The following is a 57671-nucleotide window of genomic DNA, read 5'->3' on the forward strand; positions in this document are numbered from 1 at the left end:
ATGCAAAAAAACGGGTTGATTCTGGGCGCTTTTGCTATTGCTGCTACATCGCTCGTAGTAGCCACACAATACCTCACCGCCGATCGCATTGCCGAACAACAACGTGGCGAATTATTACGCACCCTAAACACACTGATTCCAGCCGCACAGCATGACAATGATTTGTATGCTGATTGCACTCTAATTGCAGCACCTGATGCGCTTGGTGCGCCTTTGCAACCGGTGTATCGTTCGCGCCTAGCGGGTGAAGGCAACGCCTTAGCAATACAAGCCACAGCTACCGATGGTTATAGCGGTAACATTCATTTTCTCGTAGCGATTAATGATAATGGATTAGTACAAGGTGTGCGGGTGCTGCAACACAAAGAAACCCCCGGCCTAGGCGATAAAATTGAACTCAAGAAAAGTGATTGGATTTTATCCTTTGATGGCGAACGAGTGCGCAGCGAAAACGATTCACGATGGGCAGTACGCCGAGATAATGGCATGTTCGATCAATTCACGGGCGCCACAATCACCCCACGGGCGTTGGTGAACGCGGTACGCAAAGCGGTTTGGTATGGCCAAGAAAACAGTGCTGAGCTCTTTGCAGCCGCAAGTAACTGTTATACCGAGAGCACGCAAACCGCTGCAGCCGCCATGAATGAGTTAGAACCGAATATAACGGAGCTGGGCGAATGAACAGTGAGTATCGCACTTTAAGCAAAGATGGCCTTTGGGAAAACAACCCGGCACTAGTGCAATTACTGGGGCTCTGCCCACTGTTGGCTGTTTCCGGCACCGTAACCAACGCGCTTGGTTTAGGGATTGCCACCCTATTAGTGCTGGTGGGCTCAAACATTACGGTATCTCTTGTGCGCAACTTTGTGCCCAATGAAATTCGTATTCCGGTGTTTGTTATTGTTATCGCCACTTTTGTAACCCTAGTAGAACTGACCATGAATGCCTTTACCTACGGCTTGTATATGGCGTTAGGTATTTTCATTCCCTTGATTGTAACCAATTGTGCCATCATCGGCCGCGCCGAAGCTTACGCCTCAAAGAACAATTGGTACAAAGCGGGCTTTGATGGCCTCATGATGGGCCTTGGTTTTGCTGCCGTTTTAGTGGCGCTAGGCGCCATCCGTGAACTCATCGGCCAAGGCACCTTATTTGATGGCGCTGAGCTGTTGCTCGGAGAATGGGCAAGCTCGCTAAGAATTCAGCTTATTGAGTTTGATTACCCCCTACTCCTCGCCATATTGCCGCCGGGCGCTTTTATCGGCCTAGGCTTTTTAATTGCTGGAAAAAACTGGCTTGATGAGAAAAAACGGGAAAAGCTGGCGAAAGCGCCAGTGGAGAAGGCGCAACGCGCTCGCGTAACCCATGTTTCATAAAAAGAAGAGCAGCGCATGAACCAACAAAAACGTATTGAAATATTAAAACGCTTGCGGGATAACAATCCGAATCCAACAACGGAATTGAATTTTAGTAACCCCTTTGAGCTACTCATTGCAGTATTGCTCTCAGCGCAAGCTACCGATGTGGGTGTAAATAAAGCCACTGGCCCCCTATTTGCGGTTGCCAATAATCCTGCTGATATGCTCGCACTCGGTGTGGCTGGCGTAAAAAACTATATAAAAACTATCGGCTTGTTCAACACCAAAGCGGAAAACACTATTAAAACCTGCCGTATCCTTGTTGAACAACACAATGGTGAAGTGCCCGAAGATCGCGCCGCACTAGAGGCTTTACCCGGTGTTGGCCGGAAAACCGCAAACGTAGTGCTGAATACCGCCTTTGGTTGGCCCACCATTGCTGTTGATACCCATATTTTTCGGGTGAGCAACCGAACTAAGTTAGCGAAAGGAAAAACTGTTGATGCGGTAGAACAAAAATTGCTCAAGGTCGTTCCTGCAGAATTTAAAGTGGATGTGCATCATTGGCTCATTCTCCACGGCCGCTATACCTGTGTGGCGCGCAAACCACGCTGCGGCTCCTGCATTATTGAAGATTTGTGCGAATTTAAAGATAAAATCGAACTATAACGCCTATTTTTAACGTTCTGGCCTCGCTGCTATTGGCATCTTTGGCCGTTGTTATGGTTCGGCTTTAATACCCGTACATATCAATGTGCCGCGCTCACGCATATTTTGTTCATGTATGTTGCTCTCATGCATGTTGCACTCATGTATCTTGCACTGGGAACGGCGCGCTGTAATACTGAGCTTATGCCCACACATTTGGAGTGACCACAATGAAGCTCACTATGATTGCTTTAATCACGCTGGCGAGTACTTTTGCCGCAACCACTACTATTCAAAACAGCTATGCGCAAAATTCTGCTCAAGGCTCTGCTCAAGGTTCTGCGCAAAGCTCTGCCCAAGCAATGAGCTCCGGCGCGAACGCAACATCATCGGCGCAACACGCCAGTATCAGCGATGCCTTGGAGCAACGTGTTATTGAATGGCGCCGTGATCTGCATCAGCACCCAGAATTAAGTAATCGCGAGTTTCGTACCTCGGGTGTGGTGGCAGATCACCTTAGATCACTTGGCCTAGAAGTCACTACCGATATCGCCCATACCGGTGTGGTGGCTATTCTTCGTGGCGCACAACCGGGGCCCACCGTAGCCTTACGTGCAGATATGGATGCTCTGCCGGTACAAGAGCTTACCGATGTGCCGTTCGCATCAACCGCAACGGGCGAATATCGCGGCCGAGAAGTATCGGTGATGCATGCCTGCGGCCATGATTTACATGTGGCAATGTTAATGGGTGCCGCTGAGCACTTGGCCGGCATGCAAGAGCAAATCGCTGGCGATATCATGTTTATCTTCCAACCTGCCGAGGAAGGCGCGCCCGAGGGTGAGGAAGGCGGTGCGGAACTCATGCTCAAAGAAGGGTTGTTCGATATCGCAAAACCCGATGCCGTATTCGGTATTCATGTTTGGTCGGCTGCTACAACGGGCCACATTGGCTATCGCCAAGGCCCGCTAATGGCCTCCTCCGATCGCTTCGAGATTCGGGTTCTGGGTGAACAAACTCACGGCTCACGCCCTTGGGGCGGAATCGACCCGATAGTAGTGGCTAGCCAAATTATAAACAATGTACAAACCATTGTTAGCCGGCAGGTAAATATCACAAAGGCGCCTGCTGTTGTAAGTTTTGGTATTGTTGAAGGCGGTGTGCGCAACAATATTATTCCCGATGAAGTTTACTTAGAGGGTACTATTCGCAATTTTGATATGGCTATTCGCAGCGATATTTTTGCCAAACTCACCAACGCTGCCGAGATGACAGCCGCAGCCAGTGGCGCTCGCGCTGAAGTAACTATTGATGAGGGCTACCCGGTTACGGTAAATAATCCTGATTTGGTAACACAAATGCTGCCTACCACCGAACGAATTGTTGGTAGGGAAAACATGTATGAAGCCGATTTAGTAACCGGCGCTGAAGATTTTTCATTTTATGCTTTAGAAGTACCGAGTATGTTTGTGTTTCTGGGCATTACGCCACCGGGCCAAGATCCGGCCACAGCGCCAAGTAATCATTCTCCCTACTTTTACGCCGACGAAAACTCGTTACGCGTGGGTACTGAGCTTTTAATAAATTGGGCGTTGGATTATCCAAGCACGCGCTGAGATTTTAAATATAAACAAATACAAGGATATTCATGAGTGATTCACCGGCCGAGAGCACGAGTAACGGCACCAAGCCTGTAGCATTAAAAGACCGTTTTCGTGGCTATTTACCCGTTGTGATTGATGTGGAAACCGCTGGCTTTAACGCAAAAACCGACGCGCTACTGGAAATCGCCGCCGTTATCGTTGATTTTGATGATAACGGCCAATTGGTGCCCATCGCAACACATCATGCGCATATTAAGCCCTTTGCAGGTGCCAATATCGAGCAAGCCGCAATTGATTTTAATGGCATTGAGCCGTTCAGTGAGTTGCGTGGTGCCATTGATGAGGGCGAAGCCTTACGCGATATATTTAAAGCCATACGCAAAGCGCAAAAAGCGGCGGAATGCCAACGTTGTGTGCTCGTTGGCCATAATGCCACGTTTGATCATGGTTTCGTGATGGCAGCTGCCGAGCGGGCTAACTTGAAGCGCAACCCGTTTCACCCATTTGTTACCTTCGATACGGCGGCGTTGGCTGCACTTACTGTTGGGCAAACCGTGTTAGTGAAGGCGTGCCGTGCCGCCGGTATTGCATTTGATAGCAAAGAAGCACACAGCGCTGTATATGATACCGAACGCACGGCAGAGCTGTTTTGTTGGATGGTAAACCGCTATCAGCAGTTAGGTGGTTGGCCGCTCACGCAAGATGAGGCAACGGCCGAGCAGCAAGCTGATTAGCAACATACCTTAGGAATAGAGGGTACCTAACAACAGAAGGTACCCAGTAACAGAAAAGCTAATACCAAATTGAATCGGTGAGCGTAGGTGGAATCTTATTCGCTAGCGCTTTCATCGATTTCTGGCGCCGCCGCAACGACCAATGGTTGCAACTCGCCCTGCTGGAACATTTCCAAAATGATATCGCATCCACCGATTAGCTCACCGTTCACCCACAATTGGGGAAAGGTTGGCCAATCCGCTATCCGGGGTAATTCAGCGCGGATGTCAGGGTTTTGCAGAATATCCACATAAGCAAAAGGTTTACCGCAGGCCATAAGGGCTTGGGAAGCTTGTGCGGAGAAACCACAACTAGGAAGTTTTGGCGAACCCTTCATATACAATAACACTGGATTTTCAGCGATTTGCTCGCGAATGCGGGCTTCAGTATCTTGGGTTTGCTCTGGCTGCATATCTTGCATAACAACTCCTTAAAATAAAATTAGGCCGATACTACAGGGTTGGCCACTTGCAATTGTCGGTTTCACCACGTTAGGCGTAACCGAATGCTTATCGCTGCGGTTAGAGCCGTATTGTAACACAAGCAAGGCCTGCGGATGAACCACCGGTGATTATGAATAAGAATGATTTTAGCCCTTGAAATCCAAAACCCTTGCCTCCATGTATACCCTATTGTTATAGAAAATGTGTTAGCCGCTAACTAGTTACCCTCAGGGATATTTAACGGCCGCATTGTTTGTTTCGGCGTACAGCCGCTATAATAAGAAACGAATTTAGGATCACGGTTCCTTTTGCCCACTTTTTTATTTTAGTTATCTTTGAAATGGGTAATGGGTGCTAGCATTTAGTTAATGAATGGAGAAGCATAATATGGCTTTCGAATTACCAGCACTTCCTTACGAAAAAAATGCGCTCGAACCACATATTTCTGCCGAAACGCTTGAGTATCACTATGGCAAGCATCATCAAACTTATGTTGATAAGCTCAACGGTTTGGTTGAAGGCTCTGAGTTTGCCGGTAAATCTCTTGAAGATATCGTAAAAACTTCAAGCGGCGGTGTATTCAATAATGCCGCGCAAATCTGGAACCACACTTTCTATTGGCATTGCTTAAGCCCAAATGGTGGCGGTGAGCCAACAGGCGCTCTAGCTGAAGCCATTAACAACAAATGGGGTTCATTTGAGAAGTTTAAAGAAGCCTTCACCACCAGCGCCGTAAACAACTTCGGCTCAAGCTGGACATGGCTTGTGAAAACTAAAGATGGCGGTGTGGATATCGTGAATACGAGCAACGCTGAAACCCCAGTAACCAATGAAAACCACGTGCCACTATTAACCGTGGATCTTTGGGAACATGCTTATTACATTGATTACCGGAATGCACGTCCGAAGTATATGGATGCTTTCTGGTCTTTAGTGAACTGGGAATTTGCCAGCAAAAACTTCGGTTAATTGGTTGGCCCAGCTTAGCATTTGCCGGCGCTCGCCGGCATAACCTGAGCGAAGCACCAGAAACAAAGAACCAGAAACAAAGAACCAGAAACAAAGAACCAGAAACGAAAAACGGCACCTCAGGGTGCCGTTTTTGTTTTTAGTTAACGCTTATTCACTTTTCTCGCGATACTTCTCAAACCAATAAATAACGTAGGCTGGTTTTGCCATATGGTTACTCGGCCGCGTGTGTAATGCATGGGAAGCGCCCGGCACTCGCACCATGGCGGTATCAATACCACGCAATTGCAGGGCTTGGTAATACTGCTCTGTCTCTGAAATAGGCGTGCGGTGATCCGCCTCACCAGTAAACAATAGTGTTGGCGTAGAAACATTGCCCACATAAGATATAGGCGAATGCTTCAGATAATGCTCTGGGTTTTCCCAAGGCAAATCAGGGAACCAGTATTGGCTGAAATACGTGTACATATCCGCATTGAGCACGAAGCTATACCAATTGATGACTGGGTTTACCGCCGCCGCGGCACGGAACCTATCGGTTTGGCCAATAGACCACGTTGTTAACACACCACCACCGCTGCCACCAGTGATAAACAATTCATCTTCATTGATAAACCCTTTGGCGATCAGAGCATCCACACCATCCATCAAATCGTTATAATCATGACTTGGATAATTGTGATGAATCAGGTTTGCAAAATCCTCACCGTAGCTTGTTGAGCCACGCGGGTTGGTGTAGAGCACCACGTAACCTTGCGCGGCCATCAACTGTAGTTCCATGGCGAAATAAGGGCCGTAGGCCGCATGCGGGCCACCATGAATTTCGAGAATTAAGGGATATTGCTTATTCGCATCAAAACCCGGCGGATACATTATCCAGCCGTGAATGTCACGCTCATCAACGGAAGAGGCGTACCAAATTTCCTCTACTTTGCCAATCTCGCGCTTGGCAACGAGATCACGATTTAGCTGCGTAATCGTGTTCGGGCTATCATTCGCTCGCAGCACAGCAAGCTCAGCAGGGTGCTCAGTGCTCGCTTGGGTATACACCAAACGGTTGTTGCTCAGAACAGCAAACTGGCCACCGGTATAGGGCCGGCTATACGCAACCCCACCCATATCATCGGTGAGTATGTTCAAATCGCCCTCTAACGGCTGATACGCTAACGTACCTTTACCTTGAGCATCAAAAGCCACGAACAAGCCTTGGCTATTTGGCGCCCATTCAAAACTGCTAATGTGTTGATCGAGATTTCCGGTTAACCGACGTACAGCGCTACCATCGGTGCGCATGATATACAGCTTTTGGTTTTGCTGAGCGAGTTTACGATCATCAAACCCGGTATAGGCTATCCAATCACCATTGGGTGAAATCTGTGGGTTACTATCTGGGCCGTAGCGGTCGGTAAGTGCGGTTATTTCGCGGCTTTCGATCGTCAATTCATACACTTCGCTATTCAACGGTTGTTCGTGCTCATCAGCCCGGCGGTTGGCAGAGAAATACAGCGCACTACCATCACTCGCCCAACTAATCGTGCCACCATGATTGTAATCACCCGAGGTAAGCTGAATCGGGGTGCCGCCTTCAGCTGGCATTATATAAATATGCCGATAACCCGCAGGTAAATAGCCTGCGCCATCAACGCGATATTGCCGACTATCAAGATAAATAGGCGCTTGCGCCCACTCAGCACCCTCGGGTTTACCCGGCAAGCTTACCGGAGCTGGGCGTTTTTCTGGGGTAAACATACTAAAGGCTAACCACTGGCCATCTGGCGACCAGCTCAACGATGAGGGCCCAAACTGCAAATTAGATATTTGCCCACTGCGCCCAGAACTGGCCCAGAGCATGTGAATTTGGCCATCAGCCACATAGGCTAAACGATCACCCATGGGCGACCATGCCGGCTGTTGCGCATTTTGATCATTAGCGGTTAAGGGTTGTAGTTGCGAGCCATCCGCGTGAATGGTCCATAACCGGCTACGGCGACGATCGCTTTGCCGGTCCATCCAGGTGCGTACAAATACAATTTCTTCCGAGCTTGGCCGCGGTGCTGGCGCACTGGCATACTCCAGCAGAAAAACATCATCGTATTGCAGCGGTGTTTTAACAGTTTCTGCAACGCTTGCTGTTGAAAAGAGCGCCACCAAAGGCAGCATTAGAGCGAGTGTTCTTTTTGTTTTTAACATCATGCCTCTCTTTATTTGCTAGTTAGTTGCTTATCTAGTTAATTACTTACCTGGTTAATTGCTTACCTGATTAATTGCTCATCTAGTTAGCTACTCAGAATGTGCAGTGTGTTAAACATTCTTCCGCTTCAGCGCACAGGCTGCTTTAATCAACCAAGTTTTCCGGAATTGAATCCCGTAAATTTTTCCAAATAGCCGCTGAATCATAACCGTATTGGCGCACCAAATTCATTGCCCCAGTGTGATCACCTGCTTCTACCAAAGTGAGCATCTCAGCATAGTATTTACGGGCCAACTCACGGCCCACCGGCTCCGCAAAATAAAATTGGCCAATGCGAGCATACAGCCCCTTAAAACCATTCAACACAAGTACATAAATAGGGTTACCGGAAGCAAAGGCTAGTTCATGATTAAGTTGATAATCAAAATCTGCAAAGGCTTTGGGCGTATCTTCTACATTTTGTGCCGAACGCAGCACTTCTGCGGCACGCTCTTTATTTTGGCGAATCGCTTGGCGAATATAAATGGCACTAATATTGGTGCGCGCAGAGAGCAGCTGATCAACCAGATCCGGCATGCCATCTTCATCTAGGCGCGCCAAGGTTTCGAGAATGTTTAAGCCCGAAGTTTCCCAAAAGTTATTCACTTTTGTGGGTTTACCATGTTGAATCGTGAGCCAGCCATCGCGCGCTAGGCGCTGTAGCACCTCCCGCAAGGTAGTGCGCGTAACACCAATTAATTCAGACAACTCACGTTCTGCCGGCAAAATAGAACCAGGAGCAAAATCACCCTTCCAAATAGATTTCACAATAAATTCTTCTGCAAACCCCGCGGGGCTTTTTGCTTTAATAAACATAAGTGCCTTTCTTTGCTAAATCGTTTAATTTTTATGAGAACAGCGTTTGATTGTAACTTGCCGGTAATGGTCGGACAAGTTTTAGATCCTTATCCTACGGCAGAATCAGCGCATTAGGCATTCTTTTTCCTTCGCGCTTAAGTTAGCATACTGTTTTAATGTATAAATTCCGAAATTAAGATTAATCTAACTTAACTCAAATTAAGCTAAGTGAGCTTTGGAACCACCATGAATAAACCAAACAACAAACTCTCTTCTGGTTTTTCAGCAGGTATCACGCCGCTGCATCGAATTGCCGCGTGGCCACAGCAACGTTGGCCATGGCTGCTGCTTGCACTCATAAGCTCTGGTTTAGTGATTGCCGCACTTTTTATGCAGCATGTGCAGGGGCTCAACCCGTGTGTGCAATGCATTTATCAACGCTCGGCCATGATTGCCGTAGCGTTGTTCGCTTGGCTTGGGTTCTTTGCACCCACAAATGCCTTTGCTCGAGTAATCGCTTATGCAGGTTGGATTAGCAGCGCATGGGCAGGCCTTGCTGCCGCGAATCATCATCTCTGGCTACAACGAGAAGCGAACCCACTATTCAATAGCTGCGCCGCTTTCCCTAACTTTCCGAGTTGGGCGCCTTTGCATGAATGGTTTCCAAGTGTGTTTGCGGTAACAGGAATTTGCGGCGATGATGGCTGGCGTTTGTTCGGTTTGAACATGCCCGAATGGATGCAAATCATATTTGCCGTTCTCTTAGCAGTGGCCATCGCTGTATTGGCCGTGAGAATACTTTATCTTCGCAAGATCTAAACCTGGCGAATCTAAACCTGCGCAAGAACTAAATCTGTGCAAGATCTAAACCTGCTCGAAATCTAAGCAAATCTAACCCTGCATAAAACTAAAGTTAGCTGGTTTCATCATAAAGTGGCCAGCTAACAATCAAACCATCTTCAGGGGCGCATTCTGTATCTTTTTGCGTTGCATAACCGGTTACTGCCATTCCCGCTGCTGCCATGGCCGCGCGGGAACCTCCGTGAAGCAAAGGATGCCAACTTGGAAGCCCTCTGCCCTCGTGCAAGCGCCGGTAAGCACAGCTAGGCGGCATAAAGTGTATCGTGGGTAACGCTGCTAACGAAAGCTGAACACAATCCGGTACAAACTGATGGCGATTCGCATAATTGCTGCAACCACCGGCTTTGGTATCCAACAACTGGCAGGCTACGTTGGTGTAGTGCAAATCCTCACCCAGCTCCATAGGTGCATCATCTGCCACATCATCGCGATCTTCCAATAACTTATGCAAACAACACTTGCCGCAACCATCGCAAAGCGCTTCCCACTCACTTTCCGACATTTCAGCCAAGGTTTTTTCTTGCCAAAATGCCATTAGCGCCCCACCACCTGTGATTGCCAGCTAAACTCTTGGCCATTGCCGGTAACCAGCTTTGTTTTTAACTGATCGCCCACATGCAGTGGCCCCACCCCGGCCGGCGTGCCGGTAAATACTAAATCGCCGGGCTCTAGGGTAAAAACACTGGATATTTCTGCAAGTAACTGGGGCACTGAAAACACCATGTCCGCTACCTTGCCTTGTTGCTGAATTTCGCCATTTCGCTGTAATTCAAAGCTTGCTTTCGCTACGCTACCAAACACACTTGCCGCCACAAAAGGCCCAATTGCGGCACTTCCATCGAACCCTTTCGCTCGCTCCCAAGGCTGCCCTTTGGCTTTTAATTCATCTTGTACATCGCGTAAGGTTAGATCTAACCCTAATGCATAACCCGCTACGCCTTTCAGCGTTTGCTCTGGCCGCAGGTTTTGCATTAAGCTGCCAACCAACACTACCAGCTCTAATTCGTGGTGGCAGCTGCCTTGCTGAGTAGGAATACGCAAACGCTCGCCGTGTACGGGCTGAATCGCAGAAGCAGGCTTCATAAATAACAAAGGTGCTGCCGGCACTTCATTGCCGAGCTCTTTCGCATGCTCAACGTAATTTCGCCCTACACACACAATCTTGCCAGCAGGCGTTGGCATCGGCCCACCATTTACCGAATACAAAGCCCGATCTACGGGCATGGTAACGTCCGGCAAACCCACACCGTGGCGCTTGAATGTATAGGGGTTAATTGCCATTTAGCCGCCCATTTGAATGCGATCAGCCAAATGGCCCACCACAACTACAAAATAGTTTGAACGATTCCAACGCATCAGCACATCCCAGTTGTGATAAGCCAAAAACGCTCGGCCATCAATACCATCAGGAATGATTACCGATGCAGGGATATCGCGGGTTGGTAGATCACTGCCATCATAGCGGCGCACACCTAAATCTTGCCACTCAGAAAGGCGCTTCTTACTGCTCAAGCCGGCCAACTCAACATCAAAACCATTCGGGAGCTGCACTTGCCGCCCCCAAGTTTTAGTATCATCCCAGCCTACATTAGCCAAGTAGTTGGCAGCCGATGAAAACACATCCGCATAGCTGTTCCAAATATCAATCTTGCCATCGCCATCGCCATCTACTGCATAGGCTAGGAATGAGCTGGGCATAAACTGTGTTTGCCCCATGGCGCCAGCCCAAGAGCCACGCATTTGCTCCGGTTCAATATGCCCAGCATCAATAATTTCCAGCGCTTGCATAAGTTGGCGTTTAAAAAACTCTTCCCGGCGGCCTTCAAAAGCCATGGTGGATAACGATGAAATAACTCGGAAGTTGCCAGTATAGCCACCGTAGTTGGTTTCAATGCCCCACAACGCCACAATAAATCGTGGCTGCACGCCATATTCCGCACCAATACGCTCTAAAAGCTCTCGATGTTCATTATATTTCTCAATACCTTGGCGCACCTTCCAATCAGGCACTGCGCGCGGTAAATAAGTATCTAGGGTAATGGTGAACTCTGGCTGATTCCGATCTGCAGTTACCGCGCGCTCGTAAAAACTAACATCTTCAAAGGCTCTTTCAATGGTTTCTGCAGAAATACCATGAGCCAATGCTTCCGCTTTTAAAGTTTCCACATAAGCAGGAAAACCTTCAGCATCATTGGCTTGGGCAGGGCTCGATGAGAACAGCGCTAACGCTGCCAAAAGTGTTGCCAACAGCATTACTTTGGCACAGCCGGTAGGAGAAAAAAAGGAACGTAATTGTGAATAAGAATGATGCATGGGCTTACCTCTTGGCGTTGTTGTGCTTGGCTTAAAAGTATTCTGCGTGGCTTCGCGCTCTTTTACTTAGCTTCGCTGGGGTTCACATTTCCGGCTGTTTCAGCATACTCACAACCGGCGGTGGCACCTGCAGATAGTAACCCTCTGTTTGTAAGTGTTCCAGCAGCTTTACACCAGAAATACGTGCAAGTTGCTTCTCGGGTGTAATCGATAACTTAGTTACCAGTTGCTCAGGCATAAATAACCCCTGCAATGGCTCCGGCAACTCAGTAATCTCAGTTTCTAGAGGAATAAATAAATAGGTATCCGCTTTTTTCGGCGAACGTAAAATGCGCACTAACATACTCACCTCTAATGAATATTGTTATGAATAGCTTTTGGCAACCAGCTCAGCAATTTGTTCTGCTACTAATGCACCACGCCAGCCTTGATATAAATCGGGCTGATAAAGTTTTTCTTTTGTTTCATCACGAGTAAAGTGCTGCCACACATACACTTCGTTAATCTGTTTACGCGAGCCCATAAGTGGCACAGGCACATTTGCCTTCTCCCCTGCCGCCTTTAACAAAGCCTTTGCCGCTTTAAAGAAGCGTTTGTATTCTGGGTCTTGATCATAGCGGGGAATCTCTTCCGGGTGCTGCTCCTCAGGAGCCGCTAAGCCCTTCTCCACACAGGCAAGCATTGCCTCGCCGTACAAGCGCAACGATTTCGGATGTAATTCATCAATCACGCTCAATGCTTGCCGATTATTTGGCAGCTTCCGCGCAATATCGGTGAGTACATGATCACGAGCCACAAAGGGTAAAGCAATGTTCTTCTCTCTTGCCAAGGTTAACCGCCAGGCTGCCAGCTCGCGAAGCACCGCACGGCCTTGGCCTGTCAGCAAATTCACCCCACCAATATCCCGCCAAGCTAATTCCGCTACTGATTCCCGCGCCCGTTTCGCCACTTGCTCTTGGCATTCCGCTAACACGAGTTCTTCCATACCAGCAGCAACGGTTTTCGCGCGTAAACTCGGGTAAAGCTCGGCAAGATACTCAACATCTGCCGCCGCATATTCAAGCTGCGCCGGGCTTAATGGCCGTTGCAACCAATCGGTGCGGCTTTGGCTTTTATCCAAGCTTACATGAAGCATTTGCTCTACCAGACCGGCGTAACCAATTTGTGAGCCATCGGTAATGAAGGCGTTTGCTACTTGCGTATCAAACAGGTTTTGTGGGGCTGCATTATTGCGTTGGAAGATTTCTAAATCTTCGCCCGCGGCATGTAATACGGCAATAATATCGCTACGTAGAAGCTGCCAAAGCGGCGCTAAATCAACGCCATTAAGCGGATCTACAAGCACAATTTCAGCACCAGTGCGCGCTTGCACCAAACCTAAATCAGCATATAGGGTGCGTGTTCTTACAAATTCTGTATCCAGCGCTAACCATCCATTAGCTTGCGCTAGATCGCAAAACGCCACCAATTCCTCGGTGGCGTTTATCATACGAAAGTTCTCAGACATTCAATATTCCGAAGGGTTGTTGTGATTTAATTGTCACGTAATTCTCTACGCAGAATTTTACCCACGTTAGTTTTCGGTAGTTCATCGCGGAACTCAACCAACTTCGGTACCTTGTATGCAGTGAGGTTTTCTCGGCAGAAATCGATAAGTTCTTTCTCTGCCAAAGATTGATCTTTCTTCACAACTACAATTTTCACAACTTCGCCCGATGATTCATGCTCAACACCAACCGCAGCAACTTCAAGCACTTTCGGATGGCTCGCCACAACATCTTCGATCTCATTCGGATACACATTGAAGCCAGATACCAAAATCATGTCTTTCTTACGATCAACAATACGGAAGAAGCCATGCTCATCCATCAAGCCCATATCGCCGGTTGCAAACCAACCATCTTTAATGGCGTTATCAGTATCTTCTTTACGGCCTAGGTAACCCGCCATTACTTGCGGCCCTTTCGCCCAAATTTCACCGGTTTCGCCTTGCGCCACTTCTTTACCATCTTCATCTACAATTTTTACATCGGTTGAAGGTAATGGAATACCAATACTTCCCGTGTAATGCTCAATATCAAATGGGTTCGCCGTTACCACTGGCGAACATTCAGTGAGGCCATAGCCTTCAAGCAATGCAGAGCCGGTTACTTTTTCCCAGTTCTCCGCAACCGCACGTTGCACCGCCATGCCGCCACCTAAAGCGATTTTCAGGTGAGAAAAATCAATGTCTTTAAAGCCTGGTGTGTGTAACAAACCATTAAACAAGGTATTCACACCAGAAATCATGGTGAACTTGTGCTTACTCAGCTCTTTCACAAACGCAGGCATATCTCGTGGATTGGTGATCAAAATATTCTTGCCACCAAACTTCAAGAACGCCAGGCAGTTCGCGGTTAACGCAAAGATGTGATAAAGCGGCAATGCGGTAATCACCACTTCTTTGCCATCACTCAAGCGCGGTAAAATAAAGGCTGAAATTTGATCTAAGTTCGCCACCATGTTGCGGTGGGTTAACATGGCGCCTTTAGAAACCCCAGTTGTACCACCGGTGTATTGTAAAAAGGCTAAATCATCACCGGCAATTTCCGGCCGGCTATAGGGCTTCTTGCTTCCGGCACTTAAGGCATCGTTAAATTCAATGGTATTGCTCAAGCTATATGCTGGCACCATCTTTTTCACGTACTTAACAACAAAGTTCACAATCCAACGCTTCGGTACCGGCAACATATCGCCAATCCCGGTAAGGATCACCTTGTCTAAGTTCACGTCCTTCTCTACTTTTGCCAAGGTTTCAGCAAAGTTCTTTAAAATGACAATAGCTTTGGTTTTTGAATCAGTAAGCTGATGCTTCAATTCTCGCGCGGTGTAAAGTGGATTCACGTTCACCACTGTCATCCCGGCACGCAAAATACCGAAAAGCGCCACTGGATACTGCAACACGTTAGGCATCATTACGGCAACTGGGTCACCAGGTTTGAGCCCTAAGCTTTGCAGATAAGCGGCAAATTGTTGCGTTAAGGTATCAAGTTCACCATAAGTGATTTCGTAGTCCATGTTACTGAACGCCGGTGAATCTTTATATTTCTTTACGCTCTCTTCAAAAATATCCACTAAGGATGCGTAATGATCCGGATCGATTTCCGTCGGAACCCCGTTTGGATAGCGTTTTAACCAAATCTTTTCCACCGTGAATGCTCCTGCTTAGCTATTATTATTAAATTTAAAAACGCGTAATGTTCGCATATCAGACCAGTTGATCCTAGCGATTATCGCCATTGTTACCGCATTTTTAGCATGATTTAATCGGAATTAAACCGATAACACGTGTTTTTAAGTTAAATTGTTTATTAATTGCGCTACTTCGCCCGGTTGCTGCATATGCACATGATGGCCGCCTTGCAGTGTGTGAACCTGCAACTGTGGAACACAACCTTGCCAAGCCGCTACTGCCTGTACTAATTCCGGTGTTCCCGTATTCCCCAAAATTAGCTGAACTGGGCACTTAATATGTTTCAACATATCGGTAGCGTGCGTTTCTGTAAAGCGAATTGGTGATGCTAAGCGCACTCTTGGGTCGATTCGCCAGGTTACACCGCTGCCCTCAGGCTGCAAATTTCGCTCAACAATTAAACGCGCTAAATCTTCGCTTAGTTCACTTTTCTCGGCCCGTAACTTCACCAAGCGTTCACTATTAGGATAAACCGGCGCGCTTTTTTCCGCCAAGCGTTTTCGCGCCGCTATCGCATTTTGCAAATGAGCTACCACATCGCCCTGGGTGCTGATATAGAGCCCAAAGGCTTCAATTAAGGTTAACTTGCTCACGCGCTCAGGGCAAATAGTGGCCACTAATTGAGCAACATAGCCGCCCATACTATGCCCAACTAAATGCAAATCATGAATATCTTCTGCTTCAATAAACGCCACCACATCCGCCACATACTCAGTAAAGTAATACCAGCTCCCGCTTGCTCGATGGCCTGAATGGCCATGGCCCGGAAAATCCAAAAAGCGGCAGTGGAAATTTTCTAAATGCGGCGCTAATGGCGCAAAGCTCGCGGCGTTATCAAGCCAGCCATGTAAACCCAATAACTGCCGAGATGAGGGCGAGGATAATTGCTGGGATGAAGGTGGAAATGAGTGCGGGCCTGTTGATAGGCCCGCAAGTTGGATATGAGAGAGCGGTTTAGAAAACGGCTTCATTCAATGATCTCTTGTTGTATTCGTTCACGGCTGCGAAATTGCCGCTCTACCCGCTGTGGCCGCTCTTGCACCTGCGGCCGTTGGCTCGGTGGCCGCTGGCCTTCGCTCTGCACTGGGCTACCGCCGCCTCTAATGTATGGCTGATTTGGGTAATAGAAATACGGATAATAGTGGTATGGGTGCACACGATATGGGCCCGTACCGTACAAGAAATTGCGATATCGCGGCGAATAAATATCGTAGCGCCAATCATCCATTCGCGGCGCTTCCTCGCGCCATAGCTCTACGCCACTAGCCTGCACCACTGGGAATTCATAGTTATACTCACCAATCATGCCCGCTTCGGTTTCGGTGTAAGTGCCTAAAACCGTGATCATACGGCCTTTTGCATACACTTCCGGATCAGCAAAGCCATCGATTTGCACCCGGAAGCGTCCATAGGTTTCATCGTTCGATTGCGGCCGCCCGAAACTGCGGAGCGCGAACCCCACCACTTCTATTTCTGAGCTATTTTCGCGATTCCGCACTTCAGCAATAATACCGCCCCAGCGCACTTGCTGGCCAGCTGTGGCCTCGGGTGCTGCCCGAACTTGCTGAAAGCTGGTGAGCTCGCCACCATCTCCTCGCACAGAAGAAGGGATTTGCGATGCACACCCGGTTAATGTGAGCATTAAAATGATGACGGATAAACCGAACATTTTCGGCTTTTTCACTTGGCTATACGTGATATTGAACATGGTACTACACCCCACTACGGCTACTTCATAACCTGTTAAGAGCGACCCGGCAACTTTTGCCACGTTACTTCGTTACGAACATAATGAACATCAAAATCTTCGGCTGCAACCATCTTTCCATTAACTAAACGTTGCATGCCAATAGGCAACATATCTTCCGCGTGGGGGAACAAAATTTCAGTGCTTTGCAATTCAGCACCGAATTTCTGTTTTAACGCCTCAGCGTAAGTAACAAAGCCCGTGCCTACCGCAAACCACTTCTGCACCTTGCTCGTATTTGCTGTGCTCCCCTGCACTGAAGATGCCGAGGCTGGAAGTTCAGGCACATGCTCCGGCGCACATACAATTTCTTTTCCCTGCATTACCATCAGACCATGCTCAGCAATACAGGTTCCAAAATATACTTCGCCCATGCGCGCATCGATAGCGGCAACCACTGCATTCGCGCCATGCAAGCGTAAGGCTTGTTGTGCCATAGCTTCTAAACTTGAAACGCCAATTAATGGAATGTTCTGGCTAAAGGCTAAGCCTTGAGCAATGCCGGCCGCGATACGCACACCGGTAAAACTTCCTGGCCCGCGCCCCACCACAATGGCATCAAGCTCGGCTAAACTAACTTGCGCCTCTGCTAGCACCTCTTGCACATATGGCAATAACAAATCTGCATGCTTGCGCGGTGCTTCTTGCCCTCGCGTAATTAACTGTTGCCCATCTGTATACGCAACAGAACAGTATTCGGTTGCACTATCGATGGCGAGTAAACGAGAACTTTTCATTTTCCTTCCTCTAAAAATTGCAACGTTTTTGCTAACGAACGTGTTCGTGTCATGGCCGGTAGGCTACTTAAAAATGTGGCGCCGTAACGTTTCGTTACCATACGGTTATCGCAAATAATTAGCACACCGCGATCGGTAACATCACGCACTAATCGGCCTGCGCCCTGCTTTATGGCGATTACCGCTTGGGGAATCTGAATACTAGCAAAAGGGTCGCCGCCGCGCATGCGGCAATCTTCAACACGCGCCTGCAACAAAGGTTCATCGGGGGAGGTGAAGGGTAATTTATCAATGATCACACAGGTAAGCGCATCACCCCGCACATCAACCCCTTCCCAAAAAGAGCTGGTTCCCAACAACACACCGTTACCGGCGGCGGTAAATGTGCTTAAAAGCTCGCGCTTACTGCTTTGTCCCTGCACCATTAACGGGCGATCTATGGTATCGGTAAGTGCGTGCGCCACTTTTTGTAGCATCCGGTGGCTGGTGAAAAGTACAAAAGTACCACCCGGATTTACCGCAATCACATCGCGCACAATCGCTATTAACGCATCCGCCATTTGCGGTGCATGGGGTTCCGGCAAATAGCGCGGCAAACACAACATAGCCTGTTTAGCAAAATCGAACGGGCTATCTAAAATCAGCGTTTTTGCTTTTTCTAAACCTAAGCGTTCACTGAAATAAGCAAAGGATCCATCCACCGTAAGCGTAGCTGAAGTGAACACCCAGCGCGCCTCTTGCTCAGCCAGTTGCCGGCCAAATGGCTCGGCTACCGAAAGCGGCGTGCGATGCACCGTTAAATGGCGCTGGCTGGTTTCATACCAGTAGCTATAACCGGTAACTTGAGTATTAAGGAGTAAATCCCAGCGTTTACGAATTAAATCTAAGCGTTCAAAACACTGATCTAAATCTTTATCGCGCCCCACCAAGTTTTTGCAAATAGCCAGCGCCCGGCTAATCAGTTCAGCTAAATGGGTGCTCGCTTTCGCGCGTTCATCTTGATTTAAGGCATCACGCCAATTTCCGCGTTCCGGATCGAGCGGAAAATTCAGCCGTAAATCTCGTGCTGCCCGCTCAAGTTGATCGGCAATTTGCGAGAGCGATTTCGCATCGCGCACCACGGTTTTATACAAAAATTGTAGATCTTTACATAGATCCACTAAACCGCGAGTGGATACGGTATCGCTAAAATATTGGCTAGCAATATCCGGTAGTTGATGTGCTTCATCAAATACCACCATATCCGCTGCCGGAATAAGTTCGCCAAAGCCGGTATCTTTGAGCACAAGATCGGCACAAAATAAATGATGGTTCACCACCACAATATCCGCATCTAGGGCTTCTTTGCGTGCTTTAACTAAGTAGCAATCTTCATATTGCGGGCAATCGCGGCCTAAACAATTATCAATAGTGCTGGTTACTCGGGGAATCACCGGAGCATCCTCAGGCAACGAAGCCAACTCGCCCAAATCGCCACTTTTCGTGCGATTCGCCCAATCACGCACTTCTTGTAGTTGCGCCAGCACAGTGCTATCGGCATCGGTGGGGTGTTTAATGTTTTGTTCCAAACGATTCAAGCAAAGGTAGTTGGAACGGCCCTTTAACAGCGCGGCCACAGCTTGCGGCGCCAGTGCATCGCGCAGTTGCGGCAAATCGCGATGAAATAACTGCTCTTGTAAGTTGCGCGTGCCCGTAGACAAAATAACCTTGCCACCACGCAACAGCGCCGGAGCCAGATACGCAAAGGTTTTTCCGGTACCGGTTTCCGCTTCCACCACAAGTTGATCCCCAGCTTTGCTAAGCGATTCAATTGCAGCGGCCATTTTCTGCTGTGCGGGGCGGGGTTGGAAGCCAGGTAGCGATTTACTAAGCGCGCCACCCGATGTAAAAACTGCGGTTACCTCTGACATCCTTTCTTCCTTTACGTTATGCTTGTAGCATTATTTCATAAGTTGCCTAGGATGCCGAATGTTATGATGCGTCGGTTTTTACTGATTCCGGTTTTACTCTTCAATTTAGTTGCAATTAGTGTATTTGCAATTAGTGCGCTCGCCCTCACCTTTTCTGGCAGCGTTCAAGCACAAGCACGCGCTATCGATGATAGTGTATTAACAGCACCGAATGCCGAAATCACTTCGGCAGAATTACGCGCTGCCTATTTATCGAACGTACCGCAATATGTGGTGTGGCCAAATGAATCGGTACGCCAGCAGCTCACCATTGGCGTGCTTGGCAACGAAGCCGTATACAACCAATTAATATCCTCGCCCATTTTACCCGTGCGTGGATTACGAATTGATGTGGAACTCCTTACCCGCCCCAGCATGGCTAGCGATGTCGATATTCTTTATATTGCCCCGGGCGCCTCGCATCAACTCAATAGTGCCTTCAATGCCACCCGTTCTCGGCCTATTTTAGTGGTTAGTGAGCACTCGCCGGTGCGGGAAGAAATGATGATTAACTTAGTCAGTGGTGCAGAAAACCGCTTGGCTTTCCAAGTTAATAATGAGCGCATTCAAGATAGCGGCTTGCGCTCCACCTTGGATTTACTCACTCTTCGTGGCAACGAGCTTGAGCTTGCTGTTTACGCGCGGCGGGCCTACCAACGCCTAGCGGAACTGCAAACTGAATATACCGAATTAGAAGATGCTTTAACCGCCACGCAAGAGGAAAATAGCCAGCTTCTCAATCGCATTCAAATTCTCGAACAAACCATTCGTGAGCGCGATAATGTGCTCAGAGCCCAGCAAGGCACCTTGGAAGACCGTGAACAAGTGATGGAATCACAACAATCTGCGTTGCGCGATTTACTCACCGAGCTTGACCAGCAGCGCCAGCAGATTTTATTACGCGAAGAACAGCTGCGGCAAATTCAGCAAACATTGCGCCAGAGTGAAAGTTTACTTGCGGCGCAACAACAAGAGCTGAATGAAAAAGAAGAACAGTTACGGCAAAAGCAAGTAGATAGTGATGAACTAGCGGAGCGCATTACCGCAAACCGCAACGTGCTGGCGGTACAACAACAGCAACTGCGGGATCAGCGTAATGCGCTCGATGAGCAAATGGCCTTGCTCGAATCTCGGGAGCGAACTATCGATCGGCAACGTTTGTATTTATGGGCCATTGGTGCGGCATTCTTAATTGCGCTCATTTTGGCGTTTACTACCGTTGTTATGTTCCTAAATAAACGGAAAACAGCCGGCAAGCTCATGTTCGCCCTCGATGAGCTGCATGAAGCCCAAGATAAACTGGTTGAATCAGAGAAAATGGCGGCACTTGGTAATTTAGTTGCCGGTGTTGCGCATGAAGTGAACACCCCACTTGGGGTGGCGATTACGGGAACCAGTATGGTGAACGATCGCATTACTGTGCTGAAAGAAAATCTTGGCCAAGGCAACCTCACTCGTGAACAACTGAGTAATTTTCTTGAGCGCAGTTCGGAATCATTGAGCCTCACGCAAAAGAACCTTTCTCGCGTAGGGGCGCTGATTAGCAACTTCAAGCAAATCGCTGTGGATCAAATGGTAGCGGAACAGCGCGAAATCGATTTAGGTGGTTACCTAGAAGAAGTGATGTCAACGCTTTCCATCGAACTTCGCCGCGCTGGCATTCGCTATGAAATTGATATTCCAAAAGAAATTCGTATGATTACCATTCCAGGGGCCATGGCGCAAATAATTACCAACTTGGTTACCAATTCAATTCGCCATGCCTTTACGGAGCCCGGAGGAATGCTGCACCTAGAGGCTGAATCTGTTGAGGGGAACCAAGTGCGTTTGCAGTTCAGTGATAACGGCGCGGGTATGAATAACGCAACGTTAACGCAAGTTTTCGATCCTTTCTTCACAACTAAGCGTAATGAGGGTGGAACAGGGTTAGGTATGTCGATTGTATATAACTTAGTGCGGCAGAAGTTACGCGGTGATATCTCAGTTAAGAGTGAACTAGGTAAAGGCACTACGTTTATATTGCGGCTACCGAAAAATCTGTAAGCAGGTTAGGTTGCATCTATCGATGCATTCTCGGTTACAACAGTAACGAACACGAGCCCTTATTCCTGCGGGTGCAAATTTGCCATCGGAATGGCAGCGAAAATAAATTAGAGAAGCTGGGTGTAGGTGTAGATGTAGGTGCAGACGTAGATGCAGGTGTAGGTGCAGTAGCGTGAGGGTAAAATTTCACCGCTAAGCACTTGCAATTTTCCTTAAGCCAAGTAAAATTCATACAACTTTACGAACTCAAACAGCTAAATCGCAATTTTTAAGGCTTGAAATGATGAATTTTGTATACAACTTTACAGACAAGGCAGGCAAAAGCGCGAAAGCACTTTCGCGTGCGCTCGTGTGCAAAATTGCGCGTATGCATCACCATCACCATCCTTTGTAACGGCCTTCTGCTGTAACGGAAGGTGCGTTTCACTAAACGGTACCTTCCAAGTAAAAAAGCTGCAAGCCCCGGAAGCGTACCTTACCGGGGCTTTTTGTTTGTGTTTTTTAGCATGAATGTTTTAGCACAGGCTTTTTAACACGAGAAATGTAGAACGAATTAACACAGAATGTTGCTAGGCTAGCACAAGCCACAACCACTCAACTTTTTGCAAGAACTGAAAGGATAATGAATATGAGCAACGAACGCCTAACTATAGCCGTACAAAAATCAGGCCGCTTGAGCAAAGAATCAATGAAATTACTTGCAGCCTGTGGCGTAAAATTCAATATCCACGAAGCCCGCCTAATGGCGCACAGCACCAGCCATCCGGTAGATTTGCTGCGCGTGCGCGACGACGACATCCCCGGTTTAGTAATGGATGGTGTAGTAGATCTTGGTTTAATTGGCGAAAACGTGTTGGAAGAAGAGCGTTTAGAACGTGTGATCAAAAAACAGCCAAGCGGCTTTAACTCATTGCGCCGCCTTGATTTTGGCTTTTGCCGATTGAGCGTAGCGGTGCCAAAAGAAGTGCAATACGATGGCCTCCCAGCTCTAGCCGGGAAGAAAATCGCCACAACCTATCCGCGTATCTTAGAAAATTACTTAAAGCAACAAGGTATCAACGCGCGTACCGTGATGCTAACGGGCTCTGTGGAAGTAGCCCCACGCGCAGGCTTAGCCGATGCCATTTGTGATTTGGTATCTACCGGCGCCACCCTAGAAGCCAATGGTTTGGTTGAGCAAGAGGTTATCTTCCGCTCGCAAGTGCAACTGATTCAGCGTGAAGAAGCGTTAAGCGACGAAAAACAAGCTCTGGTTACTAAGCTACTGGCGCGCTTAGACGGTGTGCAGTTAGCCAAAGAAAGCAAATACATTATGCTGCACGCACCAAAAGATAAGTTACAAGAAGTAGAAGCAATATTACCCGGTGCTGAGCGCCCTACCATACTGCCATTGAGCCACAGCGATAGCCAAGTAGCCGTGCACGTGGTGAGCACCGAAAACCTATTTTGGGAAACTATGGAGCAACTAAAGGCCTTAGGCTGTAGCTCGATTTTGGTAATGCCAATTGAAAAAATGATGGGATAAATGGCGATGAGCATGAATATTCAATTACCCGCACCCGTTACCTGGCAAGAAGCGAGTAGCGAAACCCGCGCCAAATTACTCAGCCGCCCGGTGCAGGCTGTTTCGGCTGCGCTGCGGGAACAAGTAGCAGCGATTATCGATAAGGTGGCGAGCGAAGGTGATGCAGCCCTTCTTGAGCTTACTGCGCGTTTCGATGGCGTTCGCTTGCAAAGCCCCGAACTCAGTATGGATAAAGTAGCTGAAATTGCCGAACAAGCGCCGGCAAGAGTGAAAGCAGCCATTGATCAGGCCTACAACAACATACGCGCATTTCACTTGGCGCAAAAGCCAAGCGATGTAGCACTGGAAACCATGCCTGGGGTGTATTGTGAGCAGAAGTTTGCGGCGCTAGCGCGAGTGGGCCTGTATATCCCCGGCGGCAGCGCCAGCTTACCAAGCACTGTATTGATGCTCGGTGTACCCGCACAAATTGCCGAGTGCAGCGAGCGCGTGTTAATTAGCCCACCTAACCCACAGGGCGAACTCACGCCAGCTATCTGTTATGCGGCAATTAAATGCGGCGTTACCGGTGTTTATTTAGGTGGTGGCGCACAAGCCGTTGCGGCCTTAGCCTTAGGCACTGAAAGTATTCCTGCGGTTGATAAAATTTTCGGCCCCGGTAACAGTTATGTTACCGAAGCAAAGCAACAAGTAAGCCAACGTGCCGGTGGCCCTGCTATCGATTTACCGGCTGGCCCCTCTGAGCTACTGGTTATTGCCGATGATAGTGCCGAGCCGGCCTTCGTAGCCGCCGATTTGCTCTCCCAGGCTGAACACGGCCCTGATTCGCAGGTGATTTTGCTAAGCCCTTCCGCAGCCATGATTGCGGCGGTACGGGAAGCCTTGGCCAAGCAACTGGCTACCCTGCCACGCGCTGAAATCACCAATCAAGCATTGGCCTCAAGCTCGTTAATTCTTACCCAAGATTTAGCAGAAGCGGTAGCCATTAGTGAAACCTATGCACCTGAACACTTGAGCCTACAACTCGATGATTGCGAACCTTGGTTGCCAAAATTAACGCGGGCGGGCTCTATTTTTGTTGGCCATTACACGCCAGAATCGGGCGGCGATTATGCCACCGGTACCAACCACGTATTGCCAACCTATGGTTTTGCCCGCAACTATAGCAGCTTAGGCTTACTCGATTTCTATCGCCGTTATACGGTACAAACCGTAAGCCCAGAGGGCCTTGCTGATTTGGGCAATACCATTGTTGATTTAGCCGCGGAAGAGGCGCTCGATGCCCATTTACGAGCCGTTTCACTTCGCTTAGAGAGCACGCGTTTTCAACGCGACACGCAAAAATAATGGCCGCATAAAGAACGCCGGAGAAACATCATGAGCGCAGAAACATCATCTGCTGATTTTATTGCCAGCTTGTTGCGCGAGCACTTGCAGAGTTTTACCCCATATGCCTCGGCGCGCCGCAGCATGTCCGGTGGTAACCTGTGGCTAAATGCCAATGAATCACCCTATGGCCGCAGCTATCAAGTGGCCACTGAGAATCTGAATCGGTACCCTGATTTCCAAAATAAAGTTTTGAATCAAGCCTATGCTGATTACGCTGGCGTGAAGCCTAGCCAAGTGATTAGCCACCGTGGCAGTGATGAAAGTATTGAGCTGTTGATTCGCAGTTTTTGTGAGCCTGGGCAAGATAAAATTCTCATTTGCCCGCCGACCTACGGTATGTATGCCATTTCCGCGAGCATCAACCACAATGAAACCGTGGTTGTGCCGTTGCAGCAAAGCGATTGGCAACTGGATCTCGAAGGCATTCGCAAAGCGCTCGATGAAGCCGAGGGCAGAATTAAGGTTGTATTTCTATGCAACCCCTCAAACCCTTTAGGCAATGCCTTGCGAGAAGAAGATATGCTGGCCGTATTAGAAATGTGTAAAGGCCGCGCGCTGGTAGTGTCCGATGAAGCGTATATTGAATTCGCTGAGGCGAGTAAGTTTGCGCAAAACTCAGCTAGCGTAAACACTAGCGCAGGCCCTGAAGCACTTGCATCAGCGGCAACTAGTGCAGCCAACAGCACCGTATCTATGGTACGGCACATGGCGAGCTACGATAATTTGGTGGTGATGCGTACACTTTCCAAAGCCTTTGGCTTGGCCGGCATTCGGGTTGGCTTTACCATGGGTTCCGAGGCCTTAGTGAATGCGTTGTTGCCAGTGCTTGCACCCTACCCCTTGCCAGATATGAGCGTGCAAATAGCCAATCAAGCGCTGCAGCTGGATAATCTTATTGCTACTCGGCAGAATACGTTTGAGAGCGTGAGCGAGCGGGAACTCTTAGCTACGGCGCTGGAAAAGCTCGATTATGTGCAAGCAGTTTACCCCAGTGTTACCAACTTCATTTTAATCCAAGTACAAGATGCTCAAGCCCTGATACAATACTGCGTTGAGGCGGGTGTGTTACTGCGCAACCAATCAAGCCAAATTGGCTTGCAAGAGGTGGTGCGGATCACAGTGGGTAGCCCTGAAGAAAATGAGCAATTACTGCGATTATTGCAGCAATATCAACCGAACGCTGCAACAACAAGCGCAGCGTTTGCGAACCAAGCGGAGGCCAAGTAAATGGCGGCACAAAAAATCTTATTTATCGACCGTGATGGCACCTTAGTAGAAGAGCCGGCAGTAGATAAGCAGTTAGATAGCTTGGCAAAACTCGTGTACGAACCGGGCGTAGTAAATGCCCTGCAAGATCTACAAAACGCGGGTTACACGCTCGTGATGGTAAGTAACCAAGATGGCCTTGGCACTGACAGCTTCCCGCAGGCAGATTTTGATGCCCCACACAACGCCATGCTGGCCTTGTTCGCGGCTCATGGTATTAAGTTTGCCGATGTGCTGATTTGCCCTCACTTTGATCACGATAACTGCAGTTGCCGCAAGCCGAAGTTAGGTTTAGTGAAAGAATATTTGCAGCAAGGCAAGGTAGATTTCACTACCTCAGCGGTGATTGGCGATCGCGATACCGATTTACAACTCGCCGATGCCATGGGTATCGAGGGTATTCACTATGATCGCCAAAGCAACAATTGGCCAGCCATTGTAAAAGGCCTAACCGAGAAACAACGGGTAGCTTCGGTAACACGCACCACGAAAGAAACCGATATTCGCATTGATGTGAATCTTGATGAAAGTGGCCCGATTAAAATTCACACCGGGTTAGGCTTTTTCGACCACATGTTAGAGCAAATCGCTACACATGGCGGATTTTCGCTGCAAGTTAGCGTTACTGGTGATTTACACATTGATGATCACCACACGGTAGAAGATACCGCCTTAGCCTTGGGCGAAGCTTTGCATAAAGCCATGGGTGATAAGCGTGGTATTGGCCGCTTTGGCTTTGTGTTGCCAATGGATGAGTGCCGGGCAGAGTGCGTACTCGATATCTCCGGCCGCCCATTTTTGGTGTTCAACGCTGATTTCTCCGCAGAGCACGTAGGCCAACTCGGCACGCAAATGGTTGAGCACTTTTTCCGCTCGCTGTGCGATACCATGAAAGTATCGTTGCACCTCACTACTACCGAGGGCAATGCCCATCATCAGGTAGAAAGCTTGTTTAAAGTATTTGGCCGCGGTTTACGCCAAGCCATTCGCAAGCAAGGGAGTGAGATGCCTTCGAGCAAGGGAGTTTTGGCGTGAATTTAGTGATTGTAAACACCCGCGTGGCGAATCTCGCATCGGTTGATTTTGCCTTTCGCCGCCTAGGTGTTACGCCAGTAATTAGTGCCGATCCTGCGGTGATTAAGGCAGCCACCCATGTTGTTCTGCCGGGTGTAGGCACCGCAAGCGCCGCCATGCGTTCGTTAGAGAGTTTGGGCCTTGTACCCGTGTTGCGGGAATTAACCCAGCCGGTGCTAGGCATTTGCTTAGGCATGCAAATGCTCACCGAGCGCTCCGCCGAAGCAGGTGCGGGTTCGGCTGTTGCTACCGGCGAAACCGCCGGCTCAGTAAGCTGCCTAGGGGTTATTCCTGGCAATATTGAACGCATGCAAGCGGCCACTGGCAAGCCGTTACCGCACATGGGCTGGAACCGCACTGAGGTTTCCGAACATCCATTATTCGCCGGCTTACAGGATCCTTGGTTTTATTTTGTACATAGCTTCGCCGCGCCGATTAGTGCGCAAACGATTGCCAGTTGCGAATACACTCAAGGGTTTTCCGCCGCGATAGCCCACAATAATTTTATGGGCGTGCAATTTCACCCTGAGCGTTCTGGTGCCGATGGCGCCCGAGTTTTACAGAATTTCTTGGAGCTTGCATGTTAATTCCAGCACTCGATTTAATCGATGGTCAAGTAGTACGCCTGCTAAAAGGCGATTTCGCCCAGCAAACTACCTATCACAGCGATCCCGTTGCAGTGGCCTGCCAATACCGCGATAGCGGTGCCGAATATATTCATTTAGTCGATCTCGATGGCGCCCGCGACCCGGCTAAACGCCAACTCGCTCTTTTAACCGAGATTACCAAAGTATCCGGCTTGCCAGTGCAAACTGGCGGTGGCATTCGCAGCAAGGCCGATGTTGAACAGCTTCTGGCCGCCGGCGTTAAGCGCGCGGTAATTGGCTCGAAAGCGGTAAAAGATCCAGAAACTGTATTGGCGTGGCTGGATGAATTCGGGCCCGAGGCCATTGTGTTAGCGCTGGATATTAACATTGATAGCAACGGCAAGCGCTGGCTCGCCACCGAAGGTTGGCAAGAAAATAGCAGCGTAACCCTCGATGAATTGTTGCAGCAATACCTTGAGCGCGGATTGCGCCATGTGCTTTGCACTGATATTAGCCGTGATGGTACGCTCAGTGGCTCCAATGTGCCTTTGTATGCAGAACTCAAACGCCAATATCCAAGTATTGTATGGCAAGCTTCTGGCGGTGTTGCCGGCTTAGATGATTTAACCGCATTAAAAGCAGAGCAATGCGATAGTGTGATATTGGGTAAGGCCTTACTCACCGGAAAATTTACCCTTGAGGAGGCAATCACATGCTGGCAAAACGCATAATTCCGTGCCTTGATGTTCGCGATGGCCAAGTAGTGAAAGGTGTTCAATTTCGCAACCATGAGATTGTTGGTGATATCGTGCCGCTGGCAACCCGCTATGCCGAGGAAGGCGCCGATGAATTGGTGTTCTACGACATTACCGCCAGTGCTGATAACCGAGTGGTGGATAAATCATGGGTGAGCCGTGTGGCGGAAGTTATTAATATTCCGTTTGCTGTGGCCGGTGGTATTCAAAGTGTTGAACAAGCCCGAGAAATTCTGGCTATGGGGGCGGATAAAATATCAGTGAACTCCCCTGCCTTGCGGCGCCCAGAGCTGATTAACGAATTGGTGGATGAGTTTGGCCAGCAATGTGTGGTAATTGGCATTGATAGCTTTTACAACGCAGAAACCGGGCGCTACGAAGTGTATAAATTTACCGGTGATGAAAGCCGTACGGAAAAAACCATGTGGGAAACCGCCGATTGGGTAAACGAAGTAATTGCTCGGGGCGCGGGTGAAATTGTGCTGAATTGCATGAATCAAGATGGTGTGCGCCGGGGCTATGATATTGAGCAATTGGCAAGTATTCGTAAGCATTGCTCAGTGCCGCTAATTGCTTCCGGTGGTGCCGGAGCGGAGCAACATTTCATTGATGTATTTCAGCAGGCTGAAGTTGATGGTGCCTTGGCGGCATCGGTATTCCACAAGGGTATTTTACCGATTCCAACACTCAAACGAACGCTGCGGCAAGCCAATGTGGCGATTCGCCCTTAACGTGAAAAAGAGAACGTGAAAAAGAGAACGTTAAGAAAAGAACGTGAAGTTACTAGCGTGAAGGCGCTAACGTGAAGGCACTAACTTGAAGTTACTAACTTGAAAGCGCTAACTTGAAAGCGTAGCGTGAATGCAGTTCATGTTAATGTTAAGTGCGAACTGTAATGAACTATATTCATTTTATGAACTAGGAATCGAGCATGATTGTGAACAGCGAAAATATGGCTGATCTAGCATGGGATAAAATGCAGGGTTTATTGCCGTGCATGGTACAAGATAGCAGTAGTGGCCGTTTGCTCATGCAAGGCTACATGAATGCTGAAGCGCTCGCGCAAACCATAGCCAGTGGCAAAGTAACCTTTTTCAGCCGCAGTAAACAGCGCTTGTGGATGAAAGGCGAAAGTTCAGGAAACGAATTATTGTTGGATTCGGTTACCGCTGATTGCGATAACGATGCGCTTTTGGTGCAAGCCCGCCCGCAAGGCCCTACCTGCCATTTAGGCACAGAATCCTGTTGGCTACCACCACAACAGCCGGTTGCCAGTGAATTGATTGAGCTTGAGCGCACCATTGCAGCGCGCAAAGCCGATTTAGCTGCCGGCAACCCAGGCAAAAGCTACACCGCGAAGTTGCTCAACAACGGCATTCGCCGTTGCGCTCAAAAGGTAGGTGAAGAAGGCGTGGAAGTGGCGCTCGCTGCCGTGGCGCAGAATGATGAAGCTCTCCTGAATGAAAGTGCCGATTTGCTCTATCACCTCTTGGTCGTTCTGCAAGCGCGGGATCTGAGCTTAGAAGATGTGGTTAACGTGTTGCGTGAACGTAAGGGCAAATAACGCCTCTAGTTTCCTGTGGCCAGCGCCGTGGCAAGTAATGTGCAAGTAATGTGCAAGTAATGTGCAAGCACTGTGGCAAGCGCCGTGGCCAGCACTGTGGCAATTAATGTGGCAAGCACGGTTGATAGCCAGCTAAGTTGCTTTTGTAAAAAATAAAAGGGCTCATCGTTATTACGATGAGCCCTTTTCGTTCGTTTTAAAAGGCTTTTGCTATGGCGTTCGCCTGTTGCAAGCCCTACTGATTAAAGCTCCCAAAACTACCCGCATCCGAGTTATTTCTGGCTTCTTCGCCATCCATAACAGGCTGCGGCATATCGGTGCGAACAAATCGAATCCAGAGATCACAGCCTGTTTCTTCCACTTGTTCGGCTTCAATATTGCCGGTATCGCCGCTGCTTAAATCGGCCTCGAAACGATCAAGGCGTTGCTCATCCGTGCCCTCGAATACCCAAGCAATATCCGCACTTAATGTTTGCGTATCGCTGTTGTATTCACCAAACAGTGTATAAGCAAGCTCTCGGCCCGTGTAATCATTGCCGCTACCACTTACCGATACCGACGAAGAATAATCAACATCCAAATCAATATAGTTCTGGAGCAAGTATTCTCGGGTAACACAGGCTAGATACACTATCCAATTCGCCTCTTCAGGAGGTAACGTGAGCTCACAAATAACATCGGAGCGTGCCGATAAATTCCCTGCCTCATCATACGCCACAATAGAGAAACAGTACTCGGTTTCCGCCGTTAAGCTCAGCACCGTATATTCAGTGGCGGCAACATCGGCAATGGTTACCGGATTGGCCGCATAATGCCAAAGTACCAAGTAACCGGCAACACCCGTGTCATCTGAAGCAGCATCCCAACTCAGGCTTAACGCCGTGGTTGAAGAAGCTTCAATCACAAGGCCTGTAGGAACCGATGGTGCAGTAATATCCGGCGCTGGCGCTGTTGCGCATACTTCCACACTTGGCTCTGAATGCACACCATCGTGATTAACCGCACTCACTTGATAGCAATATTGCTCACCTGCCTCTCGGTTTGTATGCACAAACTCAGTTGAGCGCAAGCCGCGCGATACAATTTCACCGGATTCGTAAACAAAATACCGCGCCACATTTTCTGGCGCACTTACCGCCCAGCTTACTACAGCACGTGAGCTATCCTCGAAATCAACAGTAAGCGAATCGGGTACTGGAGGTTCCGGTAACGGCTCGCCGGGCACACCTTCACAACCTGGGAATTCCATGCTCATACCAAATTCAGTATCTACAATTTGATAATCCACCTCGAGGAAACGGCCAAATAACTCAGTATCACCACCCGCACGAGCCCACAATCCCGTGTAACCATCTAACTCCCACGGGCATCCTTCGCCGGCTGGGCGCTCAACCAACTGCGCACCGGAATAGCCAAAACCCTCGAAATAAGGGCCGGCTTCGCCAGCAATACGATGGCTTACCCGAATACCTAAACCACCCGCCGCTTGCATGGCTTGATCCGGCCATTCTTCCAGCATCCAATCACCGTTGAGGCTATACCCCGCAATACTTTCATAGCCTTCGCCGCGAACATAGTGAAAGCCCAGTGAGTATTCACTATGCGTCATCATCATTGGCATTAAGGCTACCGGCGAATCCATTTCTGCGGCATAAATGATGGTGAGCTCCGGTATCACCGGCACTGGGCCAATCTGGTAGGGCTCAAGTTCCAGTGTGAGCTCAGGCACTATATCCATTAGCTCCTGCTCACCTACTTGCTCACCAATTCGCAAGGTAAGCACCGCGCTTACATCCGCATGGGTAAGCATGCGCATTTCTTCGAGCGGCCATTTTACCGTTAACTCAGGAATTACTTTGTGCAGCGTGATCGACCCATGCAAAGCAACCTGATCAAAGATGGTGGTTTCATCTTCATCGGCATCGTAAAGAATATGATTAACCGATAAGGTGGTGCCTTCATCATTTTCCGCAAGCACTTGCACGCCTTGGGGCAGTTTGCTCAGTTCTGCGCCAGCTTGCTCAGAATTCAGAGTTACATGGGTAAAGCCATCTACGAATACATCATCGAGCGTCACTGGAATCGTGCGCACTTGCGTGGGCGCTCCGGTTACTTGAATAATATTGGTTACGCGGCGAACAAAGTAAATACCTTCAGTTTGCACCGTGCTTCCACCAGAAGAAATGATAACATCACCAATATTCACACTACTTAAATCAGTGCCAGATTGGAAAGTGATCACTAGATTTTCTGAGTTGAAGTTAATAATTCGATCTATGATGTTATCACTCAACACCGTTACATCAGCAGCAACTTCCGGTTCTACATCCTGCAAAAAAGTTGCAGAAATAACACCAGATTCGCCAGCCGTAAAGGTACAACTCGCTGCAACGCTATTCGCGCACTCGCCCCAAGAATCAAAAATCCAATCATTATTAGGCTCGGCGCTTACTGTTACTTCACTACCCGTTGGCACCCGATAAGTACAGGAACGCTGCGCCGCACAGCTGCTTGCAATTGCATCGCCATCCACGCTCACGGTGAAATCACCTTCACCAAATCGATTGAGCGTAAAAGAACTTTCCGGTGCCGTTGCCGTTACAATAACACTGCGCTCTGCAGAAGCGCTGTTGCCCGCGGTATCGGTGGCGGAGTACGTTAAAGTGTAAGTTGCGGCCACGCTGGTATCAACCTCACCATCCACGCTAACCTCTAACTCGCCATCCACATTATCACTCGCTTCGGCTCCCGGATCGCTAAAAGGGTCGCCTACCATCAATTCGATGGGGTTCTCGCCTAAAAGCGTTATTTCCGGCGCTTCATTATCAACAAAAGTTGCAGTTACGGTGCAATCTTCGGTAATTGCGCCGGTTGTATAGGTATCATCTGCAAGCTCACCGCCACAACCGGTTACCTCATCAATAGCGAAGCCCGCATCAGCGGTTACCGTAAAGCTTGCCGTATCACCTTCCTCAACGGTGCTGCTTTCAGGGTCAATAGAACCACCGGTTTCAGCAACCGCGGTTACGGTGTAAGTATCGGGGCTTGGATTCGGAGTGGGTGGATTCGGTGTTCCCACATCAGCGCTACTGCTGCTGCTTCCGAAACATCCAGTTAATGTGAGTGAAAAGGCTATAACGAGCGGAATACCAACGAGATTTCGCCGGCAACTATTCTCCGTAAAGTGCATAATTCGTCCCTCTTTTGCTTATGTTTTTATGGCACCACAACAGGGTGTTTTTTTGATGTACTCCTATTATTTACAGCTGTATAAAAAATAGCCCGATAATGGAGAACGTCAAGCAAAAGAGGTTGATATCACTCTATCTAACTAAACTAACGTACTTTTTTAGATTGCTCCCAAGCCCGATGAACGCGGAATAAGCGCATAGTTAGCAGTACCGCCGCCACACTCAGGCCAGAAATAAAGCCAATCCAGAAACCAGCGGCTCCCATGCGCGGCACCACCCAATCGGTGAGGCCCAAAACTATGCCCACACTTAAACCAAATGGCCAGTAGGATATCAGTGTTACCACCATGGCGGCGCGGGTATCTTTGTAGCCGCGCAGGGCGCCAATAGAAATCGCTTGGAAGGTATCAGAAATGGTGAATATCGCCGCCAAACCCAGCAAGGTGCCCGCCAGCGCAATAATTTCTGGGTTATCTGTGTAAAAGCCTGCCAGCCAACGCCCACCAAGCCACATGCCTAAACCATTTACCGTGGCAAAACTTACCCCCATCAGTAGCGCCACTTTGTAAGCATTCATAGCATCTACCGGGCGCTCAGCACCAAGGGCAAAGCCTACTCGCAAGGTAACCGCCATACTCAAACTTAAGGGAAACATGTACACAAGGGAAGAAACGTTTAATGCTATTTGATGGCCAGAAACCATCACTGCACCCAAGGGCGCAATTAATATAGCAACCGCAGCAAATAGGCTAGTTTCAAAAAATAGCGACATAGAAATGGGAAAACCAAGCCGCGTGAAATGCCAAATATCATCCCAGTTCGGCGGATAAAACTTGCGAAACGGCGCCACTACGGCAAAACGCTTGGCATACACCACATACGCGAGTAGGCTTAACGCCATACCCCATAACACAATTGCCGAGGCTAGGCCGGAGCCCGCCCCACCTAGCGCAGGCATACCAAACTTGCCGTAAATAAAGATGTAGTTCGCAGGAATATTGATGAGCAAACCAATGATGCCAATTACCAAAGAAGGCATGGTATGCGAAAGGCCCTCACAGAAGTTGCGCAACACCACATACAACACAAAAGCTGGCAAACCCCACATAATAAAGCGCAAATAACTTAACGTCATGCTGCGAAACTCGGGTTCAACATCCATGATGGCTAAAAAATACGGCGCAACGAATAGTAAAATGCCGGTAAGAATTGCGCTAATAATACAAGTGTATAACGATTGCTGCACATGCCGCGCTACCTGATCCCGTTCATCGGCACCATCGCAATGGGAAATAACCGGCGCCAGCGCTAAGCCAAAGCCAAAAATAATCAGGGTTAGTGGCATCCAAATAGCGCCACCTACGGCCACCGCCGCTAAATCAACCGCACCCACACGCCCTGACATCAGCGTATCCACCACGCTCATGAGCATTTGCGTGAGCTGTGCAATTAAAATAGGTCCGGTTAACAACGCCAGCTTCTTCGCCTCTGGCCCTAACTTCTTCATGGCAACACCTGAATCTCTTTAAGCGCATCAATAATAAAAGGGTTCACCGTATCGGCTGCAACTAATGGCCCCATATGGCCTGCGTTTACTGCTAAGGCTTCGCAGTTCGGCAATGTCGCCGCTAATTTTTCGGCAACGGTGCGGCTCGAAAGCGGCGAGTGTTCACCGTGCAATAATACCACTGGGCAGTTTATGTTAGCGTATTCGGCTAGGGTTGTTTCTTCATGCAATAAAGCATAAAAATCCGCCTGCACCTTCGCTTGTTGCTGGCTCATTAGAGCCCGTGCTTTTTCTGGTAACCGCGCGAAATAACCCGGTTGGTTCCAATAATCAACAAAAATAGCCGCGGATTCACTCAGGCTCAAACCGTGCATTTGCGCAGTAATCGCTAGAATTTCCGCCCGTGCAGCTTCATTTTCGGCTAGCACATGAAAGCTCACCGGCTCATACAAAATCAGCCCTTGCACCTGTTCCGGATAACGCAACGCCCATTGCAGCGCGGTTGCGCCGCCGTAAGAATGGCCAATGAGAATCACCTTCTCATCACTGCCGGGCGCAGGCACCATCTGCGCTTGCGTTTGCGCCTGTTGCTGCAGCGCCGTTAATTCATGGTGCAAACGAAAGCGGGTGATATCTTCTGGCAAGCCATCCGCGAGCGAGAGGCCTTTGCCATAGCCAATTAAATCCGGCGCAAAAAAAGCAACGCCCGCCGGTAAAAGGCGGGCGAGCTGTTTGGCCAGAGAGCGCCACTGCCCACTGTGGCTTTGTGAGCTGTGGAGCGCAACAATACTGGTCATCTGTTCTTTTTCCTATGCACTACCAACCGTATAGCCAATGGCAAAACCAATAAGATACGCAGCCGATAACAGCAACATCACAAAGGTACCTAACACACCAATACTGCGGTACACACTGGTGCCAATTGATTTAGTTAAACCAATGGCGTGATTAACACGCGCAAAAAACAGCAAGCCACCGAGGCCATATAGCCACATTGCGCTAGCGCCGTTAAACTCCATGAGGGCCAGTAGAATCAATGCCAATGGCACATACTCGTTGAAGTTGCCATGAATCCGAATCGAAGCCTGTAAATCCATGGCTTCGCCATTGCCGATGCCCACCCGATCGCGCCAGCGCAAACGGATAATGCGAATAGCTAGCACCAAATACAGTAACGTGAGTAACGCGGCGAATAAACTTGTAACCGGTAAAACCATGCTAGCCTCCAAATGTATTTAATTACCCGAGCAGGGCTTTTAATTCTTGGTTGATCTGTTCAACCTTTTTCGTGCCATCTAATTTGTGGCAGGCTACTACGCCCTGATCAGCCAGTTTTTTGTAGTAGGAAACCAGAGGCTCGGTTTGTTCATGATAAATCTTCAGGCGTTTGCGCACTGTTTCTTCTTTGTCATCTTCGCGAATCACCAAATCTTCACCAGTAACGTCATCCTTGCCTTCTTCTTTCGGCGGGTTGTAGCTTACATGATAAACTCGGCCCGATCCTGGGTGCACACGCCGGCCCGCCATACGCTCAACAATCACATCATCAGCTACAGCGAATTCCAGTACATAATCGATTTTTATGCCCGCTTCTTGCATCGCATCCGCTTGCGGAATAGTGCGCGGGAAGCCATCAAGTAAAAAGCCATTCTCACAATCTTCTTGGCCAATGCGCTCTTGCACTAAGCCAATCATTATATCATCCGAAACCAATTGCCCTGCGTCCATCACTTCCTTTGCTTTTTTACCCAGCTCGCTACCGGCTTTAATGGCAGCACGAAGCATATCGCCGGTTGAAATTTGTGGAATATTATAAGTATTCATCAGAAATTGAGCTTGAGTGCCCTTCCCTGCGCCAGGCGCCCCCAAAAGGATGATCCGCATGGTGTGTCCCCTAAATTATTGTCGTCGGATGATTCAAAAAATAATGCGCCAACTTTACCTTTCAAAGCCCGAAATAACAAGGCCGACCATAGTCGAACTTGCGCTTAAAACGAACTTCTGCGGCCGCGTATGTCGCTAGGCAAAAAAAAGCTCCCCACATTTGGGGAGCTTTTCATGTTGCTGTAATTGTTCAGGCAATTGTTACGGCAATTGTAGCAGCAACTCAATACTCAACTATTGCGAGCGTAATTAAGCTGCTGGCTTTATACCTTGCAGTTATAGTGCAAGCATTAACCGGTTTAAGCGGCGCACAAAGATACTCGGATCTTTTAAACTACCCCGTTCTGCTAAAGTAGCTTGCTCGAGCAACAAATCAGCCCACTCACCGAAGCGCTCTTCATCTTGCTCATCGGCAACACGTTTAACCAGTGGATGCTCAGGGTTCAGCTCCAGAATATATTTCGTTTCTGGCACTTTTTGCCCGGCCGCTTCCATCAACTTCGCCATCTGCGTTGACATATCATTTTCATCGGTAACGATACACGCAGGTGAATCGGTTAAGCGGTGCGTTACCCGAACCTTCTTAACTTTATCGCCTAGGGTTTTGCTAAAGCGCTCTACCGTAGTAGCAAAATCTTCCTCTAGCTTTTCTTGCTCGGCTTTATCGGCTTCATCATCAAGTGAGCCTAAATCTAAATCACCACGGGTAACCGATTGGAACTTCTTCTCTTTGTATTCGGTAATGTGGCTCATGAGCCACTCATCGATACGATCCGAAAGAAGTAGAACTTCTACGCCCTTCTTGCGGAAGATTTCCAACGCTGGGTTATTTTTCGCCGCTTCGTAGCTATCAGCCACAATGTAATAGATCGCCTCTTGGCCTTCTTTCATGCGCTCAATGTACGCATCCAAAGAAACTCGCTGTTCGCTAGTATCTTCATGGCTAGAAGCAAAGCGAAGAAGTTCGCAAATGCGTTCAATGTTAGCCTGATCTTCAGCCGGGCCCTCTTTCAACACGTTGCCAAAGTTATCCCAGAAGCTGTTGTACGCTTCGGCATCATCTCGAGCCAATTTCACCAAGCTCTGTAAAACCTTTTTCGTGCTCGCACTGCGCATAGAACGCGTTACTTTGCTATCTTGCAGAATTTCCCGCGATACATTCAACGGCAAATCATTGGAATCAATTAAGCCACGCACGAAGCGCAAGTAAGTTGGCATAAACTGCTCAGCGTCGTCCATGATGAACACCCGTTGAACATACAATTTAATGCCTTTTTGATTCTCACGGTTCCATAAATCCCATGGCGCCCGCTTTGGAATATAAAGTAAGCTCGTATATTCGTGTTTACCTTCTACTTTGTTGTGGCTCCAAAGCAATGGATCATCAAAATCATGGGCTACTGATTTGTAAAATTCTTGATATTCCTCGTCGGTAATATCACTTTTTTCCCGCAACCAAAGCGCTTTACCGGCGTTAACGGTTTCCCACTCACCCGGTTGTGCTGGCACTTTTTCGCCATCTGGGCCTTCACTTTCCGGTTGTTCATCTTTCCACATTTGCACCGGAATGCTTAAGTGATCGGAGTACGTGGTTACAATTTCACGCAGTTTCCATGCATCTAGGAATTCATCTTCGCCTTCCCGCAAGTGCAAGGTGATATCAGTGCCACGGCCTTTTTTCGTAATTGGTGCAATGGTGAATTCGCCATCACCGGAAGATTGCCATTCAACCGCCTCATCTTCAGCCGTACCGGCTAGCCGAGTGCGTACAGTTACTTGATCAGAAACGATAAACGCCGAATAGAAACCCACACCAAATTGGCCAATCAGCTGAGAATCTTTGCTTTGATCCCCTGAAAGCTGGCTGAAAAACTCTTTCGTACCAGATTTTGCAATAGTACCTAAATGGCTCATCACATCTTCTCGGCTCATGCCGATGCCGTTATCACTGATGGTGATGCTGCGGTTTTCTTTATCGATACTCAGGCGTACGCGCAAATCCGCATCACCAGCAAACAAATCGTTATTTTGTAGCGCTTTAAAGCGTAATTTATCTGCTGCATCTGAAGCATTGGAAATCAATTCACGAAGAAAGATATCCTTATTCGAGTACAGCGAATGAATCATTAAATGAAGAAGCTGCTTAACTTCGGTTTGAAAGCCGTGTTTTTCAGCATGCTGATTCTCAGCCATGATGATTACTCTCCTAAATTATCGTGTCATTAACTCTGCGAAGTGCATCTTGTAAAATATGGTTTAAATGCCTAACAGGGTTAATGGGGATAACCAGAGTAGATTTCAAGGGAAATTTTGCTACTAAAACGAGGTTTTTATAAGGATTTACGGCCTGAAAAAGCATGCCCTAGTGTTGTGTGATCAACATATTCAAGCTCACCACCTACCGGCACACCATGGGCAATACGAGTAGCACTAATCTGATAACGCGAGGCCAAATCGGCAATAAAGTGAGCCGTAGTATCCCCTTCCATAGTTGGGTTGGTGGCCAAAATTACTTCGTTGATACCACCTTCCTGAAAGCGCTTTTCTAATATATCCAAACCAATATCCGCCGGGCCAATACCATCGAGTGGTGATAGCCTACCCATAAGAACGAAATATTGCCCTTTGTATTGGCTAGTTTGTTCCACCGCTAGCACATCAGCAGGCGATTCTACGATACATAGGGTGCCTTCAGCCGCACGCACCTGATTATCGCAAATGGAACAGGTATCGCCCTCAGTAAGGGTTCGGCAACGTTGGCAACGCCCCACAACTGCAAGTGCATGTTCCAAGGATTGCGCCAGCTTGCCAGCGCCATCACGATGACGCTCCAATAGTTGAAACGCCATACGCTGTGCGGTTTTCTGGCCAACACCGGGAAGTATTCGCAATGCTTCAATTAAGGCCGCGATGGCCGGGCTGAATGCTTTCATTAGAAGGGTAGTTTCATGCCCGGTGGTAAGCCCATGCCGCCCGCTACTGCGCCCATCTTCTCTTTCGAAGCTTCCTCAACACGGCGCACCGCATCATTCGTGGCCGCTGCAATTAAATCTTCCAACATCTCGCGATCATCTTCATCGCCAAAGAGGCTCTCATCGATCGCTACTCGCTTCACATTATGATTGCCGTACATGGTTACTTTTACCATGCCTGCACCGGCTTCACCGGTTACTTCTAAGCTGGCAATCTCTTCTTGCGCCTTCTGCATTTTTTCCTGCATCTGCTGCGCCTGTTTCATCATGTTACCCATGCCGCCTTTAAACATTGCTATCTCTCTCTATTTTTTAAGGGGTTTACTAATTCTTCAATGCAGAATACTTACATCCGTAACTTCTGCTGCAAACGTCTTTTGTAACTGTTGAATACCCGGATGCGCCGCTACTCGCGCCTGTGCATCTTGCAATAACTTCGCATCGATCTCTTGCTGAATCTTAAAAGGTGTACGTTCTGGGCTACCGGTTTTGATCTGTAAGCGCTCAACATTCATTATTTTGCCGAGTTCGTGCTTTATGCTCGCATCCATGTGCCCTGAAAGCAGTGCTTGCTGCGCAGCATCTACTTCCAATATTAAACGATTCGGCTCCTGCTGCAGCACCGCATGCAGCAAAACTTGCCGCGTTCGCCCAACTACATTCATTTTTTCAATAATTGCCGCCCACTCATCCACCTGAGCGGCTGCGGTTATCTTTTCCGCACCTGTTGCAGCAGGTGTGGGAGTTTGCTGCGAGTTTTGCCCCGAATGTTGCACTGCAGCGTGCTCGTTCGCCTGACGGCTCGCTTGATTTGGGCCTTGCTCGACTGTGGCTTGCGCGCCTGCGCCGCTTGCTGCACGTGTATTATCCAAGCCTCGTGACTCCGAGTTGGCTTGCTCTCTAGTTTCTATCTCAACCCCTTCGGCCGGCTTTGGTGATTCAACCTTCGGCGATTCAACCTTTGCCGCAGAGCTTGCCGGTTTTGCTTGTGCCGGTTGGCTGCCACTACTCTCTTTCCGTTTTGCCGCCAAACGTTGGCGCGTTGCCAATAGCGAGCTCAAATCCGACGAACTAGTGGTATTCGCACTTGCGCCTGCCTGCGGTTCACTGTGTGTTTCCGCATGGCCTGTTTCAGTGGTTGTTTCCGCGCTGCCGGCTACCGAACTATCAGCTTTGTCACTGGCAGCGCCCTCACTGGTAGATTCCTTGAGAGAAGCGTGGGCCATTTGCTGTGCCGAAGCTTGCGCTTCTATTTGCGCTTGCTCGGCATGTAAACTCTGGTAATCCTCATCATCTTCTTCAATGAAGCCCGGCACCTCATCATCAGCGGCAAAGTGCGTTGACGCCGTAAAGGTTGATTCCGCGGGCGCTGAGGTAGCCTCTTCCGGTGCTGGTTTAGCTTTCTCCGGCGCTGAATTGGCTTTCTCCGGCGCTGAGGGCTCTTGTTGCGCTGAGGGCTCTTCCGGCGCTGAGGGCTCTTTGCCCCGCGCTGAGGGCTCTTGTTCCTTAGCTGAAGGCTCTTGTTCCTGCGCTAAAGGCTTCTCACCCTGTGGGGGCTTTCCCACGGTAGTGGGCGCCTCACCCGCCGGGCGAAAGGCTAGCAAGCGCAACAAGGTCATTTCTACACCACTGAAGGCATCCGGCGCGTAAGCTAATTCTCGGCGCCCTTCAAGAACCATACGGTAGTACACTTGTACCGCCGTTGGCGCAATTTTCTTCGCTAACGCCAGCATCTCTTGTTCCTGCTCATGCAACTCAGGATCCAGCATATTCGGCGCTACTTGCACCAAAGCCAACTGGTGCAGCAACCCTTGTAACTCCGCTAATACGCCGGCGATATCAGGCACTTTATCTACTAAATTGCGCAGGCCGTTTAGAACCTGATCTACCTTGCCATCAGTAATGTCACCCAAGAGGGCGAGCAAATTGTGGTTATCAATCCGCCCAAGCATACGCGCAACTTCTTGTTCACTTACTTGCTGATTGCCTTGTGCAATCGCTTGATCGGTGAGGCTCAAAGCATCGCGCATACTGCCACTGGCGGAACGCGCCAATAAAGCCAACGCCGCAGGTTCAAAGGGAATGTTTTCAGCTTTTAAAATATGTTCGAGTTGACCGCTAATTTCATCCCGGGTAAGCGCTCGCAAACTGAACTGCAAACAGCGAGAAAGCACAGTAACCGGCAGCTTATCCGGATCTGTGGTAGCCAGCACAAAGACAACATGGGGCGGTGGTTCTTCAAGTGTTTTTAAGAGGGCATTAAAACTGTGGCGCGAGAGCATGTGCACTTCATCGATTAAGTACACCTTATAACGGCCGGAAGTAGGCCGATACTGCACATTTTCTAAAATCTCGCGAGTATCTTCTACCTTGGTCCGCGAAGCCGCATCGATTTCCATTAAATCTACGAAACGCCCGGCTTCAATATCAATACAAGCCGAACACTCGCCACAAGGTGTTGGCGTTATACCGGTAGCACAATTTAAACTGCGGGATAAAATGCGGGCAATGGTAGTTTTGCCTACACCACGAGTACCTGTGAGCAAATATGCATGATGCAAACGCTGGTGCGTAAGCGCATTGGTAAGTGCTTGCAACACATGTTGTTGCCCTACCACCTCACCAAAGTTACGCGGCCGCCATTTCCGTGCCAGCACTTGGTAACTCATGCCGCCTCCAATATCTCGTTAGGGTTAAATAGTGCGAAGCATCAAGCTTCGCAGTTATTCATCAAAAGCGCAAATGGCGTAACTGTTAACGCCAATCTTATCCATCTCTTTTCGGCCACCCAAGTAAAGTAATTCACACACAAACGCGGCTTCAATTATGGTGGCAGGCGAATTGCGAACCAATTTTACCGCTGCTGTCATAGTGCCACCAGTGGCGAGCATGTCATCCATGATGACTACTTTATCACGCGCCTTCAGCGAATCTTTGTGCAATTCTAAAATATCGTCGGCATACTCTAACGTGTAACTAGTCGAGAACACTTCACGGGGCAGTTTCCCAGCTTTGCGAATCAGTGTTAGGCCAACACCTAAACGATCAGCAAGCGCAGCAGAAAAGATAAAACCTCGAGCTTCAATTGCTACAACTTGGGTTAATCCCATATTCTCATAGCGCTCAGCAAATAAATCGATACTATTTCGTAATGCTCGGGGATCTTGCAAGGCTGGAGTTATGTCTCGGAAATTAATACCCGGCTTCGGAAAATTCTCTACCGGGGTAATTCTGCGAGCAATATAATTGCCCCGCATATCTGCTGCAACATTGTGTGTCATGGGCTATCCAATCAAGCCACCACGCTCTCTTGCGTGTACTGGCGAATTTTTAAGAGGAGTAAATCCATATCCAAGGGTTTACCCAGAACCAAATCAGCACCCAATCGTTTTGCTTTTTCAGCAATTTGCTCGGGGTCTGATGTCGTCATTAATAGCAAAGGTACATTTGCGTATTTGGCTTCTTCTCGCAGGTTTTTCAATAATAGCATGCCATCCATCAACGGCATTTTATGGTCAATAAGCACCATATCGAAGCAACCGAGTTTCGCTAAATTTAGGCCATCTAAGCCATCAACCGCTGTGGTAATTTGAAACGGCGTTTTCGCAAGTACGTCCAAAATGTTCTCGCGTGTTCGCTCATTATCTTCAACTAAAAGCAATGAAAATGCCATCTTACATCCCTATTACGCCAATAAACGGCAACGTTATGTTGTTTTGTAAAGCTAGCCTAATAATCAACCAGTAAACAAAGTAATCAAACGTAGAATCGGCGTGAGCAAGGCTATCCCTAAAAACACCACCAGTGCTAGCACTAAATGCCAGCCACTACTTTTATCTTTAAAAGAGTCATGATTTGACATCAAATATTCCTCAGTACATCTACAACGGGCACAGATCATATCCGATTTGGGCGATTTTAGAAAGGATCAAAGGTAAAGCTCTGGTTAAGGGCAATAAAAAACCCCGCTCGAAAGCAGGGTTTTTTTGCGGTTAAATCTGTACTTAAAAGCAAAATAAAGTGAATGCTCTAAATTAGATATTAACACCGCGCCGTTCGGCTGTATCTTTAATATATTGCGCCCAACCTTCAGCATTGCGGCGAGTACTACTAAAGCGCGCTGCGCTTTGAGCAGCATCATACGCTTGCTGATATTGGTTGCTATAAAAGTAAGCTTCAGCTAACGACATATACAATCGGCCAGCATCTTCACCATTCGGCATTAAGTTAATCGCTTCGCGGAACGGAGCTATCGCGCGGCGATATTCCTGTGCGAGCAATAACGCTTCGCCTTGGCGACGACTATAATCCATACGGTCATCATCGAACTCGGCTTCTCTTACGGCATCTGCGTAAGCTTCAGCTGATTTCAAAAATTCTCGAGCTGTATTATAAGTACGAGCAGCGGTTGCATAGTTACGGTCGGTACCTTCGATTACACCTGAATCAATATGACGTGTCATAATTTCAGCAGCATAGTAAGGCACACCGTTGTTTGCATACAACTGTACTAGAGCGCGGTGATCGTTTGATGAACGTAAATAGCCAGCATCGTAAGAGATACGCATTGTCGCTAACGCTTTCTCATACTGTTCATTTAGGTTGTACATCATACCAAGTTGTACCCACCAAGCTCTTTCAGCCGGTAGCGCAACAACACCACGTTCTAACACTGCAATTGTCGCTAAGGTATCGCCTTTTTCATAGTTCGCAGCGATCATCAACACATAAGGGTTGCGATGCGGCTCATCCATGTTTTCCAGCGCTTTCTCAGCCAATGGAATAACCCGATCGTATTGCTTTAGTTCCATATAAGCCGAAGCCATACGAACCAATACATCCGGATTCCACTCACCTACGAATTGTAGATAACTTTGCAGGTAGCCAATGGCTTCCTCATAGTTTTCTTCAATAAGATGCAAGTTGCCAAGAAGTTGCAATGATGCTGAGTGATCAGCGAAGCTAAGAATATCCGGTTCAACCGACATTTCTAACTGCTCAATTGCTTGGCGATTAGCATTGTCGTCGTTTTCTAAGCTTGCATACATTGAACCCATGAAGCGCGCCACATACGCACGATCGTAATCTGTGCGTGATGGTGCCTCTTGTAGCTCAACGATGGCAGCACGAACATCTTCCGCTTCGTACAGCTCATAGGCAGCCATTACCCGGCGAGCTACTCGGTCTCCCAATGCTTGCGAACGGCGGTTATCTTTCGCCGCTTGCAGCTGCTCAGCGTTAGGTATGGTAAAGCCCACATCAGTGCTTTGCTGCGCATTGGCAGACGCAAGTGATAAACCCATGGCTACAAACACAGCACATACTGTAGTTGTGATAGTTTTCATGAATTAGCTCCCGTCCATCGTAAAGTCGAGTTGCACCGTCAAACCTTCTTGCCGCTGCGGCGTGCCATCAACTACCCGAGGCGCGTACCGCCACCGTGCCAAAGCTCGGCGTGCTTCCTGGTCAAATACTCGACGTGGATTCGAGTCGATTACTTCGATGTCAGTAACGCCACCGGTTTCATCGATCGTGAAGCGCAATTGCACCCAGCCTTCTACACCATCTCGCGCCGCCGCAGGCGGATAACGAGGCTCAACACGAACGATCGGTTGAGCGTCTCCATCTCGGTTCATGCCGGCACTTGGATCACCTAGACCCGTACCTACACCACCAAGATCAACGTCACCAATATCCATGTTAAAGGATACTGAGTCATCAGAGGCGTCCGGTTCACTTTGCGGTTGTTCCGGTGGTGTCTCTGGTGGCTCAGGAGGTGGTGGCGGCGTTCGGCGCCGCTCAGCCACTTCTTGTTCCGGTGGTGTTGAAACGATATCAATGGTGGTTGGCGCTTCAGGCGGTTCTGCCCTGCGATCGCCACCACTGATAAGGAATGCCATGAAGACAAACAGTAAAAAGGTGACCGTCGCGCCTAGTAATATTGATACTAAGATGCGCACCATATCAGTCATTCTCCGCTGCTATTGAAATCTGGGCAATACCGGCTTCTTTAACTTGGTCCATTACTTCAACGACAACCCCATGACGGGCGCCCTCGTCAGCTTGAATAACCACCATATCGGTAGGCTGTTCAGCCAAAAGACGTTCCAAGTTAGCGGCTACCCGCTCCACATCTACTTGACGGCGGTCCATCCACACTTCCCCGTTTTCACGGATAGCAATGAAGATGTTGGCCGACGGCTTTTGTGTCGCTTGCGATGCTTCAGGACGATTAACATCGATACCTGCTTCTTTCACAAACGATGTTGTTACGATAAAGAAGATCAACATGATGAACACGATGTCGAGCATCGGGGTCATATCTAGTGTTGCTTCTTCTTCTTCGCGTAAACGTTTACGTGCCATAATTCTTCTCTCTTAATGATGAGGCAGATTATCGATTAGGTCTTCCTTTGCCGCTTTCACGCGCGCATCTAAGCGCTGAACAAAGAACATACCCGATAATGCTGCAACCATTCCCGCCATTGTCGGAATCGTAGCCATTGAGATACCGCCTGCCATCAGACGAGGGTTACCGGTTCCTTGCACTGCCATAATTTCAAACACAGTGATCATCCCCGTAACCGTACCAAGTAATCCAATTAATGGACAAATGGCAATCATCGTCTTCAGCACCAGCATCCGCGCTGACAGTTTTTCGGACGCTTGCGAAATCCATGCATCACGGATTCTATGTGCGTACCAGGAGGTGGTGTCTTTACGATCATTCCACTCGTTGATGATTTGTTCCCGTTCCTTCGGGAACACACCAAGGAGATACCACCAGCGCTCAACCATAACAATCCACATGATTAAAAGCGCGGCGAACACCATATATAAAACGTCACCACCTGTGCCAATAAAATCCCTGACAGTTTCCCAAAGTCCCATCAGGTACAATTGCATGGCTTAAGCTCCCTTCTTCTCTGCATGAGAAGCGACAATACCGGCTGCTTGCTCATCAAGAGTATGCAGAATTGACTTGCTTTTCGATGCAACGATTGAGTGAACAACAATCAATGGTAATGCAGCAATCAAGCCCATAGCCGTTGTTACCAACGCCATCGAGATATCGCCAGCCATGATCCGTGGATCACCAGTACCGAATAGTGTGATTGATTGGAAGGTACCAATCATACCAACTACCGTACCCAATAGACCCATTAACGGTGCTATCGCTGCGAGAATTTTGATGATGCTTACGCCAGATTCAACTTTCGGAGTTTCCCGTAAAATTGCTTCATCAAGTTTAAGCTCAAGGTTTTCAACATCAGTAGAAGGGTTCTCATGGTAAACCTTCAAGATACGACCCAACGGGTTGTTGCTTGTAGGGTTATCAATATTCTTCAACTGACGACGGATAGAACCGCCAACCGCTGTTAACGTAACTAGTTTGTAGATTGCAATGATGAAACCTAAAATTAGTACTACGGTGATTGCATAACCAACTGTTTGGCCTTGATGATAACGCTCAATCAATGTTGCTTTTTGCGTTAACAAGCTCAAGATCTGACCGCGTGACGGATCGATAAACACACCAGCATGACCTGAAGTGGTTTCTTCGAAGTTGCTTGCCGCACGAAGGATATGGCCAGAAGGCTGACGCGCAATTGGCTGAATCTGTTTCGTGCTGTCGTTGTACAGTAAGTATTCACCCTCAGAAATCAGGTTGAATGAACCAATACGAATCACGTCACGAACTTCAGAACCACCATCAAGAAGGGTAACTTCGCCTTGATAACGTTCTACCTTGCCTGATTCAGTCATTTCCGTTAACAATGCTAACCATAACTCTTCAAGTTCGGCGATATTTGGAAGCTCGCGAGCTTCAGCCAAGCTTTCAAGAATCAGTTCACGGTCTGGATATTGTGCACTTACGATTGACGTAGAGATACGGCCGATAGTATCCGCAGCGGCACCACGAATTACACCGAAGATCTCACCCAAAGTACCAACCATGTTATCTAGTTCGGTTTCTTTGTTGCCAATATCGATTTCGTTTTGTGCGTATTCTTGTTGTAAACGAGTACTGCGCGCTTCTTCGTCACGCAGATCTTGCTGTGCTTGACGAAGCATTGCTTGCTTATCTGCACGGTCGTCCATAAAACGACGCTCGCGCTCTTGGTCAATGCGTTGTGCCGCTGCACGCTGCTCTTGAACCTGTTGCAGTAACTCTTCAAGTGTTTTTGCTTCTGCGTCTTGAGCATTAACTGAAAACGCAGCTGATGCCGCTAGCGAAATACCTGCCACGGCCACCATTAAATTCTTCACTACATGTTTCATTCTGCATTCTCCGCGGCAAAGACTGGTAGACGCACTACATCAAATGCGGTCTGACGGCGAGACATACGAATCGCTTGTGTTAGCGGATTCAAGAACGAATCATCAACGCGCGACCATTCACGGTTATCGTTATCCCACACCCATGCGTTTTGCATATCAAGCGATTGTGCTAAAAACGCGATACGGCCAACGTGTAAGTAATCAACTGCGATGTCTTGGCCTTCAAAATTCAAAGTACCTTCATACGCAATCAAACCTACGCCGTAATCCATTTCGATTTGATAGGCTTCGATGATCTGGCGGAATTTTTCAGAATCAGTTACTTCTGAACGCACCATCACTTCGCGAAGGCGCTCAACTCGACGTTCCCGTTGTTCACGGTGAATCGGAATATCCAGCTGAACGAACTCGTCTAACGAATCGATCATCTTATACATTAGAGGCACAACACCTTGACGCGTTTCTTCAATGCCGTCGATCTGACGTTGCAAAGAATCAAGCGTTGCGTTCTGGTCGTCTACTAGACGCTGAACGTGGTCGTTGTACATCTTTAAGGCTTCATATTCAGCAACTACCGCGCGGTAGTCAGCTAATAAGTCACTGCTCTGCTCGAACAATGAATCGACGCGCTCTTGCGAGGCAGCATTCGCACGGTTAGTTTGCGTTTGCTCAGCCTGTAGCTGCGACAGGACATTATCGTTAGCGGATGCTAACCCAACTCCCGTCAGCGCCATCACACCTGCCATAGCGGCAGCGATTTTGCTTCGTTTGATTACTGTGGTCATAGTTCCCAACCAATTTGACTTAACTTTATCCTCGGTATTTAAGGCTTGAACTTGCGTTCATGTTTTACCTTTTCATACAAAAGAACCAGTTGTGTGAGTGATGAAAAAAATCCTACACCGAAATTAAGCTATTTCGCAGAAATAGCATCCCTTGAATACTCCCACGAACAAGGCGAAGCTGTCAACCAAGCAAGCAGAGGTTTCTGAACGGATCACTCTGTGCCATAAAAAGTTCATATTGATTAGGCAGTTCCGGCATAAACATCCGACCAGATTGGGTACTTTTCTAAAGGCCTTGGCACAATCTTTACATTGATTTTAGCAAGTAAAAAAAGCTTCAAAAAACTATACACTTACAACTATTAATGTTTTTTAATTTGTAATGTATATGCGAACAAATCGTCGTTTATACGAAACTCGTTAACAACAAAACTGCTCTTTAATAGCTCTGCTTTCTTTTTTAAATAGATTAATTTTTCTTTTGTCAAAGCGGCGTTTAACTGCTCTGTAATTCGAACTTTGTGCGCTTGTAACGCTGAATATACATCGCCAAGATGCTGCATCGCTTGCTCGCAATGTTGCATTGATGTTGCACCACGCAATAACGCAACCAATTGGCCAAAAATATCATTCAACCAAGGTTTATCACTTTCCTCAGCATAGCGATTAGAAATCACCGACATCGTCCATTGAATCGATTTATTCATAGCAATACATTCTTGTGAAGCACTCCAAGCCTTCCAATCCATGGTTGCTAGAGCACGAGCGCTAATCCGGAACAGCAAATCTACCTGCATAAATAAGGGTGAATTCGCCAGAACATAATCGTAAATCTCCAATCCTCGCTTTGAATCGGTAACGAGTTCCGAGTCAACATGATGCGCCATGGCCACAAAGCTACCACCGGGTTTGAGTACACGAAGAATTTCTATTAACCCAGCTTGGGTGTCCGCATACTCGAAGGCGAATTGGCTAACCACAGCATCAACACTTGCATCAGCAAAGGGTATGTTTTCGATTTTAGTATTACCAAAAAACGCTATGCCTCTCAGCTTCGCTACAAGCTCCGGCTTCGACGTAACACTTGCCGGAGGGTCGATATCTGCGGCGTCGATACCGCTAATTTGCCAATCTTTATTTTGTTCGCGTCCATATTCAGCAATTAGAGCAGCGAGTGCGCCATTTCCCGTGCCTACATCCACAATTTTCGCTTCTTTTGGGCAATCCTTTACTTGTTGTTGCCAAAATTCTGCTAAATCACCGGAATACCCGGAAGCTGCATCCGATTCTGCAAAGCTATTTAAAGATGCAGATTGGCGCCAGTAATCGGTCCAATGTTTCATATTCAATTCCTAAAACTACATTGCCGTTGTCGTTGAGCGGAACGCTACCCACTTAAAATGAAAAAACCGGCCTCGAGAGGCCGGTTTTAAGCTTTACACGTTGTGGAACATTATTCCACTTCGTTTAACCTAAATGGTTATTCAAGCGTTTCTTAGAAACGTTGAGTGTAACGCACGTAAGTGTAACGACCGTTCGCAGTGTACAAGTTGAAGTTGTAACCACGACCATCGAAGCCGTACTCAGGACCGTTAACTACGTCGATCTTAGGTAGTTTCTCGAATGCGTTTTGAGCACCAACAGTGATACGACCATTCCAAGGTGTGTTGTAGTTGAACTGTAGATCGTGCGTAGTCCAAGTACCCCAGTTACCAGTACGGATTACACCGCCATTACCATCAGCTTCAACATCAGTGAACTGAGTACCAATTACGTTAATGTTCCACGCTACGTTGAAGTCACCGTAGTTCCACTGGTTTTGCATAGTGATACGGTCTTCAGGAAGGCCAGGATCTTTAACGATATTACGGCCGCCATCTGTAGAGTAATCTAAGATGCGAGACATTTGTAAGTTGTTTGAAATGGTACCGAAGGCACCTAAATCAAAGTCAGTACGAACGTTGAAATCGACACCAGAAGTACTCAATGTACCTTCGTTACCAAAACCTGCATCGATGCGAGTAATACGGCCATCGTCGGCACGAGTTACACCTAAGCCATCTGGAACTGGGTCGCCTGCACGCTCACGGTCGATCAAGTTTTGTGAACTGAACTGACGAATCCGGTTCGAGATTTCGATATCGTAGTAATCTACTGTGAAGTTCAACCATTCTAGTGGCTGATACGCAACACCGAAGGCTAACTGTTCAGATTGCTCTGAGCTCAAATCAGGGTTAGCAATGTAGAATGCGTTGATTTGACATTCTGCATCTGCGTCTCCAGATAAAATAGCACAAGTAGCAGGGTCACGAACTGAATCAGCTGAGAAAGAAGTTAACTGAGTTAGGATATCAAGCGTAGGTGCACGGAAACCTTCACCGTACGAACCACGAACCAACAACTCAGGAATTGGCTGCCAGCGGAAGCTCACTTTCGGCGAGAAATCTGAACCATAGTCAGAGTAATCATCGAAACGGCCTGCTAGAGACACTTCTAAGTCGTAAGTTACTGGCATTAACACTTCGAAGTAAGCAGCGTCTACTGAACGGCCACCACCTGCAGAGTTACCAGCAGAACCACCAACTAAACCAGCTTCAGATTGCGAATCGTAGTTATCTTCATAGTATTCGTCACGAGTTTCTACGCCTACGAAACCTTGAACCATACCACCACCGATTTCAAAGATATCGAAACCAGCTGAAGCATACATTTCATCAATGTTGAACTGAGAAATACGTGAAGTCGTTACAACACCAGCCGCTAAAACGCTGTCAGGGTTGGCACTTGGCGTTTGGATGTTGTAACCAGTTTGACATTCGATGTCGTAAGTACCGTCATCACAATATGGGTTGAAGTTATTAACGTTACCCCAAGCTGTTGTTGCAGCTAGGTAACCGTCACCAATTTCAACCGTTTTGTTACGTACACGGCGAGCACCGAAATCTAGGTCGAACATACCTACACGGCCTTCAGCACCTACTAAGAAATCGATATTCTCGTTATCTACAGTGCTATCACGGTTACCCATGGCAGCGAAGCGGTGATAGAAGAATACAGCTTGCTCAGGACCAACAACGTTTTGGTCATACGCAACCGCATTTGGGTTGTTTACTGTATCGTAGAACCAAGCGTCTGGGTTGGTTGGGTTATTTAAGCTATCTACTGGGGTAGCTAAACCAGCGTAGAAACCGTTTGAATCCGGGGCTGGTGCATAACGACCGAATGAATTAGTTTTAGCGATATTCGCATTCGAATATACTGTCCAATCGTCGTTGATGTCATGACGTAACTTAACAAACAATGATTCGTTTGAAGAAGATGCTTCGTTTGCGTTAGTTGCGTTGAAGTTATACTGGCAACGCTCACTCACAACACCGTCAGGACGAGTAGTTGTACCATCTGGGTTAGTAGTTACACTAATACCAAAGAAGTTTTCTTCACCACAACCACCTGGAACTGCCATGATAGGTGCAGAAGCAAAAACAGGAGTAGCTGTTGGATTGCCATCTTCATCGAGTACAAACCGCGGGTTTCCATCTTCATCAAGGGCTTGGCCCCAGAATCCACCACCGTTACCGGCAGGTACGAAGTTGTTACCGTATACAGAAGAACCTGATTGCGTCCATGGATAAGCATTTTCAAATACAATTTCACGGTTGTTCCAAGAAACACCACCGATGATGCTCGTAGTATCTGAAGAAGAACCGAATACTAATGAACCGTTCTCACGGTCACCGCCTTCTGAAGGAACGCTTACTTCACCGCCACCAACAGTAAGTTCAACACCGTTGAAGTCACGACGAGTAATTACGTTGATTACACCACCAATCGCATCTGAACCGTATACCGCAGAGGCACCGTCAGATAGGATTTCGATACGCTCAATGGCGCCGATTGGAATAGCGTTCAAATCTTGTGAAGAACCAGTAGAAGGAGACATCGTTAAACGACGACCATCAACTAGTACTAGAGTACGGCTAGAACCTAGACCACGCATGTCTACAGCACTAGTACCCTGTGCAGAAGAACCAGATTGTGGACGGAAAGAACCAGCACTGTTAAATGTGGTGTTACGAATCAAATCAGCTGCAGAAATCTCACCTGAAAGGTCAATGGCTTCACGATCAATAACTGTTACTGGAAGTGCACCTTCCATATCAGCGCGTTGGATACGAGAACCAGTTACCTGGATTCGCTCAACTCGCTCAGCCGCTTCTTCTTCCTCTTCTTGCTCTTGGGCTGAAGCAACGCCAGTCATTGCAGTAGCCGACGCACCGAACATCAGTGCTAATCGAATCGATTTGGCTAATTTACTATTTGTGTACATGTTGTATCTCCCTGGACCACTATTGGTGGTTTTGAGGTTTATCGTGCAGCAAGAGACTGCATCTTATTGATTTTTGTTTTGAGCGTTATTGGGAGCAATGTGTTGATCAACCTAAACTTTTACTACAAAACAGCAGCGAATTATTTACATTGCTCGTTAACATCACTCTCCCAATAACCTGAATATAACAAATATGTTGAGCTTTGCAACAGTCTTATTACTATTAAATCCAACATTTGTGCATTTAATGTGGGTTTTTTTGTAAAGTTCGGAAAACCCTTACTTGCCTAATTCTTCCCATTCTTCCCGATATTATCTTTTTCGATATCAAAACCTGAAGCTGATTATCCGATCATCAGCAGCTCACATAGCACCTCACATAGCACCTAACATCGTCCCTGACGTTGTCTCTAAAATAGCCCCTCACGCTGCCCCTCAAGTTGCTCCTGAACTTATGGCCCTAATCCTTAACCTCGATACAATGCCTGCACTAAAGCCACCAGCTGCGCATCTACCACCTCATGCAATAATGGATACATTGGTGAATCTTTCCCTACCTCAGCCAAGCGCAAAGCATTAACCTCAGCTTCGGCAATATAATCAGCCACCAAATAACTGCGAGATTTAAACAAGGATTGGGTAAACCACTCACGTTTAAGCTCCGGTGGTCGGTGGGCGGCACGCTCGCGCAGCTTCGCAAACACAGCTTCAATTTTAGCCGCTGAACCCGTATCCATTAAAGTTTCGGTAACCATGATTATGCACCTCTACGTAAACTCGCGCTCACACTGGCAGGTAACGGCGGTAAACTCGCTTTTGGGAGTAGATAAGTTGCTAAGTTCATAAAATCAGCAAAGATCCGATTTTTTTCTGTGGTGCGTTTCAAGTACTCATGCCCTGAAGAACCACCCGTACCGATTTTTGAGCCCAGCATGCGTTGCACCATCATGGCATGGCGATAACGCCAAATGGTTAAGTTTTTATCAATTTCCGTCAGCGCATTTAATACTTGATAAGGTAAGTTGAAAGCCGGCTCTTCACTATATAAATGAATAAAAAGCGCAGCTTGCATGGCGCGCTGTGATAAACGAACCCGGCCTTCGGCCTGCATGGCTTGATATTTCTCACTTACAAACAATGCAGAAAAATTTTCTCTAGTGCTTGCTAAATCTGCTAGTTCCGCCGCAAGTTCTTCCTCGCTAAGCAAGCTATTACCGCGCACAATGGCCTCATCATGCTGCAGTTGTTCATCAATCGCCTGTTTATAATGCTGCCAAAAGCTAAAATCGTCCTTCTGCAAAAACGGCATCCGCGCCAACCAAGCATCCACGCGCTCGAACAAATCAGGTAGTTCTTCTAAGTTTTCTAAATAAGCACGATCTTTCGCATTAATTCGGTTATAAAAAGAAGCTTGATCGAAGGCAATGCGTTTATCACGCTTAACGCCCAAGCTAATTTCAATTTCCTTAAATTGAATACTCTGAAAACCAGAGGCAGGTACCAGATAATCACGAAACTCTAGGAAATCTTGCGCCGTCATGGTTTCCATTACATTAATTTGTTGATTCAGTAATTCTTGAATCGTCACCATGCGCTTCAAGCGATGCACAATCGTCATCAGCTTTTCATCCGCCACATGCTCTTCTCGAAAAATACTCAACACCGAGCGTAACTCGTGAATAAGCTGCTTAAACCAAAGTTCATAAGCCTGATGCACAATAATAAACAAAGTTTCATCATGTGCCTCCGGCCCATATTGCGGGCTTACCGGTTTTTGTGCAGCAAGTAACCTATCTAAACCAAGATAATCACCGTAATAAACTGGTTCTTTATTTTTTTTCATAATTTTGAACTCGTTAGCTTTGCGCCGTTACAGCATGCTCACGCTTTGAGCACGCGTAGAAATAAATTTAAGATAACTTGAGTGCAGCAATCTGTTTAGCCAACTCGCAATTTACCCGGGTTGCTACGCGCAGCCGCTCGCCTTCACGGCAAATAAAGCCATTTAAAAAGGCAATTTCGGTACGCCTACCGGCAGTAACATCTTGCAACATACTGCACTTGTTAGTAGCGGTTGCCGCCGCTACTTGCTGCACTTGCCGAACCAATTCGTCGGCATCGAGCGCCGGGTTAACATTCGCGATCTCTTCACACACCGCACGAATGTGGCCCTGAAACTTATCGCTTTGCAATACGCCATTCGCCTCGTTCGCTAGGGTTGCCAATGGATTAATCGCGCAATTAATCGCCATTTTCTGCCAACGGCGATGCAATATATTGGGCTGCCAGTGCAAGGGGGGGAATGCTTGCGCCAGCTCAACAAACCACTCCGGCGCGGTATATTGGTGCGGCTTCGATAACGCACCCTTACTACGCTCAGTCTGCGAGGCCTGGTTTCTCTTCCCTTCAGGCTCGTTGGTTTCAACTTCTCTATCTTCCCCGTGCGCTCCCAAGTGAGCACCCAAGTGAGCACCCAAGTGAGCACCCAAGCGCGCCCGCGAACCCAGCCAAGATTCACCAACTCCCGCATAAACGCTATGGTTTCGCTCTGGCCGCCAAGCCCCTTGGGTGGTTACCAAATCATAAATCTGCCATTCGGCTTGAGCAGCAATTATGTCTTCTCCTGCCCCCATACCATTATGGCTCAAAATTATAGTGGCTTGGCGCAAGCCTTGCTGAGCCAACTGAATTAGCAACGGCTCGAGCTGCCAAGCTTTCACCATAATCAGCCAAATAGCGCCCGGCGCAGCCTCACCTGCATCGTGAATAACCGGAAAGCGCCGCATATTTGCTGCAATTTGCTGGGTTACACTGAGTTCTACACCACCCTGATCTTCCAAATGCCGCGAATAAATCACAACGTCAGCACTGCTCGCCTGCAGCCCGTGCGCCCAAAGAGTACTCAATGCACCGGTTCCAACAATCACCCAGCTGGCCACAGTTTACTCCTTACTTTTGCGCGTTTGATTCAGCTCGGATTCGGCTTCACGCTTTACCGCTTGCTCGGAATCCCATTGCTGTTGCCGATCGCGGCTATCATCTTCAAGCTTTTGAATCGGTTTGCGAATGGTCCATAAAAACAGCAAACTTGGAATCACCATCAAGGTTGTGAGCACAAAAAACAGCGCCCAATTGCCATCAAGCCAATCCACTACCGCGCCACTATAGGTTGCCAAAACGGTGCGGCCTAATGTACCTACCGAGGCCATGAGTGCGTATTGGGTTGCTGTAAAAGCGCGGTTTGCCAACAAACTAATGAGCGCTACAAAGGCTACCGTTGACCACGCTGAAGTAAAGCCATCGGTAATTACCGCCGCCAATAGAAGCCCTTTATTCGGGCCCACAAGCGCCAGCACGGCAAAGAACAAATTACTCGCCGCCATGGCCGTGCCGCCAATGAACAGGCCTTTTAAAATGCCAATGCGCATGGTGACATACGATCCCAACAGCGCAAAAATAATGGTTACCCACCAGCTCACAATCTTCGAATACCAAGCAATATCCGAATTACTGAAGCCCACCTCTTGGTAAAATACAATCGACATGCGGCCTAAAAAGGCTTCGCCCACTTTGAACAAGAGCACAAACAACAAAATTGAAAGGGCAAACTTAACGCCGCTGCGGCGGAAAAATTCGGCTAAAGGTTCCACCAAGGTAACCCCAAGCCAAGCGGTAATCTTATGCCGTAAAGCAATACGATTCCCCACCCCGGCAAGCACCTGCTGATAGCGCAGTTCCGCCTCTTTTTGCAGCGCCCCGCGAGCTGTTTTCGGCTCCCGAGCCAACCACACACCAGCGCTCAGAACCAGCATCAGTGCAGCCAAATATTGATACACCCGCGGCCAATCCCACCCGGGCATATCAGAGAGGAAAAACGGTATAGCACCTAAACCGGCAAAACCCGTCCACCAACCGGCCGTTGTCATGGCGGCGCCAGCCGATTGCACCCGCGCCTCATGCTCACCCACCGAATCAATCCGGTAAGCATCAATGGAAATATCTTGCGTAGCCGAAAACACAGCCAACACCAACGCCACTAAACCGGCCCAATACAAATGCGTGGTAAAATTCATTTGCGCAAGCACAAAGCAGCTCAAGGCAATACCCAGTTGGCAAAATAAAATCCATCCTCGGCGGTGGCCAAGCCAGTTGCTCAACAAGGGAATTTTCACCCTATCCACCAAAGGCGACCACAAGAAATTTACCGAGTAAGCGGCGAACACCACGCCAAAAAAACCAATGGTTGAACGGGTAAACCCCATTTCATTCAACCAGGCCGACATCGAAGAGCCGATCATTACCCAAGGATAACCACTGGCCATGCCGAGAAGAAAAATTGTAATTAGCCTGCGCTGGCAATAAAAACGCACAACATTGCGAAAGCCTATCGGCGGCTGATCTGTACGGGAATTATTCACTTCGAATTAGTTCTCTTCTGGCAGTAGCTCAACAGAAATTAAGCGCAATGTTTCCACCGGCACATCGGCGAAGCCCATTTCCTCATTAAAATCGGTTTCTACACTGGCTAATTCATGCAGCAATTCGGCATTCTCAATCACTTGGCCAAACACCGCATAGCCCCAACGGCGCGAACTAGGGTTCAGGCTTTCGTTATCCTTCACGTTAAAAAAGAATTGGCGTTTCGCTGAATGCGGCGCATTAACCCGAGCCAGCGCAATGGTGCCAAAATTATTCTTTAAGCCATTTCCCGATTCATTAAACACCGTATCGCCCTCAGGTAGCGGTGTCCAATCAGCCTCATAACCACCGCCCTGCACCACAAAATCAGCCATCACCCGGTGAAAAAGCGTGTCGTTGTAGCTACCACTCACTACATGGCGCAAAAAATGATCAAC

The 57671-nt window shown here is 48.2% G+C and carries 54 protein-coding genes (2 of these 54 cut by a window edge); 16 read left to right on the plus strand and 38 right to left on the minus strand.

What is annotated here, in order from left to right; genetic code table 11:
* The 5 genes from rsxG to rnt form a co-directional block, all read left to right on the plus strand.
* Positions 1 to 681 carry the 3' portion of an electron transport complex subunit RsxG gene (gene rsxG, locus CWE08_RS09965; protein ID WP_241973883.1) on the plus strand. 12 nt of this gene lie to the left of the window's left edge, so only the last 681 of its 693 coding nucleotides appear in the window; the start codon falls outside the window, past its left edge; the stop codon is at positions 679 to 681.
* Positions 678 to 1376 (plus strand): electron transport complex subunit E, encoded by a 699-nt coding sequence (locus CWE08_RS09970; RefSeq protein ID WP_126767918.1) that lies wholly within the window; start codon positions 678 to 680, stop codon positions 1374 to 1376. The genes rsxG and CWE08_RS09970 overlap by 4 nt, the downstream gene beginning before the upstream one ends.
* Positions 1377 to 1391: 15 nt before the next feature.
* Entirely contained in the window at positions 1392 to 2027 is a 636-nt protein-coding gene (gene nth / locus CWE08_RS09975; RefSeq protein ID WP_126767919.1) for an endonuclease III, read from the plus strand.
* 341 nt (positions 2028 to 2368) lie between these two features.
* Entirely contained in the window at positions 2369 to 3622 is a 1254-nt protein-coding gene (locus tag CWE08_RS09980) for an amidohydrolase (RefSeq protein ID WP_241973886.1), read from the plus strand.
* A gap of 32 nt (positions 3623 to 3654) precedes the next feature.
* Complete coding sequence (gene rnt / locus CWE08_RS09985) at positions 3655 to 4344, plus strand: ribonuclease T (RefSeq protein ID WP_126767921.1); 690 nt, start codon at positions 3655 to 3657, stop codon at positions 4342 to 4344.
* Positions 4345 to 4439: 95 nt separating this feature from the next.
* On the opposite strand, the gene grxD is transcribed toward rnt, so the two are convergent.
* Positions 4440 to 4805 carry a Grx4 family monothiol glutaredoxin gene (grxD, locus tag CWE08_RS09990; protein WP_275540785.1) on the minus strand — a complete coding sequence of 122 codons (366 nt, stop codon included), beginning with the start codon at positions 4803 to 4805 and terminating at the stop codon, positions 4440 to 4442.
* Positions 4806 to 5214: 409 nt separating this feature from the next.
* On the opposite strand from grxD, the gene CWE08_RS09995 reads away from it, so the two are divergent.
* Positions 5215 to 5796 (plus strand): superoxide dismutase, encoded by a 582-nt coding sequence (locus CWE08_RS09995; protein WP_126767923.1) that lies wholly within the window; start codon positions 5215 to 5217, stop codon positions 5794 to 5796.
* 150 nt (positions 5797 to 5946) lie between these two features.
* Here the strand turns inward: CWE08_RS09995 and CWE08_RS10000 are convergent, their stop codons facing one another.
* On the minus strand, positions 5947 to 7986 hold the full coding sequence (locus CWE08_RS10000; RefSeq protein ID WP_126768006.1) for a S9 family peptidase: 2040 nt from the start codon (positions 7984 to 7986) through the stop codon (positions 5947 to 5949).
* A 145-nt stretch (positions 7987 to 8131) separates the two neighbouring features.
* Positions 8132 to 8842 (minus strand): fatty acid metabolism transcriptional regulator FadR, encoded by a 711-nt coding sequence (fadR, locus tag CWE08_RS10005; protein ID WP_126767924.1) that lies wholly within the window; start codon positions 8840 to 8842, stop codon positions 8132 to 8134.
* A 228-nt stretch (positions 8843 to 9070) separates the two neighbouring features.
* On the opposite strand from fadR, the gene CWE08_RS10010 reads away from it, so the two are divergent.
* Positions 9071 to 9643: a disulfide bond formation protein B gene (locus CWE08_RS10010; protein WP_126767926.1), complete on the plus strand. Its 573-nt coding sequence runs from the start codon at positions 9071 to 9073 to the stop codon at positions 9641 to 9643.
* A gap of 94 nt (positions 9644 to 9737) precedes the next feature.
* On the opposite strand, the gene CWE08_RS10015 is transcribed toward CWE08_RS10010, so the two are convergent.
* From CWE08_RS10015 to CWE08_RS10060, 10 genes are all read right to left on the minus strand, one after another.
* Positions 9738 to 10220, minus strand: a complete 483-nt coding sequence (locus CWE08_RS10015; protein WP_126767927.1) for a YcgN family cysteine cluster protein — start codon at positions 10218 to 10220, stop codon at positions 9738 to 9740.
* Entirely contained in the window at positions 10220 to 10966 is a 747-nt protein-coding gene (locus CWE08_RS10020) for a fumarylacetoacetate hydrolase family protein (RefSeq protein ID WP_126767929.1), read from the minus strand. Before CWE08_RS10020 ends, CWE08_RS10015 begins: the two co-directional genes overlap by 1 nt.
* Positions 10967 to 11998, minus strand: coding sequence for a lytic murein transglycosylase (locus CWE08_RS10025; protein WP_241973884.1), 1032 nt, complete (start codon positions 11996 to 11998; stop codon positions 10967 to 10969).
* Positions 11999 to 12080: 82 nt separating this feature from the next.
* Positions 12081 to 12341 (minus strand): YcgL domain-containing protein, encoded by a 261-nt coding sequence (locus CWE08_RS10030; RefSeq protein ID WP_126767931.1) that lies wholly within the window; start codon positions 12339 to 12341, stop codon positions 12081 to 12083.
* Between the two features lie 21 nt (positions 12342 to 12362).
* A complete protein-coding gene (gene rnd / locus CWE08_RS10035; protein WP_126767932.1) occupies positions 12363 to 13505 on the minus strand; it encodes a ribonuclease D in 1143 nt (380 codons plus the stop codon).
* A gap of 26 nt (positions 13506 to 13531) precedes the next feature.
* Entirely contained in the window at positions 13532 to 15187 is a 1656-nt protein-coding gene (gene fadD, locus CWE08_RS10040; RefSeq protein ID WP_126767934.1) for a long-chain-fatty-acid--CoA ligase FadD, read from the minus strand.
* A gap of 144 nt (positions 15188 to 15331) precedes the next feature.
* A complete protein-coding gene (locus CWE08_RS10045) occupies positions 15332 to 16201 on the minus strand; it encodes an alpha/beta fold hydrolase (protein WP_126767935.1) in 870 nt (289 codons plus the stop codon).
* Positions 16198 to 17001, minus strand: coding sequence for a Slp family lipoprotein (locus CWE08_RS10050; protein WP_126767937.1), 804 nt, complete (start codon positions 16999 to 17001; stop codon positions 16198 to 16200). The genes CWE08_RS10045 and CWE08_RS10050 overlap by 4 nt, the downstream gene beginning before the upstream one ends.
* Entirely contained in the window at positions 16974 to 17714 is a 741-nt protein-coding gene (gene tsaB, locus CWE08_RS10055; RefSeq protein WP_126767939.1) for a tRNA (adenosine(37)-N6)-threonylcarbamoyltransferase complex dimerization subunit type 1 TsaB, read from the minus strand. The genes CWE08_RS10050 and tsaB overlap by 28 nt, the downstream gene beginning before the upstream one ends.
* Entirely contained in the window at positions 17711 to 19624 is a 1914-nt protein-coding gene (locus CWE08_RS10060; protein ID WP_126767941.1) for a DNA repair helicase YoaA, read from the minus strand. Before CWE08_RS10060 ends, tsaB begins: the two co-directional genes overlap by 4 nt.
* Positions 19625 to 19687: 63 nt before the next feature.
* Between CWE08_RS10060 and CWE08_RS10065 the strand changes: the two genes are divergently transcribed.
* The 9 genes from CWE08_RS10065 (at position 19688) to hisIE (ending at position 29866) form a co-directional block, all read left to right on the plus strand.
* Entirely contained in the window at positions 19688 to 21706 is a 2019-nt protein-coding gene (locus CWE08_RS10065; RefSeq protein WP_198677151.1) for a YfiR/HmsC family protein, read from the plus strand.
* A gap of 628 nt (positions 21707 to 22334) precedes the next feature.
* A complete protein-coding gene (gene hisG, locus CWE08_RS10070; RefSeq protein WP_126767944.1) occupies positions 22335 to 23231 on the plus strand; it encodes an ATP phosphoribosyltransferase in 897 nt (298 codons plus the stop codon).
* Between the two features lie 6 nt (positions 23232 to 23237).
* Positions 23238 to 24578 (plus strand): histidinol dehydrogenase, encoded by a 1341-nt coding sequence (gene hisD / locus CWE08_RS10075; RefSeq protein WP_126767945.1) that lies wholly within the window; start codon positions 23238 to 23240, stop codon positions 24576 to 24578.
* A 30-nt stretch (positions 24579 to 24608) separates the two neighbouring features.
* A complete protein-coding gene (gene hisC / locus CWE08_RS10080; RefSeq protein ID WP_126767947.1) occupies positions 24609 to 25847 on the plus strand; it encodes a histidinol-phosphate transaminase in 1239 nt (412 codons plus the stop codon).
* Positions 25848 to 26921 carry a bifunctional histidinol-phosphatase/imidazoleglycerol-phosphate dehydratase HisB gene (gene hisB, locus CWE08_RS10085; RefSeq protein WP_126767949.1) on the plus strand — a complete coding sequence of 358 codons (1074 nt, stop codon included), beginning with the start codon at positions 25848 to 25850 and terminating at the stop codon, positions 26919 to 26921.
* On the plus strand, positions 26918 to 27547 hold the full coding sequence (hisH, locus tag CWE08_RS10090; protein WP_126767950.1) for an imidazole glycerol phosphate synthase subunit HisH: 630 nt from the start codon (positions 26918 to 26920) through the stop codon (positions 27545 to 27547). The genes hisB and hisH overlap by 4 nt, the downstream gene beginning before the upstream one ends.
* A complete protein-coding gene (gene hisA / locus CWE08_RS10095) occupies positions 27541 to 28278 on the plus strand; it encodes a 1-(5-phosphoribosyl)-5-[(5-phosphoribosylamino)methylideneamino]imidazole-4-carboxamide isomerase (protein WP_126767952.1) in 738 nt (245 codons plus the stop codon). Before hisH ends, hisA begins: the two co-directional genes overlap by 7 nt.
* Positions 28260 to 29033, plus strand: a complete 774-nt coding sequence (hisF, locus tag CWE08_RS10100) for an imidazole glycerol phosphate synthase subunit HisF (RefSeq protein WP_126767953.1) — start codon at positions 28260 to 28262, stop codon at positions 29031 to 29033. The genes hisA and hisF overlap by 19 nt, the downstream gene beginning before the upstream one ends.
* Positions 29034 to 29233: 200 nt before the next feature.
* Positions 29234 to 29866: a bifunctional phosphoribosyl-AMP cyclohydrolase/phosphoribosyl-ATP diphosphatase HisIE gene (gene hisIE / locus CWE08_RS10105; protein WP_126767955.1), complete on the plus strand. Its 633-nt coding sequence runs from the start codon at positions 29234 to 29236 to the stop codon at positions 29864 to 29866.
* 235 nt (positions 29867 to 30101) lie between these two features.
* On the opposite strand, the gene CWE08_RS10110 is transcribed toward hisIE, so the two are convergent.
* The 25 genes from CWE08_RS10110 to CWE08_RS10225 form a co-directional block, all read right to left on the minus strand.
* Positions 30102 to 33056 (minus strand): immunoglobulin-like domain-containing protein, encoded by a 2955-nt coding sequence (locus CWE08_RS10110; protein WP_126767956.1) that lies wholly within the window; start codon positions 33054 to 33056, stop codon positions 30102 to 30104.
* Between the two features lie 146 nt (positions 33057 to 33202).
* Entirely contained in the window at positions 33203 to 34564 is a 1362-nt protein-coding gene (locus CWE08_RS10115; RefSeq protein ID WP_126767957.1) for an MATE family efflux transporter, read from the minus strand.
* Entirely contained in the window at positions 34561 to 35361 is an 801-nt protein-coding gene (locus tag CWE08_RS10120) for an alpha/beta fold hydrolase (RefSeq protein ID WP_126767959.1), read from the minus strand. The genes CWE08_RS10115 and CWE08_RS10120 overlap by 4 nt, the downstream gene beginning before the upstream one ends.
* Before the next feature lie 12 nt (positions 35362 to 35373).
* Positions 35374 to 35781: an MAPEG family protein gene (locus CWE08_RS10125; RefSeq protein ID WP_126767960.1), complete on the minus strand. Its 408-nt coding sequence runs from the start codon at positions 35779 to 35781 to the stop codon at positions 35374 to 35376.
* A 22-nt stretch (positions 35782 to 35803) separates the two neighbouring features.
* Complete coding sequence (gene adk / locus CWE08_RS10130) at positions 35804 to 36448, minus strand: adenylate kinase (RefSeq protein ID WP_126767962.1); 645 nt, start codon at positions 36446 to 36448, stop codon at positions 35804 to 35806.
* Positions 36449 to 36724: 276 nt separating this feature from the next.
* Positions 36725 to 38641, minus strand: coding sequence for a molecular chaperone HtpG (htpG, locus tag CWE08_RS10135; protein WP_126767963.1), 1917 nt, complete (start codon positions 38639 to 38641; stop codon positions 36725 to 36727).
* A 137-nt stretch (positions 38642 to 38778) separates the two neighbouring features.
* Positions 38779 to 39381 carry a recombination mediator RecR gene (gene recR, locus CWE08_RS10140; protein WP_126767965.1) on the minus strand — a complete coding sequence of 201 codons (603 nt, stop codon included), beginning with the start codon at positions 39379 to 39381 and terminating at the stop codon, positions 38779 to 38781.
* The gene (locus CWE08_RS10145; RefSeq protein ID WP_126767966.1) at positions 39381 to 39713 is read right to left on the minus strand and encodes a YbaB/EbfC family nucleoid-associated protein; all 333 of its coding nucleotides are present in this window, start codon (positions 39711 to 39713) and stop codon (positions 39381 to 39383) included. The genes recR and CWE08_RS10145 overlap by 1 nt, the downstream gene beginning before the upstream one ends.
* Positions 39714 to 39752: 39 nt before the next feature.
* A complete protein-coding gene (dnaX, locus tag CWE08_RS10150) occupies positions 39753 to 42089 on the minus strand; it encodes a DNA polymerase III subunit gamma/tau (RefSeq protein WP_126767973.1) in 2337 nt (778 codons plus the stop codon).
* Positions 42090 to 42143: 54 nt separating this feature from the next.
* Complete coding sequence (locus tag CWE08_RS10155; protein WP_126767974.1) at positions 42144 to 42701, minus strand: adenine phosphoribosyltransferase; 558 nt, start codon at positions 42699 to 42701, stop codon at positions 42144 to 42146.
* 11 nt (positions 42702 to 42712) lie between these two features.
* On the minus strand, positions 42713 to 43093 hold the full coding sequence (locus CWE08_RS10160) for a response regulator (protein ID WP_126767976.1): 381 nt from the start codon (positions 43091 to 43093) through the stop codon (positions 42713 to 42715).
* A 63-nt stretch (positions 43094 to 43156) separates the two neighbouring features.
* Positions 43157 to 43282 (minus strand): hypothetical protein, encoded by a 126-nt coding sequence (locus CWE08_RS12430; RefSeq protein WP_275540786.1) that lies wholly within the window; start codon positions 43280 to 43282, stop codon positions 43157 to 43159.
* A 172-nt stretch (positions 43283 to 43454) separates the two neighbouring features.
* Positions 43455 to 44765 (minus strand): tetratricopeptide repeat protein, encoded by a 1311-nt coding sequence (locus CWE08_RS10165; protein WP_126767977.1) that lies wholly within the window; start codon positions 44763 to 44765, stop codon positions 43455 to 43457.
* Positions 44766 to 44768: 3 nt separating this feature from the next.
* A complete protein-coding gene (locus CWE08_RS10170) occupies positions 44769 to 45383 on the minus strand; it encodes an energy transducer TonB (RefSeq protein WP_126768009.1) in 615 nt (204 codons plus the stop codon).
* A 1-nt stretch (position 45384) separates the two neighbouring features.
* On the minus strand, positions 45385 to 45786 hold the full coding sequence (locus tag CWE08_RS10175; protein ID WP_126767979.1) for an ExbD/TolR family protein: 402 nt from the start codon (positions 45784 to 45786) through the stop codon (positions 45385 to 45387).
* Positions 45787 to 45798: 12 nt separating this feature from the next.
* The gene (locus tag CWE08_RS10180) at positions 45799 to 46326 is read right to left on the minus strand and encodes a MotA/TolQ/ExbB proton channel family protein (RefSeq protein WP_126767981.1); all 528 of its coding nucleotides are present in this window, start codon (positions 46324 to 46326) and stop codon (positions 45799 to 45801) included.
* A 3-nt stretch (positions 46327 to 46329) separates the two neighbouring features.
* A complete protein-coding gene (locus tag CWE08_RS10185; RefSeq protein WP_126767982.1) occupies positions 46330 to 47703 on the minus strand; it encodes a MotA/TolQ/ExbB proton channel family protein in 1374 nt (457 codons plus the stop codon).
* Positions 47700 to 48488: a DUF3450 domain-containing protein gene (locus tag CWE08_RS10190; protein WP_126767984.1), complete on the minus strand. Its 789-nt coding sequence runs from the start codon at positions 48486 to 48488 to the stop codon at positions 47700 to 47702. The genes CWE08_RS10185 and CWE08_RS10190 overlap by 4 nt, the downstream gene beginning before the upstream one ends.
* A 362-nt stretch (positions 48489 to 48850) precedes the next feature.
* Complete coding sequence (locus CWE08_RS10195; RefSeq protein WP_126767985.1) at positions 48851 to 49831, minus strand: class I SAM-dependent methyltransferase; 981 nt, start codon at positions 49829 to 49831, stop codon at positions 48851 to 48853.
* A gap of 152 nt (positions 49832 to 49983) precedes the next feature.
* Positions 49984 to 52815, minus strand: a complete 2832-nt coding sequence (locus tag CWE08_RS10200; RefSeq protein WP_126767987.1) for a TonB-dependent receptor plug domain-containing protein — start codon at positions 52813 to 52815, stop codon at positions 49984 to 49986.
* 467 nt (positions 52816 to 53282) lie between these two features.
* Positions 53283 to 53570: a primosomal replication protein PriC gene (gene priC / locus CWE08_RS10205; protein WP_126767988.1), complete on the minus strand. Its 288-nt coding sequence runs from the start codon at positions 53568 to 53570 to the stop codon at positions 53283 to 53285.
* A 2-nt stretch (positions 53571 to 53572) separates the two neighbouring features.
* Positions 53573 to 54658 carry a tryptophan 2,3-dioxygenase family protein gene (locus CWE08_RS10210; RefSeq protein ID WP_126767990.1) on the minus strand — a complete coding sequence of 362 codons (1086 nt, stop codon included), beginning with the start codon at positions 54656 to 54658 and terminating at the stop codon, positions 53573 to 53575.
* A 67-nt stretch (positions 54659 to 54725) separates the two neighbouring features.
* Positions 54726 to 55754, minus strand: coding sequence for a ketopantoate reductase family protein (locus CWE08_RS10215; RefSeq protein WP_126767991.1), 1029 nt, complete (start codon positions 55752 to 55754; stop codon positions 54726 to 54728).
* 3 nt (positions 55755 to 55757) lie between these two features.
* Positions 55758 to 57233 carry an AmpG family muropeptide MFS transporter gene (locus CWE08_RS10220; RefSeq protein ID WP_126767993.1) on the minus strand — a complete coding sequence of 492 codons (1476 nt, stop codon included), beginning with the start codon at positions 57231 to 57233 and terminating at the stop codon, positions 55758 to 55760.
* 6 nt (positions 57234 to 57239) lie between these two features.
* On the minus strand, positions 57240 to 57671 hold the 3' portion of the coding sequence (locus tag CWE08_RS10225; protein WP_126767994.1) for a peptidylprolyl isomerase. Its footprint extends 180 nt past the window's final position; only the last 432 of its 612 coding nucleotides appear in the window; its start codon lies off the right edge, out of view; its stop codon occupies positions 57240 to 57242.

Source organism: Aliidiomarina iranensis (assembly GCF_003987135.1).
Classification (GTDB): Bacteria; Pseudomonadota; Gammaproteobacteria; order Enterobacterales; family Alteromonadaceae; genus Aliidiomarina; species Aliidiomarina iranensis.

Bases quoted from the DNA above. Each gene is read 5' to 3' on its own strand.
- CWE08_RS09970 (WP_126767918.1), top strand. From the start codon at position 678: ATGAACAGTGAGTATCGCACTTTAAGCAAAGATGGCCTTTGGGAAAAC.
- nth (WP_126767919.1), top strand. From the start codon at position 1,392: ATGAACCAACAAAAACGTATTGAAATATTAAAACGCTTGCGGGATAAC.
- CWE08_RS09980 (WP_241973886.1), top strand. From the start codon at position 2,369: ATGAGCTCCGGCGCGAACGCAACATCATCGGCGCAACACGCCAGTATC.
- rnt (WP_126767921.1), top strand. From the start codon at position 3,655: ATGAGTGATTCACCGGCCGAGAGCACGAGTAACGGCACCAAGCCTGTA.
- grxD (WP_275540785.1), bottom strand. From the start codon at position 4,805: ATGCAAGATATGCAGCCAGAGCAAACCCAAGATACTGAAGCCCGCATT.
- CWE08_RS09995 (WP_126767923.1), top strand. From the start codon at position 5,215: ATGGCTTTCGAATTACCAGCACTTCCTTACGAAAAAAATGCGCTCGAA.
- CWE08_RS10000 (WP_126768006.1), bottom strand. From the start codon at position 7,986: ATGTTAAAAACAAAAAGAACACTCGCTCTAATGCTGCCTTTGGTGGCG.
- fadR (WP_126767924.1), bottom strand. From the start codon at position 8,842: ATGTTTATTAAAGCAAAAAGCCCCGCGGGGTTTGCAGAAGAATTTATT.
- CWE08_RS10010 (WP_126767926.1), top strand. From the start codon at position 9,071: ATGAATAAACCAAACAACAAACTCTCTTCTGGTTTTTCAGCAGGTATC.
- CWE08_RS10015 (WP_126767927.1), bottom strand. From the start codon at position 10,220: ATGGCATTTTGGCAAGAAAAAACCTTGGCTGAAATGTCGGAAAGTGAG.
- CWE08_RS10020 (WP_126767929.1), bottom strand. From the start codon at position 10,966: ATGGCAATTAACCCCTATACATTCAAGCGCCACGGTGTGGGTTTGCCG.
- CWE08_RS10025 (WP_241973884.1), bottom strand. From the start codon at position 11,998: ATGCATCATTCTTATTCACAATTACGTTCCTTTTTTTCTCCTACCGGC.
- CWE08_RS10030 (WP_126767931.1), bottom strand. From the start codon at position 12,341: ATGTTAGTGCGCATTTTACGTTCGCCGAAAAAAGCGGATACCTATTTA.
- rnd (WP_126767932.1), bottom strand. From the start codon at position 13,505: ATGTCTGAGAACTTTCGTATGATAAACGCCACCGAGGAATTGGTGGCG.
- CWE08_RS10045 (WP_126767935.1), bottom strand. From the start codon at position 16,201: ATGAAGCCGTTTTCTAAACCGCTCTCTCATATCCAACTTGCGGGCCTA.
- tsaB (WP_126767939.1), bottom strand. From the start codon at position 17,714: ATGAAAAGTTCTCGTTTACTCGCCATCGATAGTGCAACCGAATACTGT.
- CWE08_RS10060 (WP_126767941.1), bottom strand. From the start codon at position 19,624: ATGTCAGAGGTAACCGCAGTTTTTACATCGGGTGGCGCGCTTAGTAAA.
- CWE08_RS10065 (WP_198677151.1), top strand. From the start codon at position 19,688: ATGATGCGTCGGTTTTTACTGATTCCGGTTTTACTCTTCAATTTAGTT.
- hisG (WP_126767944.1), top strand. From the start codon at position 22,335: ATGAGCAACGAACGCCTAACTATAGCCGTACAAAAATCAGGCCGCTTG.
- hisD (WP_126767945.1), top strand. From the start codon at position 23,238: ATGAGCATGAATATTCAATTACCCGCACCCGTTACCTGGCAAGAAGCG.
- hisC (WP_126767947.1), top strand. From the start codon at position 24,609: ATGAGCGCAGAAACATCATCTGCTGATTTTATTGCCAGCTTGTTGCGC.
- hisB (WP_126767949.1), top strand. From the start codon at position 25,848: ATGGCGGCACAAAAAATCTTATTTATCGACCGTGATGGCACCTTAGTA.
- hisA (WP_126767952.1), top strand. From the start codon at position 27,541: ATGTTAATTCCAGCACTCGATTTAATCGATGGTCAAGTAGTACGCCTG.
- hisF (WP_126767953.1), top strand. From the start codon at position 28,260: ATGCTGGCAAAACGCATAATTCCGTGCCTTGATGTTCGCGATGGCCAA.
- hisIE (WP_126767955.1), top strand. From the start codon at position 29,234: ATGATTGTGAACAGCGAAAATATGGCTGATCTAGCATGGGATAAAATG.
- CWE08_RS10110 (WP_126767956.1), bottom strand. From the start codon at position 33,056: ATGCACTTTACGGAGAATAGTTGCCGGCGAAATCTCGTTGGTATTCCG.
- CWE08_RS10115 (WP_126767957.1), bottom strand. From the start codon at position 34,564: ATGAAGAAGTTAGGGCCAGAGGCGAAGAAGCTGGCGTTGTTAACCGGA.
- CWE08_RS10120 (WP_126767959.1), bottom strand. From the start codon at position 35,361: ATGACCAGTATTGTTGCGCTCCACAGCTCACAAAGCCACAGTGGGCAG.
- CWE08_RS10125 (WP_126767960.1), bottom strand. From the start codon at position 35,781: ATGGTTTTACCGGTTACAAGTTTATTCGCCGCGTTACTCACGTTACTG.
- adk (WP_126767962.1), bottom strand. From the start codon at position 36,448: ATGCGGATCATCCTTTTGGGGGCGCCTGGCGCAGGGAAGGGCACTCAA.
- htpG (WP_126767963.1), bottom strand. From the start codon at position 38,641: ATGGCTGAGAATCAGCATGCTGAAAAACACGGCTTTCAAACCGAAGTT.
- recR (WP_126767965.1), bottom strand. From the start codon at position 39,381: ATGAAAGCATTCAGCCCGGCCATCGCGGCCTTAATTGAAGCATTGCGA.
- CWE08_RS10145 (WP_126767966.1), bottom strand. From the start codon at position 39,713: ATGTTTAAAGGCGGCATGGGTAACATGATGAAACAGGCGCAGCAGATG.
- dnaX (WP_126767973.1), bottom strand. From the start codon at position 42,089: ATGAGTTACCAAGTGCTGGCACGGAAATGGCGGCCGCGTAACTTTGGT.
- CWE08_RS10155 (WP_126767974.1), bottom strand. From the start codon at position 42,701: ATGACACACAATGTTGCAGCAGATATGCGGGGCAATTATATTGCTCGC.
- CWE08_RS10160 (WP_126767976.1), bottom strand. From the start codon at position 43,093: ATGGCATTTTCATTGCTTTTAGTTGAAGATAATGAGCGAACACGCGAG.
- CWE08_RS12430 (WP_275540786.1), bottom strand. From the start codon at position 43,282: ATGTCAAATCATGACTCTTTTAAAGATAAAAGTAGTGGCTGGCATTTA.
- CWE08_RS10165 (WP_126767977.1), bottom strand. From the start codon at position 44,765: ATGAAAACTATCACAACTACAGTATGTGCTGTGTTTGTAGCCATGGGT.
- CWE08_RS10170 (WP_126768009.1), bottom strand. From the start codon at position 45,383: ATGGTGCGCATCTTAGTATCAATATTACTAGGCGCGACGGTCACCTTT.
- CWE08_RS10175 (WP_126767979.1), bottom strand. From the start codon at position 45,786: ATGGCACGTAAACGTTTACGCGAAGAAGAAGAAGCAACACTAGATATG.
- CWE08_RS10180 (WP_126767981.1), bottom strand. From the start codon at position 46,326: ATGCAATTGTACCTGATGGGACTTTGGGAAACTGTCAGGGATTTTATT.
- CWE08_RS10185 (WP_126767982.1), bottom strand. From the start codon at position 47,703: ATGAAACATGTAGTGAAGAATTTAATGGTGGCCGTGGCAGGTATTTCG.
- CWE08_RS10190 (WP_126767984.1), bottom strand. From the start codon at position 48,488: ATGACCACAGTAATCAAACGAAGCAAAATCGCTGCCGCTATGGCAGGT.
- CWE08_RS10195 (WP_126767985.1), bottom strand. From the start codon at position 49,831: ATGAAACATTGGACCGATTACTGGCGCCAATCTGCATCTTTAAATAGC.
- CWE08_RS10200 (WP_126767987.1), bottom strand. From the start codon at position 52,815: ATGTACACAAATAGTAAATTAGCCAAATCGATTCGATTAGCACTGATG.
- priC (WP_126767988.1), bottom strand. From the start codon at position 53,570: ATGGTTACCGAAACTTTAATGGATACGGGTTCAGCGGCTAAAATTGAA.
- CWE08_RS10210 (WP_126767990.1), bottom strand. From the start codon at position 54,658: ATGAAAAAAAATAAAGAACCAGTTTATTACGGTGATTATCTTGGTTTA.